This is a genomic window from Streptomyces sp. NPDC050617, from assembly GCF_040654795.1.
Lineage (GTDB): Bacteria > Actinomycetota > Actinomycetes > Streptomycetales > Streptomycetaceae > Streptomyces.
Genome location: NZ_JBFAIS010000037.1, coordinates 1 through 56727, shown reverse-complemented (window position 1 = coordinate 56727; position 56727 = coordinate 1). Strand labels below are relative to the sequence as shown.

Genomic DNA, 56727 nt, shown 5'->3' with positions numbered 1-56727 from the left:
CACCTCACCGGCATCACCGCCGCCCTCTCCGACGGCTGCCGCGCCCTGCTCCGCACCCTCACCGCCCGCGCCCCCGGCCGCCCCCTCGTCTCCTTCGACGTCAACTACCGCGTCGGCCTGTGGCACGGCGCCGCCGAAGGCCCCGCCGTCCTGCTCGACCTCGCGCGCGGCTGCGACCTCGTCTTCGTCGGCGAGGACGAGGCGGAGGCGGCCTGGGGGCTGCGCGGCGCCGACGCCATCCGGGCCGCGCTGCCCGAACCGGAGATCCTCGTCGTCAAGCAGGGGGCCGCGGGCGCCACCGCGTACGCCCGTACCGCCTCCGGCGCCTCCCGCGACGACACCGTCGTCTGTGTCCCCGCCCTCGCCGTCGACGTCGTCGCCTCCGTCGGGGCCGGCGACGCCTTCGCCGCCGGCTTCCTCTCCGGGACGCTGCGCGGGCTGCCCCTCGCCGCGCGGCTGCGGCACGGGCACCTGATGGCCGCCGCCGCCCTCACCGTCCCCGGCGACCTCGCCGCACCCCCCGCCCGCCGCCTCGCCGACCGGCTGGCCGCCCTCGACCCCGACGCCTGGGGGAGACTGCGACTCGGCCCCGGCTGGGCGAGTCAGCCCGCGGCGGCCGAGGCCGAGACCGTACGGGTGGAGGAGCGCACCGCATGAACGACCGCACGACTACGCACACGACTACGCACAGGACCACGCCCACGACCGCAAGACGGCGCGCGGACCGGAGCCCTGTCCTCCGCGACCGCGCCCCCCGGGCCCGGCGCAGCGCCCTGGGGGCGACATGAGCCAGACCGTCGACCGCGCCCTGTCCATCCTGCCGCTGCTGGCCGAGGGCCCCGCCAACCTCGAACAGGTCGCGAGCCGCCTCGGCGTCCACAAGTCCACCGCGCTGCGCCTGCTGCGCACCCTGCACGAGCACGGCATCGTCTACCGCCAGCAGGACCAGCGCTACCGCCTCGGCGCCCGGCTCTTCGCCCTCGCCCAGGAAGCCGTCGAGAACCTCGACGTGCGCGAGATCGCCCACTCCCACCTCGCCGAGCTCAACGAGAAGTGCGGACACACCGTCCACCTCGCCGTGTACGAGGAGAACGAGGTCCTCTACATCGACAAGGTCGAGAGCCGCTACCCGGTCCGGATGTACTCGCGCATCGGCAAGCCCGTGGCGATCACCGTGGCCGCCGTCGCCAAGCTGCTCCTCGCCGACCTCCCCGAGCCCGAGCGGCGCGCCGTCGCCGAGCGGCTCGACTACCCCATGTACACGTCCCGTTCGACGCCCAACGCCGCCGCCTTCCTCAAGGAGCTGGCGGCCGTGCGCGAACAGGGCTGGGCCACCGACCTCGGCGGCCACGAGGAGTCCATCAACTGCATCGGGGCGCCCATCCGCGGCGCGGACGGACGGGCCGTCGCCGCGTGCTCGGTCTCCGCCCCGAACGTCGTCGTCACCGCCGACGAACTCCTCACCCTGCTCCCGCTGCTGCGCCGCACCGCCGACGCCATCAGCGCCGAGTACTCGGGGACGACCCGCACCCCCGACCAGACCCACGCCCCCGGAAGAAACCGCGAGAAGGAAGTCCGACCATGAGCGACAAGACCGCCATCACCCCGGCCACCCACACCACCCCGCCGGCCAAGTTCTCGCACGGCGTGCGCAAGGGGAACATCCTCCAGGTCGCCGGCCAGGTCGGGTTCAAGCCCGCCGTCGAGGGCGAGGCCCCCACCCCGGTCGGCCCGACCCTGCGCGAGCAGACCCTCCAGACCTTCGCCAACGTCAAGGCGATCCTCGAAGAGGGCGGCGCGACCTGGGACGACGTCATGATGATGCGCGTCTACCTCACCGACGTCGCCCACTTCGCCGAGATGAACGAGATCTACAACGCCTACTTCGAGGCCGAGGGCCTGGGGGAGGCGCCGGCCGCCCGTACGACGGTGTACGTGGGCCTGCCCGCCGGTCTCCTCATCGAGATCGACGCGCTCGCCGTCCTCGGCTGACCCCGCCCCCGAACGGCCCGGCCATCGCCGTCTTAAAGCTTCACCGACCGTGTCCCGGCACGGCGCCCCGCACCGGCGGGGCGCCGTGCCGCGATCCCCCCTGCCTGGAAAACCCCTGACTGACAACGGAGTCATCACATGCTGCTCGCCGCGACCGCCGCCAAACCGCCACCGCACACTGGCGGACTGCTCGCCCTCGTCGGAGGGACCGCCGGGCTGCTGACCGTCGCGGCCCTCGGCATCGCGCTCCTGCTCGTACTGATCATCAAGGTGCGGCTCCAGCCGTTCGTCGCGCTGCTCGCCGTCTCCATAGCCGTCGGCCTCGCCGCCGGGCTCTCCGTCACCGAACTCTTCGGCACGGTCCAGAAGTCCGACGCCAAATCGCTCATCGAAGACGGCATGGGCGGCACCCTCGGCCATATCGCGATCATCATCGGCCTGGGCACCATGCTCGGCTCGATCCTGGAGGTCTCCGGCGGCGCCGAGGCGCTCAGCTCCCGCCTGCTGGGCCTCTTCGGCGAGAAGCGCGCCCCGCTCGCCATGGGCCTGACGGGCCTGATCTTCGGCATCCCGGTCTTCTTCGACGTCGGCATCTTCGTGCTCGCGCCGATCGTGTACGCGGCGACCAAGCGCAGCGGCAAGTCGATCATCCTCTACGCCATGCCGCTCCTGGCGGGCCTGTCCATGACCCACGCGTTCCTGCCGCCGCACCCCGGCCCGGTGGCCGCGGCCGGGCTGCTCCACGTGGACCTGGGCTGGGTCATCCTGATGGGCATCGCCACCGGAATCCCGGCGGTGCTGGCCGGCTGGGCGTTCGCCGCGTGGATCGGCAAGCGCGTCTACGTGCCCGTGCCCGCCGACATGGTCGAGGCGGCCGAGGAGGCCAAGGCCGCGGTCATGGCGGAGCAGCGCGCGGCGGGCGGCGAGGGCCGCTCCGAGAAGCCCGTGTCCATGGGCGCGCTCGCCGCGATCATCGGCACCCCGCTGGTCCTCATCCTGCTCGCGACGTTCTCCTCCATCGCCTTCGCCCCCAGCACCGGCCGCTCGGTCGTCGAGTTCTTCGGCAACCCCTTCGTCGCCCTGACCATCGCCCTCTTCCTCGCCTACTACCTGCTGGGCATCCGCCGCGGCTGGTCCCGCAAGTCCCTGGAGACGGTCTCCACGGCCTCCCTCAAGCCGGTCGGCAACATCCTGCTGGTGGTCGGCGCGGGCGGGGTCTTCGGCGCGGTCCTCAAGGGCAGCGGCGTGGCGCAGGCGCTGGCCGACACCTTCGACAGCGCGGGCCTGCCGGTCATCGTGCTCGCCTGGCTGATCTCGGTGGTCCTGCGGGTGGCCCAGGGCTCGGCCACCGTCGCGATCGTCACCACGGCCGGCATCGTCGCCCCGATGCTCTCCGCGGGCGACTACTCCCAGGCCCACCTGGCCCTCGTCATCATGGCGATCTCGGCGGGCTCGATCTTCGCCTCGCACGTGAACGACGGCGGCTTCTGGATGGTCGCGAAGTACTTCGGCATCTCCGAGCGCGACACCCTCAAGTCCTGGACGGTCCTGGAGTCGGTCCTGTCGGTGGCGGGCTTCGCCGTCGCGGCGCTGCTCAGCATCGTCGTCTGACTTTTCGAGGAGCCGTCAGCCGGCCCGGCGGCGCGTACGGCGTCACCGCGTACGCGCCGCCGGGCGGCCGTTCACCGGCGCCGCACCGGATCAGGGGGCGCCCGGGCAGTACTGCTGCTGCTTCCCGATCACCCGGTACACGCAGTCGGCGTTGTCCAGGAGTTGCAGCACGGCGTCGCGGTTGCGGCTGGTCTCCCGGCCGATCACCTCGTCCGGCGGGTAGAAGCCGCCGCCCGCGCCGCTCTCGTTCGGATACATCTCGAAGGTGTAGCCGAAGATCTTCTGGTTGCCCCACAGCCAGTCGTCGATGGTCCCGTCGGTGATGTACAGGTCGCTGGACTGCTCCGGCTTGTAGCCGTTGCTCGCGGCCATGGACTTGCCGAGGGTCGCGAAGGCGTCCCGGTCGTCCTGGGTCATGCCGGGCGCGGTGTCGTTGTAGGTGTAGCCGTAGGGCCAGAGCACCAGTTCGCTGTAGGTGTGGAAGTCGATGGCGGCCTTGATCTGCTGCTTGCCGCCGACGACGCGGCTCCGTACGAAGTCCGCCACGACCTTGACCTCGGGCCCCGACTCGGGGGCGGAGCCGCGGTACGTCTCGGAGCCCGTGCTGCCCGAGGAGCCGCCGCAGCAGCCCCACTTGAAGTTCCAGTTGCGGTTGAGGTCGGTGCCGCGCGCCGTGCCCGCGTTGGGCTGGCGGTTCTTGCGCCAGCTGCGGTACGAGCCGGTGGCGATGTCGTACTCGCCGCCGTCCGGGTTCACGTCGGGCACGATCCAGATCTCGCGGCTGTCGACGAGCTTGGTGACGCGCGGGTCGCTCCCGTACTTGGAGCCGAACTCCTTGATCAGGTACAGCGCCATCTCCACGGTGAGGTGTTCGCGCGCGTGCTGGTGGTGGGTGAAGAGCACCTCGGGCTCGGCCTCGTCCGTGCCGGCGTTGTCGCTGATCTTGACGGCGACGATGTCGCGGCCCTCGTAGGATTTGCCGATGACCCGCTTCGTCATGATGCCGGGGTACTTGGCGAGGTCCGCGTTGATCTCCGACGTCGCCTCGGCGTAGTTGTGGTAGTTCGAGTCTCGCGGCGGGAAGTCGAAGGGCCGCGGGGTCTTGCCGCCCGTACGGTCCGGGGGCGGGGCCGACTCCTCGACCCGGTAGCCGAGCCGGCGGACGCGCTCGGCCTGCGCGGCGGAGGCGGTGATGGTGACGGAGTGCTCGCGCACCGCGTCGACGGCGGCGCCGGTCGCGGCGACGGCGGTGCGCTGCGCGGGCGTCGCCGGGCCGGTGACCTCGTAGGAGTGCGTGGCTTCGGCGGACGGTGCGGCCGGTGGGCCGGGCGTCGCGCCGGTCGCGGCGGGGGCGGCGAGGGCGACGGCGACCAGAGCGGCGCAGGCTCCGGCCCAGCGGCCGCGTAATCGGAGTCTCATGAGGGGTCTCCTGGGAGGTCTCCTGGGCGTGCGGGTGCCGACAGATTCGGGCGATGTCATGGACCGGTCAAGGGTGCGCGTAGGGAGGAAACAGGCCAACTTCCGCGGCACTTCCGTCGACTCGATTGCCGGGCGGCATCCCCTGCCCCAACAATGCACACGTCAAAAGCGGAAGAACTGATGTACGGAGGGGACCCCCCATGAAGAAGCCTCTCGTCGGTGCGCTCGCGACGCTCCTCCTGACCGGAGCGACGCTCGCCTCCACCGGCGCGGCCTCGGCCCAGCCCGTTACCGCGGAGGCGAAGGCTCAGGCCAGAACTCAGGCCACGGCCGCCGCCGAGGTCGCCGCGAAGGCGAAGACCAAGGCAGTCAACTTCGCCGGCACCGTCGCGCTCAGCAACTGCTCCGGATCGCTGGTGCGGCTGCCCAACTCGAAGGACAACGACCCCGGCCTCATCCTGACCAACGGCCACTGCCTGGAAACCGGAATGCCCGGCGCGGGCGAGGTGATCGTGGACCGGCCGTCCAGCCGCACCTTCAGCCTGCTCAACGCCTCCGCCGGCAAGGTCGCCACGCTCAAGGCCACCAAGGTCTCGTACGCGACGATGACCGACACCGACGTCACGCTCTACGAACTGAACACCACCTACGCCCAGATCAAGCAGAAGTACCGGATCGACGCCCTCAAGCTCAACGCCGACCACCCCGTCAAGGGCGCCTCGATAGCGGTCGTCTCCGGCTACTGGAAGAAGACCTACTCCTGCAACACCGACGGCTTCGCCTACCGGCTGCGCGAGGGCGACTGGACCTGGAAGGACTCGCTCCGCTACACCTCCGCCTGTCAGGTCATCGGCGGCACGTCGGGCTCGCCCGTCGTGGACACCGCCACCGGCAACGTCGTGGCCGTCAACAACACGACCAACGAGGACGGGCAGCGCTGCACGCTGAACAACCCGTGCGAGGTCGACGAGAACGGCAAGGTCACGGTCCGCAAGGGCATCGGCTACGCCCAGGAGACCTACATCCTCGCCAAGTGCGTCGGCACCGGGAACAAGGTGGACCTCGGCCTGCCGGGCTGCTCCCTCCCCAAGCCCGTCGCCGAGCGGGCGCGTCAGCACTGAGGTGACGCATAGGGGCGTCCCCGGACCGTGTGCGCGTACGGTCCGGGGACGCCCCGCTCCGGCGGCGGCGCTGGGTGTTACGGCAGCTCGTGTACGTGCTTGCCGACCTGGCCCGCGAACTCGCCGCCGGCCGCCGCGTCCCAGTTGGTCGACCACGCCATCGCGCCGCGCAGCCCCGGGTACGTCTTCGACGGCTTGAACGAGCCGCAGCCCGTGCCCTTGGTCAGGCAGTCGAGGGCGGCGTTGACCACGCTCGGGGCCACATAGCCGGAGCCCGCGGCCTTGGGGGAGGAGGGGACGCCGATCCCCACCTGGGAGGCGTCGAGGCCGCCTTCGAGCTGCACGCAGGCGAGCGAGGTGAGGAAGTCCACCGAGCCCGCGGCGTAGACCTTGCCGTCGCAGCCGTTCATCGAACCGCTGTTGTAGTACTGCATATTGACGACGGTCAGGATGTCCTTGACGGCGAGCGCCGTCTTGAAGTACTCGTTCTGCGGCGACTGCATGTCCACCGTCTGCGGCGCCATGGTGATGACCGGGTGGCCGCCCGACTTCGACGCGAGCGACTTGAGGGCCTGGCTCATGTAGGTGGAGTTGAGGCCGTTCTCCAGGTCGATGTCGACGCCGTCGAAGCCGTACTTCTCCATCAGCGCGTGCACGCTGTCGGCGAAGTTCTCGGCGGAGGCCGCGTCGCTGACGGAGATCGTGCCCTTCTCGCCGCCGATCGAGATGATGACGGACTTGCCGGCCGCCTGCTTGGCCTTGATGTCGGCCTTGAACTGGTCCTCGGAGTAGTTCAGCGCGGGGTCGAGGTGGAAGTCGACCGCGCCCGGCTTGGCGGTGGCGTCGGCGAACGCGACGGCGATGATGTCGTAATTGGCGTCCACATCGCTGAGCTTCTGGACCTTCGCGCCGTTGTCGAAGTTCTGCCAGTAGCCGGTGACCGCGTGCTTGGGGACGGACGCGGGGGCGGCCGACGGTCCGGACGCCGGGCCGGCCGGGGGCTGCGCCGCGTGGGCGGCCCCCGCGCCGGCGAATCCGGCGGCGGCCACCACTGCCGCCGCCAGACCCGTGAGGATTCTGTTTTTGAACATGCTGGGCATGGTCGATCGTGCGCGAACCACGACTGCCTCCGTGTGGGGGGAGAGTTGGGGGGTGTGGTGATGGTGCGCGCTCAGGGGCCCCTGGGCTTGCCGTACAAGGTGGTCCAGACCAATACGGTTGTCAAGACCTGTACAGCGGAGGGGCCGTTGGGGTAGGAGGTACGGCCGTGCTGGTGGCCGTGGTCGAGGCCGTGGCTACGGCAGTCCGTGCACGTGCGGACCGACCGCGTTGGACCACGCGTTGCCGTTGCTCGCGTCCCAGTTGGTCGACCAGGTCATCGCGCCCCGGATGCCCGGATAGGTCTTCGCGGGCTTGAAGGAGCCGCAGCCCGTGCCCTTGGCCAGGCAGTCGAGGGCGTTGTTGACGACGGACGGCGGGACGTAGCCGCTGCCCGCGCCCCGAGTGGAGGCCGGCAGCCCCAGGCCCACCTGGGAGGGGGCGAGCCCGCCTTCGAGCTGGATGCAGGCCAGGGCGGTGAGGAAGTCCACGGTCCCCTGCCCGTACACCTTGCCGTCGCAGCCGTTCATCGCGCCGCTGTTGTAGTACTGCATGTTGACGACGGTCAGGATGTCCTTGATGTTCAGGGCTGTCTTGAAATAACCGCCCCCTGTTGACTGCATGTCGATGGTCTGCGGGGCCATGGTGATGACGAGCTGCGGCCCGGCCTTCGCCGACAGGGAGCGCAGCGCCTGCGTCATGTACGTGGGGTTGAGCCCGTTCTCCAGATCGATGTCGACGCCGTTGAAGCCGTACTTCTGCATGGCCGCGTACAGGCTGTTCGCGAAGTTGTTCGCGGAGTTCGCGTCGTTGACGGAGACCGTGCCCTTCTCGCCGCCGACGGAGAGGATGACGGACTTGCCGGCCGCCTGCTTGGCGGCGATGTCGGCCTTGAACTGGGCCTCGCTGTAGTTCAGCGCGGGGTCGAGGCGGAACTCGACCGCGCCCGGCGTGGTGGTGGCGTCCGCGAAGGCGACCGCGATGATGTCGTACTGGCTCTGCACATCGCTGATCTTCTGGACGGTGGCGCCGTTGTTGAAGTTCTGCCAGTAGCCCGTCACGGCGTGCTTGGGCACGGAGGGGCCGGGGCCGCCCTCCTTGGTGGTGGCCGAGACCGCCGCGGACTTCGGCGACTCGCCGGCGGTGTTGGTCGCGGTCACCTGGAACTGGTACGAGGTGGCCGGGGTCAGCCCCGTCACCACGGCCGAGGTCCCGCTCGCGGACTGGACCTTCGTGCCGTCCTGGTAGACGTTGTAGCCGCTCGCGCCGGTCACCGGGTTCCAGGAGAGGGCCACGGAGGACGAGGTGACCGCGCCCGTGGCGAGGCCGCCGGGGGCGCCCGGCACCGGCTCGCCCGGATCGCCGCCGCCCGGCCCGTCGAGGGTGAAGTCGTCGGCGAAGTAGGCGGGCTGCCCGTACCAGCCGTGGGTGTAGATGGTCACCGTCTTCGTGGCGGCGCCGGTCTTGAAGCTGGTGCTCAGCCGCTGCCAGGAGGAGGCGGAGGAGGTCCACGTCGAGACGTCCGTGGTGCCGGTGCCGCTCGCGCCGAGGTAGATGTACGAACCCTGGACCCAGGTGCTCAGCGTGTACGAGGAGTTCGGCTGCACGCTCACGGTCTGCGAGCACTTGGCGTTGTCGGCCCCGGCGGGCGTGGCCTTGAGGGCGCCCGTACCGCCGTGTACGGGGCTGGTGACGGCCGTGCCGCTGCCCCCCGAGCAGGTCCAGTTGTCGAGGCCGGACTCGAAGCCGGGGTTCTTGGCGAGGTTGGCGGCGGCTGTGCCGCTGTGCGGGGCGGTCGCGGCGTGCGGAGCGGTGGCCGCCTCGGCCCCGCCGTCGCCGACGACGGTGAGGCCGGTCGCGGCGAGCACGGCGGCGGCGAGCGCGGTGAGGGCGCGCAGCGGACGCCGGGAATGCGGGTGGCGCGAGGGGCGCGAGGGGCGCGGGGAACGCAAGGGGTTGCGTCCCGTTCTGTGTCTGAATCGGGGGTCTTCGGTGCGGCGTGTACGGTCCACGACTGCCTCCGGTGGGAAGGGTGTTGAAGGAGGAGCTCCAGGGACGGTGGCCACCGCTTGGGCGTAAAGATGGTCCAGACCATTGGGTCAGTCAAGGGTTTGCGAGAACTCCGGCGGGCTGTTCTCTCGCGCCGCATTCGTGGATAAAGTGCTGATGCACCAGCCAAGGGCAGTAGCGAGGAGAGTCCATCTGCGGTCACCGGGGCACCGGCGGCCGGAGTGAACGGGGAAGCCGACGTGCCCACCGCGATTGCAGTCACCAGCCCCGACCTGGTGCTCGTGCCGCCCGACGGGCAGGCCCCGGCCGCCGCGGTGCTGCGGCCCCCGGACGCCCAGCCCCTGGACGAGGCCGTCGCGCAGACCGCCGCCCTCCTCGACCGCTGCGGCTACGTCGTCGCGCTCTACCCGGACGCGCTCCCCGGCCCGTACGCGCGCCGCCTGCACACGGTCCGCTCCGTGCTCGAAAGCGACCGGATGGCGCTCCTGCCGATCGCGCTGCCGCCGCTCGCTGTCGCCGTCCTCGCGCGCCAGTTACGCCAGCTGTCGGTGTCCGATCTGAGCCCCGGCGTCCTCGCCTGCGCCGCCCGCCTCCTCGCCCACTACATCCACGCGGGCGCGCAGCTGGACAGCGTCGCCGGGCTCGACCGGGTCGAGGTCGGGCTCGGCCCGCACGTCAAGTCCTGGCTGCCGGGCACCCGGTTCGCCGTGCTCGCCGGGCCCGAGCCGAGGCTCGTCCCGGTCGGCGGCGCGGAGCCGCCGGACGGCCCCGGCTTCGCCACCGCCCTCGCCGTCGCGCGCGGCCGGCCGCGCCGCCCCGGCCACGAGGACTGGGTCACGGACGTCCTCGCGCCCGCCTGGCGCGTACAGGCCGTCCAGGAGACCGCGCTGCCCGCCGAGTCCGCGCGCTGGTGGGGCACGCGCAAGGCCGTCGAGTTCGCCGCCGCCATCCCGGACGCGACCGTGCTCTACCAGCTGGTGGCGTCCGTGCGCAGAGAGGAGTGCCGCTGGTGCGACCTCGAACTGATCGGTGACCGCTGCGCGTTCTGCTCCGCCGCCGTGGAGCGCGCCGAGCAGCCCGGCGCGCGCGCCGCCGCCCTCGCCCCGTCCGTACGAGCCGCCCTGACCAGCCGGTAGGCCGCCGACCCGCGAGCCGGCGGCGATCCGCCGGCCGACGTCCCCGAACGAGGTTGCCCGTCCCATGAATTCACGCCAGCGCCGCGGAGTCATCCTGCTGGTCCTGTCGGTCCTGTGTGCCGTCGGCGCGTTCGTCGGGGTCTTCTCGGTCCTCCACGACGTGGAGTCCAAGGTGGGCCCGGAGACCACGGCGTACCGGCTGAAATCGGACGTGCCCGCCTACAAGGCGCTGGACGCCGGCCAGTTCGAGCGGATCTCGATGCCCAAGCGCTGGCTTCCGGCCACCGCCGTCACCGACCTCGCCGACCTGCACGGCAAGATCGCCGTCACCCCGCTGCGCAAGGGGTCGCTGCTCCAGGACGACATGATCGTCTCGCGGCCCGCGCTCCGCCCCGGCCAGCAGGAGATCGCCATCATGATCGACGCGGCGACCGGCGTGGCCGGGAAGATCAACCCCGCCGACAAGGTCAACATCTACGCGACCTTCGACGGCAAGGAGCAGGGCACCAAGCCCGAATCCAAGATCATCGTCAGCGGCGCGCAGGTCATCGCCGTCGGCAAGCTCACGGCGCTCGACCCCGACGCCGACCACGGCTCCAACTCCACCACCCGGCGCGCCGGGGAGGCGGTCCCCATCACCTTCGCCCTCGACACCAAGGACGCCCAGCGCGTCGCGTACGCGGAGTCCTTCGCCTCCCACGTCCGCCTCGCCCTCGTCGCCCCCGGCGGCGACGACACGATCAGTCCGGGCGACCGCACCTACACCCTCGACGGCGACAAGTAGAGGCAGGGGACACGGTGACGATCAGAATCCTCGCGGCCGTCGGCGACCCGGACGTCGCCCGCGCCGTCGGCGGGACGCTCGGCCAGCTCCCCGGCGTCGAACCCATGGAGCCGGCCGGCGACTCCACCCGCCTCCTCGACGCCCTGGCGGCGCTCGCCGCCGTCGCCGTCGAGGAGCTGCCCGAAGTCGTCCTGGTCCACGAACGGCTCGGGCCCGCCCCCGCCCTGGAGGTCATCCGCGACGTCGCCCTGCGCTTCCCGGCCGTCGGCGTCGTCCTCGTCACCGCCGACGCCGGGCCCGCCCTCTACTCCGCCGCCATGGACTCCGGCGCGCGCGGCATCGTCGCGCTCCCCCTCTCGTACGACGAGCTCGGCACCCGCGTCCAGGCCGCCGCGCACTGGGCCACGGGCGTCCGCCGCCATCTCGGCGGCGGCCCCGAGGGCGCGCCCGCCGGACCCGGCGGGCGCCTCGTCGCGGTGATCGGCGCGAAGGGCGGCGTGGGCACCACCGTCACGGCCGTACAGCTCGCGCTCGCCGCCCACTCGGCCGGCCGCAGCGTGGCGCTCGTCGACATGGACCTCCAGTCCGGCGACATCGCCTCCTACCTGGACGTCCAGTTCCGCCGCTCCATCGCCGACCTGGCCGGCATCAGCGACATCTCGCCGCGCGTGCTCCAGGACGCCGTCTTCCCGCACCCCACGGGGCTCGCCCTGCTCCTCGCGCCGGGGGAGGGGGAGCGCGGCGAGGAGGTCGGCGACCTCGCCTCCCGGCAGATCATCGGCGCCCTGCGCGCCCGCTACGAACTCGTCGTCATCGACTGCGGCACCCAGATCACCGCCGCGGGCGCCGCCGCCGTCGAATCCGCCGACCTCGCGCTCCTCGTCACCACGCCGGACGTGGTGTCCGTACGGGCCGCCAAGCGCATGGTGCGGCTCTGGGACCGGCTCCAGATCCGCAAGGCCGAGGACACCACCACGGTCGTCAACCGCCACACCCGCGGCGCCGAGATCCAGCCGCCGCTGGTCGCCCGTACCACCGGCACCCGCACCGCCCGCACCGCCATCCCCGCCGGCTACAAGGAACTGCAGCCCGCCGTCGACTCCGGCCGGATGCAGGACCTGGACGCCAAGTCGGCGGTCAAGCGGGCGCTGTGGGCGCTCGCGGGCGAACTGGGCCTGATCGAGGCGCCGGACGGCGGCGGGCGCGCGGCGCGCGGCGGCAGCCACGCCGACCGCTCCGCCGAGCGCCCGTCCATCGCCGCCGGGCTGCGGCGGCGGCGCGCCATAGGAGGCGGCGGCAGCGGCGGGGGCACGGGCGCGGACCAGCTCGCTCCCGTGCCCACCGGGACGGGTAAGTTCCGCAAACGCCTCGGCGGCGACCGGGGGCAGGTCGCCGTGGAGTTCGTGGGCGTGCTCCCGCTGATCCTGGTGGTGCTGGTCGTCGTCTGGCAGTGCGTCCTGGTCGGCTATACGTACTCGCTCGCCGGAAACGCCGCGGACAAGGGGGCGCGCGCGGGCGCCACGGGAGGCGCGGCGGCCTGCGCGGGCGCAGCCCACCAGGACCTGCCGGGCGCGTGGTCCGCGGGGACGGTCGACTGCGGCCCGTCCGGCGACCTGGCGCAGGCGTCGGTGGACCTGAAGGTCCCGGTCCTCTTCCCGGGCGTACTCGACTGGCCGTGGCCGGTACGGGGCTCGGCGGCGGCGCCCAGGGAGGAGCCGCGGTATGGCGAGGGGTGAGGGGGGCGGGGGCTCGTACGACGGCTCGTACGACGGCTCGTACGACGGCTCGTACCGCGGGAGCAGCCGGGCTCGTCGTTACCGCGACGGTGATCGCGTGCGTGATCGCGACCGTGATCGCGACGGTGACCGCGCCCGCGTCCGTGATCGCGACCGTGTCCGTGATCGCGGGTCCGCCGCCATCGAATTCCTCGGGTTCCTGCCGCTCCTGCTCGTCATCGGGCTGGCCGCCATCCAGCTGGGCCTGGCCGCGTTCGCCGCGCAGCAGGCCGGGAGCGCGGCGCGGGCCGCCGCCCGTACGGCCACGCTCGACGACTCCCGGATGTCGCCGGAGGGCGCGGGCAAGGCCGCCGTGAGCGGCTGGCTGGCGGGCCGCACCGACGTCGGCGCGGCGCCGTGCGACGGCGGCGGGCAGACCACCGGCAGCGCCACCGTCGAGATCCCCGCCGTCCTCCCCTTCGACTTCGGCGCGGCCACCCGCACCGCCACCATGCCCTGCCCCGCGGACCCCAGGAGCACCCCATGAGCCTACGGTCGCGGATCGTCGCCCCCGAAAGCCCGCCGGACGGCCGGGAGTCGGGCCACCTCGTCCCCGTCTACCGCGCGAAGCTCCTGGAGGAGATCGACCTCGCCGAGATGTCGTCGCTGGCGGCGGCCGAGCGCCGCAGCCGCCTGGAGCGCGTACTGGGCCACATCATCAGCCGCGAGGGCCCGGTCCTGTCCACCGCCGAGCGGGACCGGCTGATCCGGCGCGTCGTCGACGAGGCGCTCGGCCTCGGCGTACTCGAACCGCTCCTCGAAGACCCCTCCATCACCGAGATCATGGTCAACGGCCCCGATCAGATCTACGTCGAGCGGTCGGGGCGGGTCGAGCCGGTGCCCGTACGGTTCGCCTCGCACGAGCAGCTGATGCAGACCATCGAGCGCATCGTCTCCACCGTCAACCGCCGGGTGGACGAGTCGAATCCGATGGTCGACGCGCGGCTGCCGTCCGGCGAGCGGGTCAACGTCATCATCCCGCCGCTGGCCCTGAACGGCGCCACGCTCACCATCCGGCGCTTCCCGCGCGCGTACACGCTGCACGAGCTGATCGGCATGGGCACGCTGGACGCGACGATGCTGGCGCTGCTCGCCGCGCTCGTACGGGCCAAGTTCAACGTGGTGGTCTCCGGCCCGACGGGCTCCGGCAAGACGACCCTGCTGAACGCGCTCTCCGGCCTCATCCCCGAGGGCGAGCGCATCATCACCGTCGAGGACGCCGCCGAACTCCAGCTCCAGCAGGCGCACGTCATCCGCCTCGAATCGCGCCCGCCCAACGTCGAGGGCAACGGCCGCATCACCATCCGCGACCTCGTACGCAACTCGCTGCGCATGCGCCCCGACCGCATCATCGTCGGCGAGGTGCGCGGCGGCGAGACCCTCGACATGCTCCAGGCCATGTCCACCGGCCACGACGGCTCGCTCGCCACCGTGCACGCCAACAGCGCCGAGGACGCGCTGATGCGGCTCCAGACGCTGGCGTCCATGTCCGAGGTGAAGATCCCGTACGAGGCGCTCCAGGACCAGATCAACAGCGCCGTCGACTGCGTCGTCCAGCTCACCCGCGCCGCCGACGGATCGCGGCGCGTCGGCGAGATCGCCATCCTCGACTCGCACGGACACGAGGACTTCCGCATCGCGACCGTCTGCCGCTTCGACGCCGAGCCGCTGGGCGCGGACCGGGTCGTACGGGGCCGGTTCGGCCACTTCCCGCTCCCCGAACGGGTGGCGGAGCGGCTGCGGCTGGCGAACGAGCCCGTGCCGCCCGGCTTCGGCGTCGCCGCGTTCCCGGCGGAGCTGTACACCCGGCAGGCGCGGCAGTCCGACACAGGAGAGGCAGGGCAGAGGTAGCAGACCATGGACGATCTCGGCAATCTCGCACAGCTGACGGTCGGCGCCACGCTGGTGTGCTGCGTGCTGGCCGTCGCGGGCGTGCAGGCGTACGCGGCCGGAAAGGCCCAGCGCCGCGCGCTCATCGACCGCCTCACCGAGTCCCCGGCCCCGCCCCCGGCTGGCCGGGCACGCCACTTCGCGGCCTTCGACCGCCGGCTGCGCGCCACCCGCGCGGGCCGGCGGCTGGCCCGGCGCCTCGCCTCGACCGGAATGGACGTGACGCCCGCCGAGTTCACGGTGTACACGGCGGGGGCGGCGATCGGGCTGTGGCTGGTGGCGGCCGGGGCGCTCGCGCCGTTCTTCGGGCCGCTGGCGGCGGCCGTCGCCGTCTGGTCGGCCTTCGCCTACCTCGGCTGGCAGCGGCGCAAGCGCATCGAGAAGTTCATCGGCCAGCTCCCCGAGCTCTCCCGCATCCTCGCCAACGCCACCCAGGCCGGGCTGGCGCTGCGCACGGCGCTCGGCATGGCCGCCGACGAGATGGAGGCCCCGGCCGCCGAGGAACTGGCCGAGGTCTCCGACAAGCTGGCGATCGGGCACTCCATCGACGACGCGCTGGGCGAACTTACCGAGCGGCTGCCCTCCCGCGAACTGGTCGTCCTGGTCACGACGCTCGTGCTGTCCAACCGTGCGGGCGGCGCCGTCGTCAGCTCGCTGCGCAACCTCACGCAGACGCTGGAGGAGCGCAAGGAGACGCGGCGTGAGGTCCGTACGCAGCTTTCTCAGGTGACGGTGACGGCGTATGTCGTACCGCTGATGGGCATCTGCACGCTGCTGCTGATGGACCGGATCGCGCCCGGCTCGATCGACCGGATGACGGCGACGTTCCTGGGCAAGGCGGCGGTCGTGGCCGCCTTCGCCCTGTACGGGCTCGGCTTCTTCCTCATCCGCCGCATGTCGAAGATCGACGTCTGAGGGGGCGGCGACCACCATGGAACTCCTGCTGGCCCTGGTCATCGGCGCGGCCGTCGCGGGCATCTGTTACGGCATCGCCCTGTACCGCAGCGAGGCGAAGCTCCCCGCCGACCTCGCCCTCGCGCTGGAGGTCGGCGCGACCCGTACGACGGCGGTCGGCTCCGCCGTGGACCGCCTCGGCATGCGGTACGCGCCGTTCGTGCTGCGGCTCATGGGGGAGAAGCGGGTCGAGCGGGTCAGGCGGCGCATCGACCGGGCGGGCAACCCGGGCGGCCTGACCGTCGACCGGTACGCGGCCCGGCGCGCGGTCTACGGCGGGCTGGGCTTCGGCGGCGCGCTCGTCATGCTCGCCCAGGGGCGGCTGCTCCTGGCCCTGCTGCTGACCGCCTTCGGACTCTTCTGGATCGAGGTCGGAATCTGGGCGGCGGTGCGCGAGCGGCGGGACGCTATCGAACGGACGCTGCCCGACTTTCTGGACGTACTGGCGGTGGTGGTGAGCGCGGGGCTGAGTTTCCGCCAAGCTCTCGACCGGGTGTCCGAGAAATACGAGGGCCCATGGGCCGATGAATTGCGGATCACACTGCGCCAGATGGATCTCGGAGTGAGCCGCCGCCAGGCTTTCGAAGAGCTACGCAAACGCAATGACTCCGAACAGGTGGCCCAGTTCGTCACCGCCCTCCAGCAGGGCGAGGACCTGGGTTCGCCGATCGTGGAGACGCTCATCAGCATCTCCGGCGACATGCGCCGCACCGACGCCCAGCTGGCCCGCAGACGGGCGGCACGGGCCGTGCCGAGGGCCACGGTGGTCATCACGACCTTCATGGTCCCCGGCACGATGATCCTGCTCGTGGCGGGTTTTTTCCTGGGCTCGGGCATGGATTTCGGCTCCATCACGGGGGATTGACCGCCGCACCTGCCGAGAGGACGCCATATGCCGCTGCATCCGCCACCGCGACCGCCTTCCCACGGCGACCGTGCGAACTCGGCCGACTTGCGCCAAGCACCTTCGCGTCTGCAACCCCATGTGGGACAGTCGTGGCCCGAGAACCCCTCCCCGGGCGTGGCTGAGCGGGGGTGAGACCGATGAGCCGCGAGATGCGTAAGAAACGCATGGGATCTGTGGTGTTTCAACTCCCGGAACTGGGCAGGGAATGGTGCCGGGTGCACTGTTCCGCGCCTGGTGTTTCGGCGTACTTTTCTCGTGTCACGAGCGGCACGACGAGGACGCACACCACGCGGACCGACTCGCCGGACCGGCCGAGGCGGCCCGGCCATGGAGGGGAACACGATGGGCAAGCGCTTCTGGGGAGTCCGGACGATCCGGGGAGCACGGGCGAACCGGGGAGCCGGGGGACCGCGGATGATCCGCGAGGTGCGGGGCGTACGGGGCGTACGGGGAGCGGCCTGGAGGTCCGACCGGGGCCAGACGTCGATCGAGTACCTGGGGATCATCGCGGTGGTGGTGGCGATCATCCTGGTCCTGACGACTACGGACTTCGGCGGCATGATCGCCGGCGCCATCTCGAACAAGATCTCCCAGGTCACCGGCATCTGACGGGAACGCGCCCAGCACGCTGGGCCAGGGGCGACGCCGGACAGGCATTCCCCATCTACATCACCGCCGTGGTCGGCATCCTCTTCATCGCCCTGGCCTTCTTCGCCGTGGGCCAGGCCGGGGCCAAGAAGAACGGCGCGCAGACAGCGGCGGACGCGTCCGCTCTCGCCGCCGCCCAGGACTACCGGGACCAACTCCTCGACGGATTCCTCAAAGAGATCGGCGACGAAAAGGCCCGTGCCGACTGGCTGAGCGGCAGGGGAGCCGACCGATTCCTGGCGTGCGACGCGGCGGGGGCCTTCGCCGCGAAGAACGACGCCGAGGTCGACGCGTGCGACCCGTTCCCGGACTTCACGTCCACGGCATTCACGTCCACGGCATTCACGGTCAAGGTCACGTCCCTCGGGTCCGTGGGCCGGTCGGTCGTGCCCGGCACGGAGAACCAGAAGGCGTACGGCCGGGCGAAGGCCGTCGTCGAACCCCGCTGTGCCCTGGCTTCTGACATTCCGGGGCACGACGCGGGGGGCCGGGACGGCGACAGCGGGGCCGACGACAAGGGCAAGGGCAAGGGCAAGGGCCCGCTCATCGAACTCATCTGCGAGGGCCGCCCGGTGTCCATCGACCCGGAGAAGCCCGACCCCCTTCCCCGAGCCCAGGATCTGTTCACCGTCCGCCTCGCCGACTGACGGTCGACCGACGAGCGAAGGAAAGCCCCTCATGAGCAATCGGCACACGACGAAGGCCCTAAGGAGCGCGGCCGCGGTGGCGCTCACGGCCACCATGGCCATCGCTGTGACCGGCTGTGGCGGTGACAGCGGCGGGTCGACGTCGGACAAGGACTCGTCCAAGGAGTCCGCTGCCCCGCAGGGCGACGGGGACAACAAACCAGTGGCCCAGTCGACCGCGGCCATCGGCGAGATGAAAGGGGCGGACGGCATGGTGGTGACCCTCAACTCGGCCGTCCGCGACGACGGCGGATTCGTCACGGTGAACGGCACGGTGACGAATCGGGGCAGCAAGGTGTTCAACGCCTTCGCATGGCGCTCCAAGGAGACGGAGATGAGATCGCAGTCGTCGATCTCGGGCGCCTCCCTCGTGGACGCCGCGGGGAAAAAGCGGTACCTGATCCTGCGGGACACGGACGGCGAATGCCTGTGCTCAACAGGGCTGTACGGCATCAAGCCCAATGAAAGCCGCCCCATTTTCGCCCAATTCCCGGCCCCGCCGCAAAGCGTCACGCAAGTCGACTTCCAACTCCCCTCCATGCCCACCGTCACCATCAAAATCTCCGGATGAGCGTCCCCATGACCACACTCCGGGTCACCCGCCACGGCACGCTCCTCGCCGCCGCCCTGACGGCCACGCTCCTGGCCGTCAACGCACCCCCGCCCCCCGCCGCACGGGCCGACAGCGGACCCGGCGTGCCGGCCGACTCCAAGCCGCCGGTGAAGATCGACGCGAACGACCCGGGCCTGAAGATGCGCGCCGGGGCCGAGCTCGCGCCCGGCCGGGTGCTCGACATCAAGTCGGTCGTGGAGACCGACAACGGCGACGAGCGCCGTGAGGACACCAACGTCAACGTCACCTTCGCCCTTCAGGCCGAAGTCCTCTTCGCGAAGGACAGCGCCAGGCTCAGCGGCGAGGCCAATGCCCGTATCCGGACCATCGCCGACGAGATCAAGAAGCAGAAGGCCACCAGCCTCCGCGTCTTCGGCTTCACCGACAACCTCGGCTCCGCCGCCCACGGCCTCGTCCTGTCCAAACAGCGCGCCGACGCGGTCCAGCGCCAACTCGCCCAGGACCTGGGCTCGTCCTCCGTCTCCTACCAGATCCGCGGCTACGGCGAGGCGTACCCCATCGCCGACAACTCCACCGAAGACGGCCGCAAGAAGAACCGCCGCGTAGAGGTCAGCTTCCCCCGCTCGAAGAGCTGACGGGTGACCTGCGGGTCACTGATGACTCTGCGTCGCCCCTGGCGGGATCATGCAGGGAGAATCGACGCCGAGGGTGATCTCCGGGAATTCTCCCTTCACTGCCGCAGACTGAATCGCGATGAAGAAGCCACCCTTCTTCGGCCGGGCCTCGAGGATCATGCTCTGCTTAGGGGCTTTGTACGAGCGCTCGGTTGTGATGGTGTAGCCCTCGTCCACGAGAATCTTGCGGAGTTTCCGGGCGGCTTCGTTATGGCGCTCGGCGGGGATCTTGACCCAGGCGCTGTACATCAGTATGAACCTGTCGTCCGTGGCAGTCTCGCCGTTCTTGCCCCCGCACTTCAAGAATCTGGCATCGGGTGTGCGAGGGCCGACGGGCTCTCCTATGCTTTTGGCCAGGCGTTCGGTGAAGTTCCGGGCCCAGGTCTGTGCGCCCTCATGACTCATTCTCGGGAGCGGGGCGTTTTTGGCCGCTTCTTTCTTTTCGTCGGACATGCATCCCCCAAGCGTCGTCATCGCGATGGTTGCTGCGAGCACCGTGGACAGGGTCTTCAGTTGGTAGCGAGCGTAATGGCGAATGCCGTGCATTATTTGATTCCCTGTGGAACGTTCGGGAAAGGATTGGGTATACCACCGGAGTAATGGTCCGGGTTCCTGGCCGGTACAGTCGACGGCGGGTATCCGGTGATGATCCGCCCCTGGTTGGTCAAGCTTTCGCTGGGAATGTTGTCTATGTAGCCCCAGTAGCCACTGTGCCCGCTGGTGTCCACCTTGAAGTTTTGCGCTCCGAATGTTTGGTTCCGCGTGTCGGCGCCCAGAGCCGTGCCGGCGAAGTTGTTGATGATCGGGTCATCCTTGGCTGAGCCGATGAAGACATGCTTGGGGTCGATGTTCAGGTCCTTGGCGTGTTCCACCGTCATTCCGGGACTGCCGACCGCAACGATGTTGTCAGCACCCAGCCCGTGACCTCCTGCCGCCCCTGCTCCCACGGTCGTGGACCCATAGCTATGCCCTATAACGGTGAGATTGCCGTGATGGCTGCCTTGCGCTGCCCGCGTGCCTTCCGTGAAATGCCGCAGAGTCTCCCCGCCTTCCTTGGCACGGTCCTGAGAAATGACCCCGATATCCAAGTCGAGGTCGGGTACCTTCTCGTTGGGCGGGTCATAGTCGAGCCAAGAGATCACAGCAGTTGAATCGCCGGGTGCGCTCCTCATGGCCGCGCCCTGCAGCGCATCGATCCGGTCTATCTCGCCGCCCGTCCCCTCAAGGTCCGAGTTGACGCCCGGAACCAGTACCGCGGTGTTGTCGGCGGTGTCGGGGTTGCCCATAGCGACGATGGCCCGGCCGTCGTCCTCGGGCCGGACCTTCAGCAGGTAGAGCTCCTTCCCTTTCGGAGCCCCGTCGGCGGCGTCGAGTTTCTTCTTCAGGGCTCGGAGCCCGTCCTGCTGTTTGTTGAAGACATCGGGGTTGATGGGGTGTTCCGGCGGCGCCGGGTTGAGGTACTGGTCCAGCAGCAGCCGATTGGCATCGTCGCGGGCCACCGCCGGCAAGCCGTCCAAGCCGCCGATCTGCTTCGGGTACATCGCGATGTACATCTGCTGCTCGTCATGGCTGAGGTGTTTCCACCATTCGGCGTTTTCTTTGACGTCCTTGCCGTCCGGAATGCCGTACGGTCCGATCCCCAGGTCCTTGGTCACGTCGCGGGCCTCCACCGCGGTCTGGCCGAGGGCGTCATCCTCGTCCAGCAACTGCGCCCGGACCTCCCCGATCGCCTTCTCTCCTTTGTCGCTGGCCTTCTTCGCGTCCTTGATCGCCTGGTTGATCTTGTCCTGGTGGCCCGTCATGGCCTTGGTGTACTCGGGCAGCACCGCGGCCTGGTCGGGGTCGTGGCGGGCGTCGATCAGCCACTTGGGCAGCGAGACCTGACCTGTGGTGTCGTCGATGACGTAGTCGTCCTGCTCCGCGCTCCTGATGGCGTTCTTCAGGTCCGTCTGCGCCTGCTTCATCGCCACGCGCGTGGTGTCCAGGACCGTGACGATCAGGATCGCGTCCACGTGCGCCGCCTCCAGCTGTCCCTGGAGCTGTTCCAGGACCGGCTTTCCGGCTTTGGCGCTATCCCCTTCCCATGTGGACAGGGGGCCGGTGACATGTCTGCGGTGGTCCTTGTGCGCGGTTTCGAGCTTTCTCGCCAGGGATCCCCAGGCCGAGGCGGCCGCCTCCAGATCGGAGACGTCGAGCTTGAGCAGGCGCTGGTAGGGAGTGCTCATCGCTTCAGGTCCCCCGAGAACGCCGTGTAGATGTCGTGATCGTTCCACGTGTGCATGTCCGCGATATCCCTCAGCAGGTCCTCGCTCCTGGCGATGCGTTTGCGCATGGCGCCCAGGGCCGTTTCCCATTCCTCGGCGCTCGTCTCCAACGCTGTGCCGAAGGTCCAGCCCTTCAGGGAGGCCGCCGCGTCCTTGCTCCTGTTCACCGCCTTCTTCACGCGCGGCTCCAGGTCCCGGGCAATGCGGCCGGCGGCTCCGGCGCTCGCCCGCAGGTCGTGCGGAGGGATACCCAGCTTGTCGCTCACAGTGCCACCTCGCCTTTCCGTCAACTTGTCTTCTGCGGAGCAGTGTTCGTGTTGGTGATGGGCAGTCAACTTTGGCAGTTCGCGTCAGGGTTCAGGACAGGCGGCATCCCTACTCGCATGAGTACGGATGCTCATGGATTCGGGCCTCGGCGGCTGCTAACGCCGACCATGGCCGGGGGGCGCGTCATCCGGGTCGGCTCCGCTCCAGGTGGGAGAGGGAGCTCTGCACGGTGCGGATGAAGAGGCGGGGGCGGTAGAGGACGTCGTCGCGGGTGAAGCGCAGGAGTTGGCGGATCTGCGGGGATGACGTGAGTTCGTTGAAGCGGATGGTGTCCTCCTGGTGGGCGGCTCTGGAGCCGTGCCAGGCGAAGCCCTCGATCTCCACGGCCAGGCCCTGTTCGCGGAAGAGGAAGTCCACCCGCCGGGTGCGTCCCTGCGCCGTTACCACCTCGGCCTGGGAGTCGGGGCGCAGCCCGGCCTCGTGCATCTCCAGGCGCGCCGTGGACTCGGCCGGTGAGCCCGAGGACGGGTCGGCCAGGGCCAGAGCCTGCCGGGCCGTGCCGGTGCGGGCCCGGCGTGGGCCCGCGGCGAGGGCTTCGGCCACCTGGCGGAGGTCGGCCATCCCCCTGGCGAACACCGAGTCGGCCGCGATGACCGCCGCGTGGCAGGGGAGCGTACGGAGCAGGTCGCAGGTGGTCCGTACGACCGTGGTGACCCGGATGCCGTCCACATCCGTGATCTCCTCCTCGGCCAGCGGAAGGCGGTGCACCCGCATGCCGTAGACCGTGACCGACGCCGTGCCCGAGGAGTCCGTCAGCTCTATGGGGTGGGGGCCGCGCCCCACCTCGATGCGGTGGGCGGCGGCGGCCGTGCGGTGGCTGGCGGTCAGCCGGGGGCGCTGCAACTGGATGGCCCGGAGCCGCAGCCGCAGGTCGATGTCCTTTCCGGGCGCCGCCCACGCGCCCCGGTACATCGCGGTCCAGCCCGCCCGGCGCAGCATGCGCGCGGTGCGCGAGGAGTTGAGGCCGAAGGCGGCGGCCTGGGAGGAGAAGAGGATGCCGCCCTGAGCCATCGCCAGATCGTGCAGGGTGTCGTTGTCCGCCGTCATTGCTCAAGGACAGCGCACCTTCGCGGCCTCCGCGACCCCTGTGGATAACTCCGGCCGCGCGGCTCAGAAACCGGTGGAACACCGTGCGAAGCGGCCAAGTCGGGGTGTCCGGCGCCCCGGTCGGCGGGCAGGATGGGGCTACCGAGGGGTATGGGCGAGGGAGGCGGGAAATGAAGGGCCGTAAGAGGGCGTTGGTGATGGTGGGGACAGTGGTGACGAGCCTCGGGCTCGCCGCCGGGCCCGCCGGAGCCGCCGACGCCGTCGATGCCGAGGGCGGGGCGCCGCCCTCGTACCGGATGGCCCGGAATGCCGCGCCTGTCCGGGGTTCGGCGGCGGGTGACGCCAGCCCGCGGCTGCTGCCCGGTGCGCATACGTACAAGGACAGCATCAAGCCGGGCGAGAAGAAGTACTACAGCGTCGACCTGGACGCCGTCTCCAACGCGTACATATCGGCCGTCGCCGTGCCCCGCCCCGGCACCACGATGGGCGTACGGGACGGCATCGACGTCTCGCTCCAGACCGCCGACGGCATGCAGTGCGGCATCAGCCGCCACCGCTCCTTCCTGACGACGGGCGGGGCGTACCCCGTCGGCGACTACGCGGACCGCGTGATCAAGCCGGGCGGCGCCTGCCAGACGGCGGGGACGTACCACTTCGTCGTCCAGCGCGGGGAGGCGGTGGGCGGGGACGCGGCGCCGATGCCCGTCGAGCTCAAGTACGCCTCCGTACCCCCTCGGAAGCAGCGGCAGCCCGCGACGCCGACCGGGCCCGGCCCCACCGCCCCCTCGGAAGGCTCCCCCTCCGGCGCCGCCCGCGGCATCTCCGGCGGCACCGGGTTCAACGACGCCCCCACCGCGTCCACCGGAGTGTGGACGGACGTCGTCCGCCCCGGCGAGACGCGCTTCTACCGGGTGCCCGTCGGCTGGGGTCAGCGGATCTACGCCGACGCGGAGTTCGGACCGACGGCGGGGCCCGGAGCCGCGGGATCGGCGAAATCGGCGGCGCCGGCGGGCAAGGCGTACGTGATCAACGGCGTGCGGATGGGGCTGAACAACACCGAGCGCGGCTATGTGGCCAACAAGACCGTCGGGTACCAGGGCAGGCCCGCCGCCCTCTCCCTCGACACCGTCCCCGCCGAGCCCGGTAACGCCTCCGGCACCGCGCTCGCCGAGTCCGCCAAGGCGATGCGGTTCGCCGGCTCGTACTACCTCCAGGTCAGCGTCAACCCGAAGGTCGCGGAGGGCGGTTCGGGCGCGGTGCCCGTCACGCTCCGGATCGACGTCACCAAGGAGGACAAGCCGAGGCCGACGCCCGGCGCGGGCGCCGGCGCCACCTCCGGGACCGGCGCGGGACAGCAGTCGGCGGACGCCGACGGCCAGGGCGGCGCGGGAGCGGGGATGCGGGCCGTCGGGTACGCGGGCGTCGGCACCGGATCCGCGCTGCTGGTCTGGATCGGCGGCTGGCGGGTCGTGGCGCGCCGCCGGGCGGCGGCCCGGCAGTAGTCCGCGGTTCGGAAGGGGAGGGCGCGCCGATTCGCAGCAGTTACGCGCGAATCGCCACCCGCACCCCCGCGTGCAGCCCCCAGCGCGCCATCGCCCCCGCCTCCGCCTCCAGGACGTGGCGCGAGCGCGGGCGGGGCACGCCGAGACGTCCGGGGCGCATGGTGCGTACGGCCAGGACGGTCAAGTCCCGGTCGAGGTAGGCGACGTCGATGGGGAACCGCATGCGGAAGGTGTGCACGCTCGTGGCGGGGGTGAGGAGCAGCGCGCCCCCGATGCCGTCGCGGCCGAGGAGTCCGCGGGTGCGGGCGCGGTACGAGGCGGCGATCTCCAACGGCACCGCTACGTCGGGAAGGTGGAGTTGGGATCTGCCGTCCTGCCAGCGGGCCATGGCGTTCGTTCTATCAGACGGCCACGCCGCGCGCCGGGTCCGTAGGCTCGGGGCGTGTACGCGCTGCTGCTGATCCTCGCCCCGCTCTACGGCGCCGCCGCGGGGACGCTCCTGCCGCGCCCCCTGTACCGGCTGTCCGTGGAGCCCGGCAGGCCGTGGCGTTCGGCGTGCCCCCGCGGGCACCCGATAGCCGGCTGGGCGGGGCGCGCCGAGTGCCGGGGATGTCCGGCGGGCTCACGGGCGTACGGACCGGGCCCATGGCCGTGGGCCGTGGTCACCGCCGTGGTGTGCGCGGCGCCGGCCGCCGCGGTGGGGGCGCGGCCCGAGCTGGCGGTGTGGCTGCTCGCCGCCCCGGTCGGGGTGGTGCTGGCCGGGGTCGACCGGGCGGTGCGGCGGCTGCCGGACGTGCTCACGCTCCCGCTGGCCGCCGGGCTCGCGGCGCTGCTCGGCCTGGCCGCGCTGGTCCCCGGCGCCGCCGGGTCGTGGACGGGAGCGCTGCTGGGCGGCGTGGCGCTGGCCGCCGGGTACTTCGTGCTGTTCCTGGCCAATCCGAGCGGCATGGGCTTCGGGGACGTGAAGCTGGCCGTCGGGCTGGGGTGCGCGCTGGGCTGGTACGGCTGGGGCGTGCTGTTCGCGGGCGCCTTCCTCGGGCTGCTGCTGGGGTCGGTGTACGGGGTGTGGCTGCTGGCGTCGGGGCGCGGCCGGCGCGGCACGACGATGGCCCTGGGCCCGTACATGATCGCCGGAGCGTGGCTGGGGTTGCTGATGGGCGGGGCGGCGGCGTGACCAGGCGGCGGACGGGGACGGCGGACGGGGAACAGCGGACGGGGAACAGCGCGCGGCGGACGGCAGCGGAATGGGGAACGAGGGGCGTAAGGGGCCGGTGGGGCGAACGCCGAACGCATGAACGCCTCGGATGTCCCGTTTGAGACTGAATTCGGCACGGAGTAAACGAATTGCCGCATAAGGTAGTTCGTACGGGCGTATGTGCCCTACAGTCGCTTACGCACTGCTCACACGCGACTGCTGGAAGTGCATCGCGCGGTCCTGCCTGGAATCTCCTGCCCTGGGAGAGGCGGGCCCGCGTCAGGGAGACGAGCCACCAGCTGTCGCACGTGTGACGCCAAGTCGATGATGACGATGGGGGACGCTCTCGGGTGGGACGGCTGAAGGGGGGCGCCGCGCGGGCCCATGCCACGGCGTACGCCCTTCGGCGGCGGGGCGGGCGGGTGATGGACCCGTCCCGGCGAAGCGCCCGGCGAAGATCCACCGCAGGTCGGTCCGTCAGCGCGACACGCGCCGTCACCCGCGCCGATGCACAGAGCACGCCCTCCGAGCGGTTATGGTGGAAACCCCCCCTCGGGCCGGTCCGTAACCCCCCCCACGGACCGGCCCGCTTTTTATGGGCCCCTACAGGGGCTCGGTCGGCCCCCTATAAAAGAGGACTCGCACGAGGTCTCTTATAGAGGGGCCTTTTTCACGACCGGCGCTGCACGACCGGTGCCGCATGACTGCCGCCGCACGACCGCCGCCGCGCGGCTGCCGCGCTACGAGCGCCGCGCCCAGATGTTGACCCCTTCGGTGCTCACCGCATAGGAGTCGATCTCCGCCAGGTCCTCCGCGGTCAGCTCCGGCGCGCCCAGCGCCGCCACGTTCGCCTCCAGCTGCCGCACGCTGGACGCGCCGATCAGCGCCGACGTCATCCGCTCGTCGCGCAGCACCCAGTTCAGGGCGAGCTGCGCCAGCGACTGGCCGCGCCGCCGCGCGATCTCGTTCAGCCCGCGCAGCCGCCGTACGACCTCGTCGGTGAGCAGCTCCGGGTCCAGCGACTTGCCCTGCGCGGCGCGCGAGTCGGCCGGGATGCCGTCCAGGTACTTGTCGGTCAGCATCCCCTGCGCCAGCGGCGCGAAGGAGATGCAGCCCATGCCCTCCGCCTCCAGCGTGTCGAGGAGCGCGTCGTCCTCCGTCCACCGGTTGATCATGGAGTAGGAGGGCTGGTGGATCAGGGCCGGCACGCCCATCTCGCGCAGCAGCCGCGCCGCCTCGCGGGTCTGCTCGGAGTTGTACGAGGAGACGCCCGCGTAGAGCGCCTTGCCCTGCTGGACGGCGGACGCGAGCGCGCCCATCGTCTCCTCCAGCGGCGTCTGGGGGTCGAAGCGGTGCGAATAGAAGATGTCCACGTAGTCGACGCCCATTCGCTGGAGCGAAGCGTCGAGCGAGGACAGCAAGTACTTGCGGGAGCCCCACTCGCCGTACGGGCCGGGGTGCATCTGGTAGCCGGCCTTGGTGGACAGGACGAGCTCGTCGCGGTAGGCGCGGAAGTCCTGCGCGAACAGCTTGCCGAAGTTCAGTTCCGCCGAGCCCGCGGGCGGGCCGTAGTTGTTCGCCAGGTCGAAGTGGGTCACGCCCAGATCGAAGGCGCGGCGCAGGATCGCGCGCTGCGACTCCAGGGCGCGGTCGTCGCCGAAGTTGTGCCACAGCCCGAGGGAGATCGCGGGGAGCTTGAGGCCGCTGCGGCCCGTACGCCGGTACTCCATGGAGTCGTAGCGTTCCTCGGCCGCGCGGTAGTACAGGGGGTCGTTCATGTGGATCTGCCTATCACGGAGTTGTGACAGGGCGGGTTGGGTGAGGGCCGTGTGCGGGCAGTAGGGTTGCGCCCTCGGGGCGATTGCCATGCACGGAGGGGCTAAAAAACGTGAACTTGCGTGACCTGGTGTACGGGCTCTACGCCCGCCGGGTGGAAAACCGCCTCGACCACGCCCAGGTGCCCAAGCACATCGGTGTGATCCTCGACGGCAACCGCCGCTGGGCGCGGGCCGACGGCCGCACGACCGAGCAGGGCCACCAGGCGGGCGCCGAGAAGATCAAGGAACTGCTGGGCTGGTGCGCCGAGACCGACGTCGAGGTCGTCACGCTCTGGCTGCTGTCCACGGACAACCTCGACCGGACCGAGGACGAACTGCGCCCGCTGCTGGGCATCATCGAGAACACCGTGCGCGGCCTGGCCGCCGACGGCCGCTGGCGCGTCCACCACGTGGGCACCCTCGACCTGCTGCCCGACCGCACCCAGACCGTGCTCAAGGAAGCCGAGCAGGCGACCCACGACAAAAAGGGCATACTCGTCAATGTCGCCGTCGGCTACGGCGGACGGCAGGAGATCGCGGACGCGGTGCGCTCGCTGATCCTGGAGGCGGCCGAGCGCGGCAGCTCGTTCGAGGAGCTCGCCGAGATCGTCGACGTCGAGCACATCTCCAAGCACCTCTACACGCGCGGCCAGCCCGACCCCGACCTGGTGATCCGCACCAGCGGCGAGCAGCGGCTGTCCGGCTTCATGCTCTGGCAGAGCGCGCACTCCGAGTACTACTTCTGCGAGGTCTTCTGGCCCGCCTTCAGGAAGGTCGACTTCCTGCGCGCGCTGCGCGACTACGCGGCGCGCCACCGCCGCTACGGCGGCTGACGGCCGCCCGCCGGCGCGCCGCGGCGCCCGCGCGCGACCGACACGCGGAACGACCCGTCCGGGCGTACGGACCCCCGCCGTACGGACTACGGCGTACCGGCTCCGCGCGAAGCGGCCAGCGCGGTGATCGAATCGTTCACCTGCTCGTCGCATATGCCGTTGCATGGGCGCGCACGTTAGAGGGAATATCCCTGTCAGGTCGACGGTCTGTCCAAGATCGTCGAACTGCCAGCGGGCGGCATGGGGCCGCCCGCCCGGGAGGCCCTTTGCACACGGACGACCGTGCGGATCGTACGGACGACGCGGAGGGCCGGCGTCCGGCCCTCGTAGGGCCAGGACCCGGTCCATTCCCGCGCGACGACGTCGCACCCCGACCTCTCCCGAGGGGGTTCGTCCACCCGTGGTGACCAGCAAGAAGCGCCGTGAGCACGACCGGCGCACCTATGTCCTCGACACCAGCGTCCTGCTGGCCGACCCAGGCTCGATGTCCCGCTTCGACGAGCACGAGGTCGTGCTGCCGGTCGTGGTGGTCACCGAGCTGGAGGCCAAGCGGCACCACCCCGAGCTCGGCTACTTCGCCCGGCAGGCGCTGCGCCTGCTGGACGGCTACCGGGTGCAGTTCGGGCGGCTCGACGCGCCGATTCCGATCGGCGAGTTGGGCGGGACGCTCCGGGTCGAGCTCAACCACTCCGACCCGGGCGTTCTTCCGGCGGGCTTCCGGCTCGGCGACAACGACTCGCGCATCCTGGCGGTCGCGCGCAACCTCCAGGCCGAGGGGCACGACGTCACCGTCGTCTCCAAGGACCTGCCGCTGCGCATCAAGGCGTCCTCCGTCGGCCTGCTCGCGGAGGAGTACCGCGCCGAGCTGGCGATCACCGACTCCGGCTGGACGGGGATGACCGAGCTGGCCGTCACCGCCGAGCAGGTCGACGAGCTGTTCGCCGCCGAGAGCGCGGACGTGCCGGAAGCGGCCGAACTGCCCGTGCACACCGGACTGGTGCTCCAGTCCGAGCGCGGCAAGGCGCTCGGGCGGGTCGCGGCGGACGGCTCGGTCCGGCTGGTGCGGGGCGACCGGGAGGCGTTCGGCATCCACGGCCGCAGCGCCGAGCAGCGCATCGCGCTCGATCTGCTGCTCGACCCCGACGTCGGCATCGTCTCCATGGGCGGCCGCGCGGGCACGGGAAAGTCCGCGCTGGCGCTCTGCGCCGGCCTGGAGGCCGTGCTGGAGCGGCAGCAGCACCGCAAGGTGATGGTCTTCCGCCCCTTGTACGCGGTCGGCGGCCAGGAGCTGGGCTATCTGCCGGGCAGCGAGTCGGAGAAGATGAGCCCCTGGGCCCAGGCCGTCTTCGACACGCTCTCGGCGGTGACCACCGCCGATGTGATCGAAGAGGTGGTGGGGCGCGGCATGTTGGAGGTGCTGCCGCTCACCCACATCCGGGGCCGCTCGCTGCACGACGCCTTCGTGATCGTCGACGAGGCGCAGTCCCTGGAGCGGAACGTCCTGCTGACCGTTCTGTCGCGGATCGGCGCCAACTCGCGCGTCGTGCTGACCCATGACGTGGCGCAGCGGGACAATCTGCGGGTCGGCCGGTACGACGGCGTGGTCGCGGTCGTCGAGAAGCTCAAGGGCCACCCGCTCTTCGCGCACATCACGCTGAACCGCTCGGAGCGTTCGCCGATCGCGGCGCTCGTGACCGAAATGCTGGAGGACGGGCGGATCTGACGGAGTTCGCACCCCACGACGCCGCGCGGCGAAGCGCAGGAGCTTAGCCGCGCGGCGTCGTGCTGCGCTGCCCTTTCCGTGAAACAGACTCGGCAAACGGGGTGTGAGCTTTCCCACGCAACCGGGAATTGCCTAGGAGCGTTGAGTTCCGGCAGAGTCTCAGTCCTGTCAGGCCCCGCATACGGCACACGAACACCCCCAGCGGTGTCACACCACAAGAACTGAACAGCGTCGCCGTATGCCGCCCGAGCACCACGCGGACCTCCTTCCCCGGAGGGCCCACCGGGCCAGCGCCTCCTGTGACCAGCCGACCCCACCGCTCGTCGGGGACCGGGACCAATCGGAGGCCAGCGTCAGGGGCACGATTGCGTCCGCACGGTCACCTATGCGGGCGATGCTGGAAGGAAACCGTGTGAGCCGGATTTCGGTCCGGGGATTCGCCGTGGCGTCCGCCACCGCGGTCACCACAGTCGGCGCCGTCGTCGGTGTCGCCTCGGGCAGCGAACAGGGCACGGCCGACTCGGTCGAGGCCACCGCCGCCGATTCGACGATCCTCGCGGACATCCCCACCGGTCAGAGCGTCCAGGCGCAGACCGCTTCGCTGACGCAGCAGGCGGACACCCAGTCCGCGGCCGCGTCCTCCGACGCCAAGAAGTCCGTCGAAGAGGCCGCCCGCAAGCAGGCGGCCAAGGACGCGCAGGCCAAGAAGGACGCCGCGGACGAGAAGGCGAAGAAGGAAGCTGAGGAGAAGGCGAAGAAGGAGCACGAGGAGAAGGAGAAGGAGACCAGTCGCTCCGGCGGCCACGACGGTCTCGCCGACCTCTCCGCCCAGAGCTCCTACTCCATCTCCGAGATCAAGGCGCTCGCCCAGCAGATCGTGCCGTCCGACCAGTTCCAGTGCTTCAGCAACATCGTGAACAACGAGAGCACCTGGAACTACAAGGCGACCAACCCCTCCTCCGGCGCGTACGGACTCATGCAGGCGCTGCCCGGCAACAAGATGGCCTCCGCGGGCGCCGACTGGCAGACCAACCCGGCCACGCAGATCAAGTGGGGCCTGAGCTACATGAACAACAAGTTCGGCAGCCCGTGCGGCGCTTGGTCGTACTGGCAGGCTCACGGCAACTACTAGGGCCTTCCGCTCACCATCACTTCGCCCCCGACCTCAACCGGTCGGGGGCTTATGTGTGTCTTCAGGGGCGACACCTGCCGTGCCCGAGGCCAGGTCACGGGTAACGTCGACCCGTATGGCCGCGGGGATGGGGTAGAGGAAGAGAATGTCCAGATTGCCAGAGTGGGTCGGCGGCTTGGGGGCCGGTCTGTCGCGGCTCGCCGAGCGGTTGGACCAGCAGCGCAGGGAGGCGTCCGAGGACGCCGAGCCGGGTCCGCCCGACCGGGAGGGTTCCGGTTACGGGGCCGAGCGCGCGTACGGGAGCGAACACGCGGGCTCCGCGGCGGCGGAGGAGGGCGCGGCGCCGGACCGTACGGGCGCGTCCGCCGAGCCGTCCCGCGGCCTCGACGACGAGGCCCGCCCGAAACGCGCCGCCGTGTGGTCGAAGGCCCGGGACCGGTCGGCCGCGGACGACGCGCCGCACGACGACGAACCGCACGAACCGGAACACGTTCCCCCGCCCCCCGCCTACGCCCCGGCGGTGGCGCCCCGGCCGGACCCGGTCGCCGCCGTCCCCTGGGGCGTGCGGGTGGCCGCCGAGGTCGGCTGGCGGCTGCTGGTGCTGGCGGGCGCGGTATGGGTGCTGATGAAGGTCATCAGCGATGTGCAGCTGGTGGTGCTCTCGTTCGTCGCGGGGCTGCTCATCACGGCGATGCTCCAGCCGACCGTGGCGCGGCTGAAGCGGCGCGGCGTGCCGCGCGGCCTCGCCACCGCCACCGTCTTCATCGGCGGCTTCGTCATCATGGGGCTCGTCACCTGGTTCGTCGTGTGGCAGGTGACGGAGAACATCGACGACCTGACGTCCAAGGTGCAGCACGGCATCACGGATCTGAAGCACTCGCTGCTCAACAGCCCGTTCCATGTCACCGAGGATCAGATCAACAACATCGCCGACAACCTGAGCAAGGCCATCGGCAGTAACACCAAGGACATCACCTCGGCCGGGCTCGAAGGGGTGCAGGTCGTCATCGAGATGTTCACCGGCATCCTGCTGACGATGTTCTCCACCCTCTTCCTGCTCTACGACGGGCCGAAGATCTGGGGCTGGCTGCTCAAGCTGCTGCCGGGCGCCGCCCGCGAGGGCGTCGCGGGCGCGGGCCCGCGGGCGTGGGCGACGCTCACCGCCTATGTGCGCGGCACGGTGATAGTGGCGCTGATCGACGCGATAGCCATCGGCATCGGGATCTACTTCCTGGAAGTGCCGATGGCGGTGCCGCTGGCCGTGTTCATCTTCCTGTTCGCCTTCATCCCGATGGTGGGCGCGGTCGTCTCCGGCGCGCTAGCGGTGATCGTGGGGCTGGTGACGCACGGGGTGTTCACGGCGGCGATGGTGCTCGTGGTGGTCCTCGCCGTGCAGCAGATCGAGGGCCATGTCCTGCAGCCCTTCATCCTGGGCCGCGCCGTGCGGGTGCACCCGCTGGCCGTGGTCCTCTCCGTCGCGACGGGCTCGCTGATCGCGGGCATCGGCGGCGCGGTGGTCGCGGTGCCGCTGGTGGCGGTGACGAACACGGTGGTCGGCTATCTGCGCGCGTACTCCAAGGAGCAGGCGATGCGCGCGGCTCCCGCGACCCACGCGCCGGCCCGGACGGCCCCGGCGGCCGCGGAGGACCCGGTCGGGGTCACCGGGGCGAGGGAGTAGGCAGAGCGGCGGCAGGAGCAGGGCGCGGGCGGCTCCTCCCGGATTCCGGGCGGGGCCGCCCGTACGGTACGGCGCTACGGCCGTACGTACGCGGCTGCGCGGTACGGCCGTACGTACGCGAAAGGGGCGGTCCCGCCAGCGTCGTGCTGGTGGGACCGCCCCTCGCCGTTGTGCCGTGTACGGCCCGTCAGCCGTTCAGGACGGCCTCGGAGTCGAGCGTGGCGCCGACGGCCTGCAGGACGGCGGCGATCTTGAACGCCTCCTGGATCGTCTCGCGGTCGACACCGGCCTTGCGCAGCACCTGCTCGTGCGAGTCGAGGCACATGCCGCAGCCGTTGATCGCGGAGACCGCGAGCGACCACAGTTCGAAGTCGGCCTTCTCCACGCCCGGGTTGCCGATGACGTTCATCCGCAGGCCCGCGCGCAGGTTGCCGTACTCCGGGTCCGACAGCAGGTGCCGGGTCCGGTAGTAGACGTTGTTCATCGCCATGATGGCGGCGGCCGACTTGGCCGCGGTGTACGCCTCGGGGGAGAGGTTGGCCTTGGCCTCCGGCTCCAGCTCCTTGAGCACGCGCGGCGAGCGCGAGGCGATGGCGCAGGCGAGCACCGTGCCCCACAGCTGCTGCTTGGGCAGCTCGGAGTTGCCGATCACCGAACCGAGGTTCAGCTTCAGGTCCTTGGCGAAGTCCGGTATGGCGGACTTCAGTTCATCGAGTGCCATTCCTGGTCACTCGCCCGCGAGCAGCGCGACGGGGTCGAGGGTGTCCTCGCCCTTGCTCCAGTTGCACGGGCAGAGCTCGTCGGTCTGGAGCGCGTCGAGGACCCGCAGGACCTCCTTGGGGTTACGGCCCACGGAACCGGCGGTCACCATCGTGAACTGGATCTCGTTGTTCGGGTCGATGATGAAGACGGCGCGCTGCGCGAAGCCGTCCTCGCCCTCGACGCCGCAGTCGCGCATGAGGTCGTGCTTGGAGTCGGCGAGCATCGGGAAGGGCAGGTCACGCAGGTCGGCGTGGTCCTTGCGCCAGGCGTGGTGCACGAACTCGGAGTCGCCGGAGACGCCGAGGATCTGCGCGTCGCGGTCGGCGAACTCGTCGTTCAGCTTGCCGAACGCGGCGATCTCGGTCGGGCACACGAAGGTGAAGTCCTTCGGCCAGAAGAAGACGACCTTCCACTTGCCCTCGTAGGTCTTCTGGTCGATCTGCGCGAACGCCTTGTCCGCGTCGAGGTCCACGCAGGCGGTCAGGTCGAACTCGGGGAACTTGTCACCGACAGTGAGCACGCGCTCTCCTTCAGACTTGCTGGGAAAACCCCGTGACGGGAGTTTCCTGAGGGTTGGACGAGAGCCAGAGTGCCACAGGAGGCATTGATCAGTGAAATAGCTAGACTGTGTGTTGTTGATCGGAGGTAGTTATCAGTGACAGCGTCCACGACGCCGGGAAGCAGGCCCCGGCAGCCCAGCCTCGCCCAGCTCCGGGCCTTCGCCGCCGTCGCCGAGCACCTGCACTTCCGCGACGCCGCGGCCGACATCGGCATGAGCCAGCCCGCCCTCTCCGGCGCGGTCTCCGCGCTGGAGGAGACGCTCGGGGTGCAGCTCCTCGAGCGTACGACCCGCAAGGTGCTGCTCAGCCCGGCGGGCGAGCGGCTCGCGGCCCGCGCCCGTACCGTCCTCGACGCCGTCGGCGCGCTGCTGGAGGAGGCCGACGCGGCGCGCGCGCCCTTCACCGGGCCGCTGCGGCTCGGCGTGATCCCCACCGTGGCGCCGTACCTCCTGCCGACCGTGCTGCGCCTCGTCCACGACGCCTACCCCGCGCTCGACCTCCAAGTCCACGAGGAGCAGACCGCCTCCCTCCTCGACGGCCTCGCCCACGGGCGGCTCGACCTGCTGCTCCTCGCGGTGCCGCTCGGCGCGCCGGGCACCACCGAGCTGCCGCTGTTCGACGAGGACTTCGTGCTCGTCATGCCCCACGAGCACTGGCTCGCCGGGCGCGGCGACATCCCCCGCGAGGCGCTCAAGGAACTCGACCTGCTCCTCCTCGACGAGGGCCACTGCCTGCGCGACCAGGCCCTCGACGTCTGCCGCGAGGCGGGCCGCACGGCGGGCGCGGCCGTCACCACCAGCGCGGCGGGCCTCGCCACCCTGGTCCAGCTCGTCGGCGGCGGGCTCGGCGTGACGCTGCTGCCGCGCACCGCGCTGCGCGTGGAGACCGACCGCAACGACCAGCTCACCACGGGGTGCTTCGCGGACCCGGCGCCGTCCCGCCGGATCGCGCTGGTCATGCGCTCGGGGGCCGCGCGCCAGGGGGAGTTCGAGGAGCTGGCGGCGGAGCTGCGGGAGGCGCTGCGCGAACTGCCGGTGCGGATAGCGGCCTGACGGTTCCGCGGAGCGGCGGTCGCCTCAGGGGCGGCGGTTGTGGGCGCCCGGGGTGTAGCCGAAGGCGCGGCGGAACACGTCGATGAAGGCGCTGGTGGAGGCCCATCCGCAGCGGTGCGCGACGGCCGTCACCGGCATGTCGTCGGCCAGCATCCGCAGCGCGTGGTACAGGCGCAGTTGAGTGCGCCACTGGGGGAAGGTCATGCCCAGCTCGCGGCGGAACAGCCGGCTGAGCGTGCGCTCGCCGCCCCCGGTCGCGCTCCCCAATTCGGCCAGCGTGCGCGGGTCGTCCGGACGTCTGCGCAGCAGGTCGCAGACGGCCGCGAGGCGCGGGTCGGCGGGGGAGGGCAGCTGGACGAGCTGCTGGGGCGAGGCGCGCAACTGGTCGAGGAGGACCGCGCGCAGCCGCCGCCGCTCCGGCGTCTCGTCGTGGGGGCCGCCGGTGTACGCGAGGATCAGCTCGCGCAGCAGCGGGCTGACGGCGAGGACGGTGGGGGAGTCGAGGCCCAGGGGGTTGGTGTCCGGCTCCAGGCCGAGCAGGTGCAACGCGAGGTGGCCGTAGGCGCGGTGGGCGTGCACGCACCCGGCCGGGACCCAGATGGCGCGGGTGCCGGGGGCGAAGCAGGTGCTGGCTTCGGTGGTGACGGCCACGACGCCGGAGCCCGCGTAGACGATCTGGTGGTCGTCGTGGCGGTGCGCGTCGACCTCCTCCCCGGGGACCATCGACTGGGCGCGGGTGGGGGCCTCGGGCAGGTGGCGGATCTCCGGCATAGGTTGGCACTTTATTGGAAGTGCGCCAGGCGGTGCGGTGGTGACGATGAGGGAATGCCGACCACTCAGACCTCGCGCACCCCGTCCGGCCGCCGGTCCATCACCCTGCTGTCCCTGGGCCACGCCTGCGTGGACGTCTACCAGGGCGCGGTGGCCGCCCTGGTGCCGTTCTTCGTCTCCGAACGCGCCTACACCTACGCCGCCGCCTCCGGCATCGTCCTCGCCGCCTCGCTGCTGTCCTCGGTGGTCCAGCCGCTGTTCGGGGCGCTCGTCGACAAGTGGGCCATGCCGTGGCTGCTGCCGGTGAGCACGCTGCTGAGCGGCGCGGGGGTCGCCCTCGCCGGGGTCGGCGGCTCGTACGCCCTCACGCTCGCGGCCGTCGCCGCCTCCGGCGTCGGCATCGCCGCGTACCACCCGGAGGCCGCCCGCGTGGCCCGCGACGCCGGCCGGGGCAGCCATACCGCGATGGGCTGGTTCTCCCTCGGCGGCAACATCGGCTTCGCCGCCGCGCCCCTGATGGTCTCCGCCGTCATCGCCACCGGCGGCCTGCACGCCTCCCCGCTGCTCGTCGTCCCCGCCCTCGCCGGCGCGGCGCTGTGCCTGGCGGCGCTGCGGTCCGCGCGGGTCCCCGACGCCGCGTCAGGCGGCCCGGCCCGTACGAAGCGGGCCGCCGGCCGGGACGACTGGGCGTCCTTCACCAAGCTGTCGGGGGCCGTCGTGTGCCGCTCGATCGTCTTCGTCGGGCTCGGCGCGTTCATCTCGCTGTACGCGGGCCGGCGCACCGGCGGCGGGGACGTGGCGGGCACGGCCGCGCTGTTCGTGCTCTACCTCGGCGGCGCGGTGGGCACCGTGGCGGGCGGGCGGCTCGCCACCCGGTACGGGCGGATCCCGGTGGTCCAGTGGTCGTACGCCCTGAGCGTCCTGGCCGTGGCCGGCGTGGTCCTCGTCCCCGGGCCGCTGCTCTATCTCTTCGTCGCGCTCACCTCGGCCGGGCTGTACGTGCCGTTCTCCCTGCACATCACCCTCGGCCAGGACTATCTGCCCCGGCGCGTGGGCACCGCGGGCGGCGTCACCCTGGGGCTGGCCGTCAGCGTCGGCGGCGTCGCCACCCCCGTCATCGGGGCCGTCGCCGACGCCGCCACCCTGCAAGCGGCCCTCGCGCCGCTGATCGCGCTGCCCGCCGTCGGGTGGCTCCTGCTGCGCACCCTGAAGGAGCCCGAACTGCCCGGCGCGGTCAGTGGCCAGGAGACGGCCGCCGCCGCACCGCCGGACCCCGCCGCCGACGCCCCGGCTCGTTCCTGAGCCGGGGCGTCGACGGTGGGGCCGTACGGTCTTCCGCACCGTCTCCGGGTCCGTCACTCCGTACGGCGCGTCACTCCGTACGCAGCCCATCCGGGCGCATCATCCGCCACAGCGGCGGCAGGCTGATCAGCGTCACCACCAGGATCAGGGCCGCGCCGACGCCGGTCATGGGCAGGAACACCAGCCAGTCGGAGGCCGTGCGGCCCACCATCGTCAGCAGCACCGCTCCCAGTCCCAGACCGCCCGCGACGGCCAGGGCCAGGCCCAGCACCACCGGGACCGCCGTCTGCCACAGCACGGACCAGGCCATCGTGGAGCGCCGGGTGCCGAAGGCCACCAGCACGGACAGCAGGCGCCTGCGCTCGCCCAACTGCTCCAGCATGGAGACCAGCATGCTGGCCGCGATCAGCAGCATCGTCGCCGACGCGGCGAGGAACAGCCCGGTGCTGACGCTGGTGAACCGCTTGTCGTTGCGGTAGTTCTCGATCGACCGCACGAATATCCGCGGGTCGATCCGCGCCGCCGTGTTGCGGACGTAGTCGGCCGCGTCCGGCCGGTGCGGGTCGATCTGGACGCTGACGGCCAGCGAGGGGGCCACCAGGTCGGAGAGGCGCACCGCCGAAGGGGTGGCGAAGATCCCCGACTTGAGGTCCCCCTTGGGGTCGGGGCGAGGCTGGAGGACCCGCGTGGACTTCGGCACGGCCCACGTCCTGGGGGGCGACTTCTTCCCCTCGAAGTCCGGATGCAGGTTGATCTTCGCGCCGGGCTTCTCCGTCTCGGTGTCGCCGCCCGGACCCCCGTCCCCCCGCACCACGAACACGTCGCCGTCCTTGCAGGCCCCGTCCACCCGCGCGATCTGCCGCAGCGTCGGGCAGTCACCGACCATCATCGTGTTGCTGGGCTTGAACTCCTCCCCCTTGCGCAGCGGTCCCGAGCGCTCCACGCTCGCCTCGACGGTGCCGATGACGCCGGTCACGCCTTTCGTGCCGCGGAACTCGTCCAGCGCCGCGCGGGCCTTGGCGGGGGTGTCCACGCGCAGGTCGGTGTAGAGCTGCGCCCGGTTGCTGTCCATGCCCGTCGTCTTGCGGAAGTCGCCCTGGATGCTGGAGAAGAGCATCTGGAGCGCGATGGTGCCCGCCACCGCGACGGTGATGCCGCTGACCGCGCGGGCCGCCGTGCCGCTGCTCAGCTGGAGCCGCCGGGTGGCGAGCTGCCAGGCGACCGGGCCGCCCCGCAGCCGCCGCACCACGGCCTCCACCAGCCACGGCAGCAGCAGCGTGAGGCCGAACAGCGCCAGCGACGCGCCCGCGGCGACCTGGACCGTCTTGACCTGTCCGCGGTTCCCGTCGATGCTGCCGGCCAACGGCAGCAGCAGCGCCAGCCCGAGGACCAGGAGGGCCACCCGCCACAGCAGCCGCCGCCGGCGCTCGCCGGCGCCGCGCACCACGCCGAGCGGCTCGATGCTGACCCCGCGCAGCGCGAAGAGCGTGACGGCGACGGCGGAGGCCGGGATGGCCAGCACGACGAGCACGGCGAGCCAGGGCACGGGGGACACGTCGGCCGGGAAGACATTGATGTCCCAGATCGTGACCGAGCCCATGAGCCCCCGGCCGAACAGGAAGAACGCGCCGCCCAGGACCAGGCCGAGCAGCGATCCGAAGAGCGCCTCCCCGGCCGCGACCCGGCGCGTCATCCGGCGGTCGGCGCCCACCAGCCGCAGTGCCGCGAGCCGCCGGTCGCGCCGCTCGCCGCCGAACCGCACCGCCGTGGCGATGAAGACGGCCACCGGCATCAGCAGCACCACGCAGGCGACGATGATCACGAGCACGAGCTTCGCGTCCATCGGCCTGGTGTCGCCGTACCCCTTCTCACCGCCGAAGTGGTCGGAGCGCACGCCCTCGTCGGCGGGGCCGAGACCGGCGCTGCCCGCGTAGTAGACGAGCTCGCTGGGCCCCATCAGGCCGTTGTCGGCGATGGTGCCGACGACGCGGTAGTTCTCCAGCCGCTCCCGCAGCAGCCCGCTGCCGGGCTCGCGCATCAGGTCCCGCAGGCGGGGGGAGACGACCATCTCGCCGGGGCCGGGCATCTTCGCGACGCCGGGCGGCGCGGGCGGGCGGGCCCCGTCGGGCTGGAGCAGGACGCCGTGGATCTCGTTGTCCCGGAAGGCGGTGTCGTTCTGGAGGTAGCGGAAGGAGCGGTCGGAGGGGGGCAGCTCCCCCTCCGGGAAGGAGATGTAGCGGTTCTCCCCCCGCTGGTTGCGGGCGTCGAGCAGGTTGGGTATGGAGGACGCGCCCAGCAGCAGGGCCACGCCCAGCCCGACGCCGACGGCGGTCAGGGTCGTACGGATCCAGCCCTGGCGTCCGCCGCCCGCGGCGAAGCGCACGCCCATCATGAGGTCGCGGGCCCAGGCGGCGAGCCCGCCCGGCGGTTTGCCCGGGGGCCGGCGGGCGCCGTCCCGGTCGGCCGCCACGTCGTCGAGGAGCGTCACAGGGCACCCGCCATGTCGCGGGCCTTGCCGTCGCGCACGACGACCTCGCGGTCGGAGTACGCGGCGACCCGCGCCTCATGGGTGACCAGCACGACGGCGGCCCGCGACTCGCGGGCGGCCTGCGTGAACAGCTCCATCACCCGCTCGCCGTTGAGCGAGTCCAGCGCGCCGGTCGGCTCGTCGGCGAACAGCACGCGCGGCGAGGTGACCAGCGAGCGGGCGACGGCGACGCGCTGCCCCTGGCCGCCGGAGACCTGGCCGGGCCGCTTCGCGCCGACCTCGGCGACCTCCAGCCGCTCCATCCACTCCAGCGCGCGGGCCTCGGCGTCCTTGCGCTTCACGCCGGTCAGGCGGAGCGGCAGGGCGACGTTCTCGACGCAGGTCAGCTCGGGCACGAGCTGGCCGAACTGGAAGACGAAGCCGAACTCGCCGCGGCGCAGCGCGCTGCGCTCGGCGTCCCCCATGGCCGACAGCTCGCGGCCGTCGAAGCGGACGGAGCCGGAGTCGGGCCGGACGATGCCGGCGAGGCAGTGCAGCAGCGTCGACTTGCCGGAGCCCGAGGGCCCCATGACGGCGACGACCTCGCCCGGGTGGATGGAGAAGTCCGCGCCGTCGAGGGCGGTCGTGGGCCCGTACGCCTTGCGCAGGTCGTGGGCGGAGAGCAGGGCGCCGGCGGGGGTCACGGGCGTACCTCCTTGGCGAGCTGGCCGAGCCGGGCAGCGGTCAGTTCCAGCCACCTCAGATCGGCTTCGAGGTGGAAGAGGGCGTGGTCGCAGATGAGCTGGTCGACCAGTTCGCCGGTGCGCTTCTGCTGGGTCAGTTCGCGCATCAGGCGCAGGTGTTCGGCGCGCTGTACGTCCAGCAGGTCGTTGGCGTCGCGGTGGGTCAGCAGCGCCAGGACGACCTTGGTGTAGAGGGTCGACTGGAGGTACGGCTCGGGCGCCTCGGGCTGGGAGAGCCACTGGGCGACATCGGTCACGCCCGCCTCGGTGATGGCGTACCGCTTCCGGTCGGGGCCGCTGCCGTGCTCTATGCCGTCGACCTCGACGAGGCCGTTCTTCAGCAGGCGCGACATCGTCGAGTAGACCTGGCCGTAGTGGAGCGGGCGGCTCTGGCCGAAGCGCTCGTCGAAGGCGCGCTTGAGGTCGTAACCATGGCGTGGCCCGGACTCCAGGAGCCCGAGCAGGGTGAGGCCGATTGACATGCGGAGCACTCTACACCACGTGTATACCTTGAGTGCATAGTTGGGGACAAGGGGGCTTTCTCGCAGGTCAGAAGCGGTTTTAAGGGGGTGTGCGTGCGTGATTACGAGCCGGGGGTGGGCGGGGGAGCCTCCTCCTCGCCGCCCGTCTCCCGGTCCTGCTTCGGCGGCCGGCCGCGGCGCGGGATCGAGCCCGCGCCGCCGGGCAGCCGCCCCGCGTCCGCCAGCGCCTTGCGGAGCAGGAACTCGATCTGCGCGTTGGCGCTGCGCAGTTCGTCGCCCGCCCAGCGCGCCAGCGCGTCGTGCACCAGCGGGTCGAGCCGCAGCAGCACCTGCTTGCGCTGTCGCGGCCGCCGCTCGGGGGTCTCCCCGGTCACTGGTAGAGGGTGCCCGTGTTCAGGACGGGCTGCGCGGCGCGGTCGCCGCACAGCACCACCATGAGGTTGCTGACCATGGCTGCTTTTCGCTCCTCGTCGAGGTCGACGATCCCCTGGTCGCTGATCCGGCCCAGCGCCTCCTCGACCATGCCGACCGCGCCCTCCACGATCTGCCGGCGGGCGGCCACGACCGCGCCCGCCTGCTGGCGCTGGAGCATCGCGGAGGCGATCTCCGGGGCGTACGCGAGGTGCGTGAAGCGCGACTCGATGATGTGCACGCCGGCCGCCTCGACGCGGGCGCTCAGCTCGACGGCGAGCTTCTCGGTGATCTCCTCGGCGTTGCCGCGGAGCGAGAGCCCGTCCTCGTCGTGGGCGTCATAGGGGTACTCGATGGCGATGTGGCGGACGGCGGCCTCGGTCTGGGTGGAGACGAACTCCAGGAAGTCGTCGACCTCGAACATCGCCTGCGCGGTGTCCTCCACCCGCCAGACGACGACCGCGGCGAGCTCGATCGGGTTGCCGTAGGCGTCGTTCACCTTGAGCACCGCGGTCTCGTGGTTGCGCACGCGGGTCGAGATCTTCTCCCGGCTGGTGAACGGGTTGACCCAGCGCAGGCCGTCGGTGCGGATGGTGCCGCGGTAGCGGCCGAAGAGCTGGACGACGCGGGCCTCGCCGGGCGCCACCATGTTCACGCCCCGCAGGGCGAACAGCGAGGCGACCAGGAGCACGATGCCGATGATGACCAGCGGTACGCCGAGCGCCTGGTGGCCGCCGGAGGCCATGGCGCCGCCGCCGATGGCGAGCGCGATGCCGGCGAGTACGCCGACCACGCTGAGCAGCAGCCCGAGGCCGCCGTTGATGTCGTGCGCCGGGGTCTCGCGGACGCGGGGCGCGGGCATCTCCGGGCCCTCGGCGCCCGTGGCTCCCGTGGGGCCGCCGGCGGGTGCGGTGTCGGCTGTGGACATGGTGGTCCCCCGTTTCTGACGTGGTGTCCGGCGGGTGCGGACGGTCGTTCCGAACCTAGCAAAGTGTTATCACTTTATACCCCGGCGCGGCTGCATGGATGTGGCGGGACTACGGTTCCAGGACGGGCGCGTGCTGTATGTCACGTGTGGTAATGGCTCCTCCCATGAGCTTTTGGTGACAGATGCGGTGTTAGTTTCTTGAGCTGGGTTTGGGGGCGGACAGACTGGAGCTACGGGAGCGATGGGCCGAGCGGAAGCGCGGAAGGCGCAGAAGAAGGGCGCCCGCAGAGCAAAGGGCAAGGCGGGCGCGGGCGGTAAAAAGCGCGGTATACGCCGCTTTTTCACCTGGAAGAAGCTGCTCGCCTACTTTGTGGCTGTGTGCGCGCTCATCGTGGGCGGCGCCATCGGGCTCTACTGGTACGTGGACGTGCCGGCGGGGGGCAACCCCGCGGCCAAGGAGCAGAGCAACGTCTACAAACTGAGCAACGGCGAGGTGCTGGCCCGCAAGGGCACCACCAACCGTGAGTCCGTACCGCTCTCGAAGGTCCCGCTGGACGTCCAGCACGCCTTCGTGGCCGTCGAGAACAAGAACTTCTACGACGACGACGGCGTCGACATCAAGGGCACCACCCGCGGCGTCCTCAACACCCTGATGGGGCGCGGCAAGCAGGGTGGTTCGACCATCACCCAGCAGTACGTCAAGAACTACTACCTGGGCCAGGAGCAGACCGTCACCCGCAAGGTGAAGGAACTGATCATCTCCCTCAAGGTCGACCGCGAGAAGGACAAGAACGAGATCCTCGCGGGGTATCTGAACACCAGCTTCTACGGGCGCAACGCCTACGGCATCCAGGCCGCCGCCCGCGCGTACTACGGCAAGGACGTCGACAAGCTCTCGATCGAGGAGGGCGCCTACCTGGCCGCGCTGCTCCAGGCGCCGAGCCAGTACGACATGGCGATAGCCGGCCCGAAGGGCAAGAAGCTCGCGATGGGCCGCTGGAACGACTCCCTGAACAAGATGGTCGAGAAGGGCTGGCTCGACAAGGCCAAGCGGGACAAGATGAAGTTCCCGCAGCCGATCAAGCCCAAGCCCGAGCCCGGACTCTCGGGCCAGACCGGCTACCTGGTGAAGGCGGCCAACGACGAGCTGCGCAGGTCCGGCGTCTCGGACCAGGAACTGGCCGCGGGCGGCTGGACCATCACGCTCAACATCGACCCGAAGAAGCAGGACGCGCTGAAGGCGGCCGTCAAGAGCCAGCTCCTCGACAAGCTCGACCCCGAGAAGCGCAAGGTGGACCGGGACGCGCAGGTCGGCGCGGCCTCCGTCGATCCGAAGACCGGCAAGGTCCTCGCGCTCTACGGCGGTACGGACTACCTCAAGCACTACACCAGCAACGCCACCCGCGAGGACTATCAGCCGGCCTCCACCTTCAAGCCGATCATCCTGGCCGCCGCGCTCAAGGACGGTTCGAAGACGCAGGACGGCGAGTCGATCAACGCCAACACCATCTATGACGGGACCAGCGGCCGACCGGTCAAGGGCAGTACGACGGCGTTCGCCCCGCCCAATGAGGACCACGTGGACTACGGTCCCGTCACCGTCCAGAAGGCGATGGACAATTCGGTCAACTCCGTCTTCGCGCAGATGGCGGTGGACGTCGGTCTCGCCAAGGTCAAGCAGACCGCCATCGATATGGGCATGAGCCCCGACGCGGGCGGCTTCGACGTGCGTCCCGCCATGTCGCTCGGCGTGATGGGCGCGAGCCCGATGGAGATGGCCGGGATCTACGCGACGGTCGACAGCCACGGCAAGAAGGTCACGCCGACGATCGTCAAGTCCGCGACGAACAACATCGGCGGCAAGGCCGAGATCAAGGACCCGATCGGCGACCAGGTCCTCCCGCGCGAGACCGCCGACTCCGTCACCAGCGTTCTGACCGACGTGGTCGAAGGCGGCACGGGCTCCAAGGTGAAGAACGAGGACCATCAGGTGGCGGGCAAGACCGGCACCTCCGACGACAACAAGTCGGCCTGGTTCACCGGCTACACGCCCGATCTCGTCACCTCGGTCGGCATTTTCGGCGAGGGCGAGGGCGGCAAGCAGGTGAGCCTCATGGGCGCCGCGGGCCGCAAGCGCGTCAACGGCGGTGACGCGCCGGCCGAGATCTGGTCCGCGTACACGAAGAGCGCGCTGAGCGGCGCGTCGCCGTCCAAGTTCGACCTGGCGGAGGGCTCGGAGCTGGAGCCGACGACGACGCCCACGACCCCGACCGCGCCGCCCCCCACGACGGCGACCACGCCCCCGCCGCCGACCCACACGGCGACGGTGCCGCCGCCGACCCACACGCACGCGCCGCCCACGACGCCGACGCACTCGCAGTCGCCGCCGCCGACCCACCACACGCCGCCGCCGTGGACGCCGTCCGTACCGCCGCCGACGCTGCCGACCGGCGGTGGCCGGCCGGGCGACGGCGACTGGGACGACTGAGCACGCGCCGGGCCCCGCCGATCCGAGTGGATCGACGGGGCCCGGTTCGTCGCGCGGCCCGTGCCCGTAAGGCCCGCGTCCGTACGGCGGTCGCCCGTCAGGCGCCGTTGACCTTGGCCGCGACGCGGTCGCCGAGCGCCTTGTCGACGTTGTGCCAGTACTGGATGGCGCGCTCGGTCACCGGCTTGGTGACGCCGTCCTTGATGTGCCCGGCGATGTTGTCGGCGAGCCGCTCGCGCTGCGCGTCGTCGAGGACCTCGCGGACCATGGCGCCCGGCTGGCTCCAGTCGTCGTCCTCGCGGTGCTGCCGGTACGCCTCGCGGACCATCTCGCCCGCCGCGGCCCAGCCCGCCGGGTCGCCGTAGGCGCCGGTGTCCGCGGCCGGTCCGCCCTTGGAGTTCGGCGCGTACGGGGCCGACGCGTTGGACGGCACGTACCGCATCGGGCCGTCCTTGGAGTAGGAGTTGACGGGCGAGTGCGGCCGGTTGGGCGGCAGTTGCGTGTAGTTGGGGCCGATCCGGTACCGGTGGGTGTCCGGGTACGAGAAGAGCCGCCCCAGCAGCATCTTGTCCGGGGACGGGCCGATGCCGGGCACCAGGTTCGAGGGCTCGAACGCGGCCTGCTCGATGTGGATGAAGTAGTCCTCGGGGTTGCGGTCCAGCGTCATCCGGCCGACCTCGATCAGCGGGTAGTCGCCGTGCGGCCACACCTTGGTCAGGTCGAAGGGGTTGAAGCGGTAGTCCGCCGCGTCCTCGAACGGCATGACCTGGACGTACATCGTCCACGAGGGCGCGTTGCCGCCCGCGATCGCGTCGAACAGGTCGCGGCGGTGGTAGTCGCTGTCCTCGCCCGCCAGGCGGTCGGCGTCGGCCTGGGTGAGGAAGTCGATGCCCTGGTCGGTCTTGATGTGGTACTTGATCCAGAACCGCTCGCCGCCGCCGTTGACCCACATGTAGGTGTGGGAGCTGTAGCCGTTCATGTGGCGGTAGCTCTTGGGGATGCCGCGGTCGCCCATCAGCCAGGTGACCATGTGCGCCGACTCGGGGGACAGCGTCCAGAAGTCCCACTGCATGTCGTGGTCGCGCAGCCCGTTGTCGGTGCGGCGCTTCTGGGAGCGGATGAAGTCCTGGAACTTCATCGGGTCCTTGACGAAGAAGACCGGCGTGTTGTTGCCGACCATGTCGTAGTTGCCGTGCTCGGTGTAGAACTTCAGCGCGAAGCCGCGGGGGTCGCGCCAGGTGTCCGGGCTGCCCTGCTCGCCCGCGACGGTGGAGAAGCGGGCCAGCATCTCGGTCCGCCTGCCCGGCTGGAAGAGGTCCGCCTTGGTGAACTGGCTGACGTCATTGGTGACCTCGAAGCGCCCGTACGCACCGCTGCCCTTGGCGTGCACCACCCGCTCGGGGACCCGTTCGCGGTTGAACTGGGCCATCTTCTCGATCAGGTAGTGGTCCTGGAGCAGGATCGGACCGGTGTCGCCGGCGATGGTCAGCGAGTGCTCGTCGCTCTCCACCGGGATGCCGACGTTGTTCGTCGTGTACGGGGCCTTGGGCACGGAGTCGGTCATTCGGAGCGCCTCCATAAGATGCGCGGGAACGTGGTGGCGTGGTGCTCTGTCCACCCAAGCAGTCAACTCCGCCGACGGCATGTCGGCAACAGCTTGGACTACGTCCAATTCCGTACGAGAGAGAGTTCTAGACACCCGCCGGTATGGGCAGCTCGAACCAGACCACCTTGCCCGCGCTCAGCCGCGTCGCACCCCACCGCCGCGCCATCCTGTTCACCAGGTACAGCCCCCGGCCGCCCTCGTCGGAAGGGCGCGCCTGGCGCAGCCTCGGCAGCTGCGGCACGTCGTCGCCCACCTCGCAGCGCAGTACGTCCGTACGCAGCAGCCGCAGCGTGATCGGCCGCTCCGCGTACCGCACGGCGTTCGTGACCACCTCGCTGACCAGCAGCTCCACCGAGTCCGTCAGCTCCTCCAGGCCCCAGCGCGCCAGCGCCCGGCGGGCGAGGCGGCGCGCCTGGCCCGCCGTCTGGGCACGCGGATCCAGGAACCAGTACGCCACGTCGCTCGGCGCGATCCCGTCGAAGCGGGCCGCCAGCAGCGCGATGTCGTCGTCCCGGTCGCCCGGCCCGAGCATCCCCAGCACCTCGTCGCAGAGCGGCTCCAGCGGCGGCGGGTTCGGGCCGGTCAGCCGGGCCGTCTCGGTCAGCCGCTCCCGCAGCTGCTCGATGCCCGTCCACACGTCCCGGATCCGCGACTCGACGAGCCCGTCCGTGTACAGCAGCAGCGTCGCGCCCGCCGGAGCGTCCAGCTCGACCGCCTCGAAGTCCACGCCGCCTACGCCGATCGGGGCGCCCGGCGGTACGCGCAACACCTCCGCGCGCCCGCCGCGGTGCAGCAGCAGCGGCGGCGGATGACCGGCGTTGGCGATCACGATGCGGTGCGCGACCGGGTCGTAGACCGCGTACAGGCAGGTGGCCATCCGGTCGGTGCCCAGCCGCTGCGCCTGCTCGTCGAGGTGGTGCAGCACCTCCTGCGGCGGCAGGTCGAGCCCCGCCAGAGTCTGCGCGGTGGTGCGCAGCTGGCCCATGATCGCCGCGGAGGTCATGGAGTGGCCCATGACGTCGCCGACGACCAGCGCCACCCGGTTGCCGGGCAGCGGGATCGCGTCGTACCAGTCGCCGCCCACGCGCGCGGTCTCCGCGGCCGGCAGATAGCGGCTGGCGAGCCGGACGCCCGTCGGCTGCGGCAGGGAGTCCGGCAGCATGGTGCGCTGCAGCTCGTCCGCGATGTAGACCTCGCGCCCGTACAGCACCGCCTTGTCCACGCCCAGCGCGGTGTGCGTGGCCAGCTGCGCCGCGACCAGCAGGTCGTCGCTCTCGAAGGCGGGCCGCTCCGGGCGGCGTACGAACACGGCCGCGCCGATCACCCGGCGGCGCCCGCGCAGCGGCGCGAGGATCGTGCGGTGCCCCTCCGGCACCCGGCGGGCGTCGCCCAGCAGCTCCGGCAGCGCGGCCCGCGCCGCCGTGGAGTCCCCGAACACCGGCCGCACGCCGCGCAGCACCTCGGCCAGCGGGCCGCCCATGACCACCTCGCACCGCTCGGTGGCGCCGCCGCCGAGCGCGGGGCTCAGATCCGGCTGCGGGGGCAGCAGCGGCAGCCGCACGCCGTCGGTGTCGGCCTCCTCGGGTATCCGGTCGGTGCGCCGCAGCCGCAGGACGACCGGGTCCACCGGGCGCTCGTCGCCCACCGGCAGCGGGTCGCGGAGATAGACGAGGATCGCGTCCGCGAACGTCGGCACGGTCGCCCGGCAGAGCCCGAGCACGATCTCGTCGAGGTCGATGCCGCGCGCGATGCGGCGCGTCGCGGCCCCCACGAACCGCAGCCGCTCGCCGCCGGTGCCGCTGGCGGTGGGCCTGCCCCCGCGCGGCCCGCGGGGCCCGCCGACCTCGGAGAGCGGGTGCGCGCCGGGCGGCGGCACGGGCAGCGAGCCGCCGGCGTGGCCGCCGCTCGCGGCGCCGGAGCGGGCCGCCTCGTGCCCCGCCGGGTGCTCCGTGTGCCCGGCGGCGGCGCGGGCCGCGTCGTCCGGACGGCCCTGCGGCGCGGGCGTACGGCCGTCCGGCGCGGGCTCCGGGGCGGCGGCGGGCCCGGCGCCCAGGGACGCCGGAACGTTTGCGCTCTCGTCGCCGGGGCGGGCGCCCCGGTAGGAGCCGGACGCGCCGGCGCCGTGCGCCGCCTGGGCCGTGCCGTCCGCGCGGCCGGCCTGCCGGGGCCGGCCGGTCTCCGGCGCGGCGGAGGGCGGCAGCACGGAGCGTGGGTCCGGGACCGCGCCGTGCGCGTCGTCCGGGCCCGCGCCCGCGCCGGGGGCAGCGGGCTGCCGTTCTTCGTGGGAGGTCGGGTGCTCCGTCACGCGTGAGGTTCCATCCGTCCGGGGCCGTACGCCCATTCGCCGCGGGCGCACCGAGTGTCAGGCGCGTCGCAGATTGAGGAAGAGCTGGATCTCGGGTGGTACATCCGTGCTGGCCGGGGCGTACGCGTGCGAATCTTCCCCGACGACATCGAAACCCGCATCACGCACGACTCGGCGCAATTCGTCCCGCAGGTAACCGGATACCCGGATGGTGTTGCCGAGGAACGGAATGGAGAAATCGTTCACGTCGGCTTCCACCATGGCGAGCGCCAGCAGCCCCTCGGGCCGCAGCATGCCGTGCAGCATCCGCAGTGCGTGAGGGATCTCGGGACGGGGCAGCATCAGCAGCGTGAAGAACGCCGCGATGCCGTCGAAGGAGCCGAGCCGCCCGTCCCGCAGTTCGGCGATGTCCCTCTGGTGGAATTCCGCGCCCGGCACGTTGTCGCGCGCCAGCTTGAGGATGCCGGGGGAGATGTCGACGCCGACCACCTTGTGCCCGGCCTCGCTCAGCCGGCGGGCCGTGGGCAGGCCCGTACCGCAGCCGAGGTCGAGGACGCGGGAGCCGGGCGGCAGCGCCGACGCCAGCCAGTCGCCCGCCGCGATCTGCCCGTCCTTGTGCGGGAAGGCGTCGTCGTAGCGGTCGCCGATGGCGTCGAACGCCTCGGCCTGGCCGGTGCGGTCCAGCCCCGCGCGGGCATATCCGTCATACCCCTGGTTGTCGTCACCGCTCACGGCTCCGCCCCTTCTGTGACCCCTTGCGGCCCTTTTCGACCGTTCGTCAAATGCCGTGCACCGTTCGAGAGTTGCCCGTGCTCGCACATGTTCTTCGCTCCCGCACGGGGTTCCGGAGGACGATCCTACGGTTGCCGTGCGGGGACGCAGCAAGAGGCTCATGCCCTGACGCGCGCCGAGGTGCGGTCCCAGTCTGCCGGGAGCTCCGGCACGGCCCACGCCGGGTCCGGCCGCCAGTCCTCCCAGCCCGCCGAGAACGGAGGGCCCCAGTCGTGGATCACCTCGACCGCCGAGCGCCCCGCGGCCCGCACCCGGTCCGCCTTGGCCGGCGACATCAGGCCGACCCGCTGCGCCTGTTCGAACTCGTCCTCGTCCTTCCATTCCCAACTGCGGTCCGGGTAGACCGAGATGTCGAGGAAATGGTCCTCCGAGTCGACACCCCCGGCCCAGCGGGCGAGCGGCTCCTCAAGGTTCACGTACCAGTCCTTGAAGCGCCAGCCGCGCTCCCAGAACAGCCAGACCGACCACGGCTCGCCCGGCCGGGCGAGCTTGAGCACCCCGGTGCCGAACCAGCGCGAGCGCGTCGTCGTCCGCGGCTTGGTGTAGCGCGTGCCCAGCGGCTCGCGGTGGACCGGCGTGCCGTCGGCGAGCAGCGGCTTGACGCAGTCCGTGCCGGGCGCCATCCACACCGCCAGCAGCTCGTCGGTGTCCCGTACGACGGTGACGGGGCGGCAGATGTGGATGCGATCGCAGGCGTTGTCGCGATAGCGCCACAGGATGTGATCCCCCGGCGCCCAGTGTGCGGTGTCTGCCGTTCCCGTCGTCTCCATCGTGTCCGCTGTCATGCACAGATCTTAGGTGCCGCCCCCGCCGGGCGGCCGTGATCTGCGCCGCACGCGCGTCCCGCACCGCCCGCGGCGGCTACGGCCGGGTCATGCGCAGCACGTCAAGGGCCTGATCGAGCTGCTCCAGGGTCAGCAGCCCGCGGTCCACATAGCCGCCCTCCAGCACCACTTCGCGGATCGTCCTGCGCTCGGCGAGGGACTTTTTGGCGACCTTGGCCGCCTCCTCGTACCCGATGTAGCGGTTGAGCGGGGTCACCACGGACGGTGACGACTCGGCGTACTCGCGGGCCCGCTCCGCGTTGGCGGTGATCCCGTCGACCGTGCGGTCGGCCAGCAGCCGCGCCGCGTTGGCGAGCAGCCGCACCGACTCCAGGATGTTCTTCGCGATCACCGGGAGCGCCACATTGAGCTCGAAGTTCCCGGAGGCGCCCGCCGTGGCCACGGTGAGGTCGTTGCCGGCCACCTGCGCGGCCACCATCAGCACGGCCTCCGGGATGACCGGATTGACCTTCCCCGGCATGATCGACGAGCCGGGCTGGAGGTCGGGCAGCGCGATCTCGGCCAGCCCCGTGCGCGGGCCCGAGGCCATCCAGCGCAGATCGTTGGAGATTTTGGTGAGGCCCACCGCCACGGTCCGCAGCTGGCCGCTGGCCTCCACCAGCCCGTCGCGCGCCCCCTGCGCCTCGAAGTGGTTGCGGGCCTCCGTCAGCGGCAGCCCGCTGGCCTCGGCGACCTCCGCGATCACGGCGGCGGAGAAGCCGGGCGGGGTGTTGATGCCGGTGCCCACCGCGGTGCCGCCGAGCGGCAGTTCGGCCAGCCGCGGCAGGGCGGAACGCAGCCGCTCCACGCCGTAGCGGACCTGGGCCGCGTACCCGCCGAACTCCTGGCCGAGGGTGACCGGCGTCGCGTCCATCAGATGCGTACGGCCGGACTTGACGACCTCCGCGAACTCCTCGGCCTTGCGCTCCAGCGACTCGGCGAGATGGTCCAGCGCGGGGATCAGATCGCGGGTGACCGCGGCGGTCGCGGCGATGTGGATGGAGGAGGGGAAGACGTCGTTGGAGGACTGGCTGGCGTTGACATGGTCATTGGGGTGCACGTCGCGGCCGAGCCGCTCGGCGGCCAGCGTCGCGATGACCTCGTTGGCGTTCATGTTGGACGAGGTGCCCGAACCCGTCTGGAAGACGTCCACCGGGAAGTGGTCGTCCCAGCGGCCCTCCGCCACCTCGCCCGCGGCGGCCGCGATGGCGTCCGCGGTGTCCCGCTCGACCACCCCCAGTTCGGCGTTGACCTTGGCGGCGGCGGCCTTGATACGGGCCAGCGCCTCGATATGGGCCCGCTCCAGGCGCGCTCCGCTGATGGGGAAGTTCTCCACGGCGCGCTGGGTCTGCGCCCGCCACTTGGCGTGCGCGGGGACCCGCACCTCGCCCATGGAGTCGTGCTCGATCCGGTAGGTGCTCCCGTGCTCGTCGCGGGGAGCTCCACTGCCTTGGTCGGCCATCGTCAGCCACCTCCTGTGGAGAAGAGCGTTTGTCTGGTTCGCGGTGTTCCCAAACACCACTACTTGCCAGTAAATACCGGAGGCAACAACCGAAACCGGGGAGGCTCCATGCAGCAACGCAGCAGACCCAGGACGAGGTGTGCCGTCGCGGCCGTCGCCGCGCTCGCGGCGGCGCTGGGCGGGATGGCGGCGACCGCCCCCGCCGCCCAGGCCGCGCCCGCCGTCGCCCCGGCCGCCACGCCCCTGCCGCCGGACCTGGAGAAGATCCGGGCCGCCGAGGCCGCCAAGCTGTACGGCGACCCCGCCGAGCGCCCCCTGGACCAGCGCAAGTCCTCGCTCATCTCGCTCGGCGACAGCGAGATCTCCGGCGAGGGCGTCGGCACGTACGAACCCGGCACCGACGGGCCCGACAACTGGTGCCACCGCTCGCCCGACTCGGCCATCCACCGCACCGGCATCCCGGCCGACGTCACGTACAACGTCTCCTGCTCGGGCGCGTACAGCGGGAACATCGTCATCGGCGGGACCAAGCAGTACCCGGACGAACTGGTGCAGAGCGACAGCCTCGCGATCAAGGCCCGCAACACGAAGATCAAGATGGTGCTGCTGGTCGCCGGCGCCAACGACGACCTCCAGTTCGGCCCCGTCATGACCGACTGCGTCGTCCGCTGGTTCACCCTCCAGGGCGCCTGCGAGCCCAAGTACCGGCCGGGCTGGCAGGCCCGCGTCGACGGCCTGGTGCCCAAGGTCGAGAAGACCGTGCGGGACCTGCGCACCACCATGACGAACGCGGGCTACGCCGACGGCGACTACAGACTCGTCGTCATGGGCTACCCCAGCCCCATCGGCCCGGACGTCGAGGACAACCCGCGCTACCCCGGCAAGCTGCCGGGCGGCTGCACCGGCTACACCTCCGACGCCGCCTGGGGCCGGAACACCGCCGTCCCCGCCTTCGAGCGCGGCATGCGCAAGGCCGCCCAGGACACCGGCGCCGTCTACCTGGACAACTCGCGGCTCTTCCACGGCCACGAGGTCTGCATGGAGGACACCTGGGCGCGCGGGCTGTACGTGGACCTCGCCAACCCCTTCCCGCCGGACTCCAACTCGGTCCGGCAGTCCTTCCACCCCAACGCGCGCGGGCACGGCGCCTTCGCGTCCTGCCTCACCCAGCTCTACGACTCCGGCTGGCGGGAAGCGGGCTGCACCGACCCGGCCTCCACGGGGAAGCCGAAGCTCTACAAGGGCGCCTGGGACGACGCGTACCGGCCGCTGAAGAACGCGGCCACCGGCACCTGCGTCGACGCGTACGGCGCGAGCAGCCGCAACAACACCGCGGTCGGCGGCTGGGACTGCGCCGGGCAGCGCAACCAGAGCTGGTGGTACGACCCCGAGCGCGGCTCGGTGCACACCGCGCTCACGCAGGACCGCTGCCTGGACGTGCCCGGCGGCACGTACGAGGCCGGGACCGCGCTGGTGCTGTGGAACTGCCACGGCGAGCGGAACCAGAAGTTCACCGAGTCCGCGGGCGCCATCCGGCCGGACGCCGCGCCGGGGCTGTGCCTGACGCTCGCGGCGGCCAAGGACCCGCTGCGGCTCCAGAAGTGCGACGGTTCGGCGCACCAGAAGTTCGCGTAGCGCGCTGCTCGTCCTCGGCTCGGACAGCGGTTCCGAGCCGAGGACGGGCGTACGTCACGACCCCTGGCGGACCGGGATGCTCGTGACGAACGGCTGCTCGGGCGCCGGGTCGGCGAAGAAGTCGTTGCCCTTGTCGTCCACCACGATGAACGCCGGGAAGTCCTCGACCTCGATCCGCCAGACCGCCTCCATGCCGAGCTCCTCGTACTCCAGGACCTCGACCTTCTTGATGCAGTCCTGCGCGAGCCGGGCCGCCGGACCGCCGATCGAGCCGAGGTAGAAGCCGCCGTGCGCGTTGCACGCGGCGGTGACCTGCCCGGAGCGGTTGCCCTTGGCGAGCATCACCTTCGAGCCGCCCGCCGCCTGGAACTGCTCCACGTACGCGTCCATCCGGCCCGCCGTCGTCGGCCCGAAGGACCCGGACGCGTACCCCTCGGGGGTCTTGGCCGGACCCGCGTAGTACACCGGGTGGTCCTTGAGGTACTTCGGCATCTCCTCGCCCGCGTCCAGCCGCTCCTTGATCTTCGCGTGTGCGATGTCACGGGCGACGACCAGCGTGCCGGTCAGCGACAGCCGGGTCTTGACCGGGTGCTTGGTCAGCTCGCCGAGGATGTCGTCCATCGGCCGGTCGAGGTCGATCCGCACGGCCTCCAGGTCCGGCCCGGCGCCCTCGGTGAGCTGCTCGTCGGTCGTCTCCGGCAGGAAGCGCGCCGGGTCCCGCTCCAGCTGCTCCAGGAAGACGCCCTCGGCGGTGATCTTCGCGACGGCCTGGCGGTCGGCGGAGCAGGAGACGGCGATGGCCACCGGGCAGGACGCGCCGTGCCGGGGCAGCCGTACGACCCGTACGTCGTGGCAGAAGTACTTGCCGCCGAACTGCGCGCCGATGCCGATCTTCTGCGTCAGCTCGAAGACCTTCTGCTCCAGCTCCTGGTCCCGGAAGCCGTGCCCGGCGGGGGAGCCCTCGGCGGGCAGCTCGTCCAAATAGTGCGCCGACGCGTACTTCGCGGTCTTGAGCGCGAACTCGGCGCTGGTGCCGCCGACGACGATCGCCAGGTGGTACGGCGGGCACGCGGCCGTGCCCAGCGAGCGGATCTTCTCCTCCAGGAACTTCATCATGCTCGCCTCATTGAGGACGGCCTTCGTCTCCTGGTAGAGGAAGGACTTGTTGGCGGAGCCGCCGCCCTTGGCCATGAAGAGGAACTTGTACGCGCCGCCGTCGGTCGCGTACAGCTCTATCTGGGCCGGCAGGTTGGTCCCGGTGTTCTTCTCGTCCCACATGGTCAGCGGGGCCATCTGCGAGTAGCGCAGATTCAGCTCCGTGTACGCGTCGAAGATGCCGCGGCTCAGGGCCTCCTCGTCGCCGCCCTGGGTCAGCACGTTCTGTCCGCGCTTGCCCATCACGATCGCGGTGCCGGTGTCCTGGCACATCGGCAGCACGCCGGCCGCCGCGATGTTGGCGTTCTTCAGCAGGTCCAGCGCGACGAAGCGGTCGTTGGCGCTGGCCTCCTGGTCGTCCAGGATGCGCCGCAGCTGCGCGAGGTGGGCGGGGCGCAGGTAGTGCGAGATGTCGTGCATGGCCTCGGCGGCGAGCTTGCGCAGCGCCTCCGGCTCGACCTTGAGGAACGTACGGCCGTCCGCCTCGAAGGTGGAGACGCCCTCGGAGGTGACGAGACGGTACGGAGTGTCGTCCTCACCCAGGGGGAGCAGGTCCGTGTAGGAGAACTCAGGGACAGGGGGCATTGCGGCCATTCCTCACTCGGCAGACTGCGACAGCTGACGTCCTCGGCAGCGCCCACCAGAGTAGAACCCGGCCGGACGGAGACGGTTGTGAGGTAAGGCTCAGTAGAGCGCCGCGGACCGCCTGTCGCGATCTATCGCGTTTCGCTACTCTGTTGCCCGTGGATGAGTCTTCGCTCGAAAAGCGACCCCAGCAGCCGGAGCGGCCGACCGCGCCCTCTTCCCAGGACGGGCCCGCGGTCCGGTTCCAGAAGGGGCCCGAGGGACGGCCGGCGGCGCGTCCTACGGCAACGGCCGAACCGGCGGGCGACGCGGAGTACCGCGCCTCCGACGCCGATCGCGACCGGGTCGCGGACATCCTGCGCGAGGCCCTGGCGGAGGGACGGCTCACCGCCGACGAGCACGCCGAGCGGATCGGCTCGGTCTACGGCGCCAGGACGCTGGGCGAGCTGGAGCCGATCGTCCGCGACCTGCCCGCCGCCGGCCGCCGGACCGGCCGCCCGGAGCCCGCAGCGGCCACCGGCTACGCCCCGCCGCACACGCCCGGCAACGCCGCGGCCGAGAACCTCATAGCCGTCTTCGGCGGCGCGACCCGCAAGGGCCGCTGGCGGGTCGGGCGGCGCACCAACGCCTTCGCCGTCTTCGGCGGCGTCGAGATCGACCTCACCGAAGCGGTCTTCGACCAGCAGGAGATCGTCATCAACGTCACCGCGATCTTCGGCGGCGTGGAGATCAAGGTCCCCGAGAACATCTCGGTGCGTTGCGCGGGTACAGGCATCTTCGGCGGCTTCGACGTCGTCAGCCAGGAGGCCGCCGACCCCGACGCGCCCGTCGTCGTCATCACCGGATTCGCGGTCTTCGGCGGCGCCGAGGCCAAGACCAAACGCGGCAAGCGCCTGAAGAACCTGCGGAAATGACCGGTCCGGCGGCCGCCGGACCGCCGCTTGACCGCTGCCAGATCCGTCGCCCTACTGGCGCCGGACGCACGTCGACGGCCTGTCGAACGCATATCGAGCACAAACGGAACGCACGCCGCACGCTCCGCGGCGGTCGCGAAGGCAACGGTGTGCATAAGCCCACGCACAGCGGGTAAGGCTTGGTGCACATCGTCTCGCGTACGGACTGGGGATGCGCGTTGTCGTACGCAGGGAGGCGGGCAAGGGTGACTCAATCGGTCAAGCCGTCGTCAGGAGTAGACCGTGCTGCAACCGCATCAGCCCCTGCAGGACGCCGCCGTACCATCCCAGCGGAGTCATCCCCGGGATCAGGCCGGCCCCTGGCACTCGGAGGCGGTATGCCGTCGGGATGAGGCCGGGCTGTTCTTCGCTCCGTCCAAGGAGCCCACGGCAGCCCGGCTCTCGCGCGAAGAAGCCGCGAAGCGGGTCTGCGCGCGCTGCCCGGTCATGGTCGAGTGCCGGGAACACGCACTGCTGCAGCCCGAGCCCTACGGAGTGTGGGGCGGGCTGACCGCGGCCGAGCGCCGCGTCGTGCTGGCCCGCAGGCGCCGCCGCGAGGCGGAGCTCCAGCGCGCCACCAGGGTCGCCGCCGCCGGCTGAGCCGGCGGCCGCATGACGGGCCGGGCCCCGCCGGACGGTTCCGGCGG

Annotated in this window: 51 protein-coding genes (1 of these 51 only partly in view); 28 read left to right on the top strand and 23 right to left on the bottom strand. The window is 71.2% G+C overall.

The window, feature by feature from the left end:
* From AB0I49_RS34040 to AB0I49_RS34025, 4 genes are all read left to right on the top strand, one after another.
* Positions 1 to 657, top strand: the 3' portion of a protein-coding gene (locus AB0I49_RS34040) for a sugar kinase (protein WP_363231059.1). It extends 573 nt beyond the left edge of the window; only the last 657 of its 1230 coding nucleotides appear in the window; its start codon lies beyond the left edge, outside the window; the stop codon is at positions 655 to 657.
* 127 nt (positions 658 to 784) lie between these two features.
* Complete coding sequence (locus AB0I49_RS34035) at positions 785 to 1585, top strand: IclR family transcriptional regulator (RefSeq protein WP_363231058.1); 801 nt, start codon at positions 785 to 787, stop codon at positions 1583 to 1585.
* On the top strand, positions 1582 to 1992 hold the full coding sequence (locus AB0I49_RS34030; protein ID WP_363231057.1) for a RidA family protein: 411 nt from the start codon (positions 1582 to 1584) through the stop codon (positions 1990 to 1992). The genes AB0I49_RS34035 and AB0I49_RS34030 overlap by 4 nt, the downstream gene beginning before the upstream one ends.
* Positions 1993 to 2130: 138 nt before the next feature.
* Positions 2131 to 3603, top strand: a complete 1473-nt coding sequence (locus tag AB0I49_RS34025) for a gluconate:H+ symporter (RefSeq protein ID WP_363231056.1) — start codon at positions 2131 to 2133, stop codon at positions 3601 to 3603.
* A 90-nt stretch (positions 3604 to 3693) separates the two neighbouring features.
* Here the strand turns inward: AB0I49_RS34025 and AB0I49_RS34020 are convergent, their stop codons facing one another.
* Entirely contained in the window at positions 3694 to 5022 is a 1329-nt protein-coding gene (locus AB0I49_RS34020; protein ID WP_363231055.1) for a M14 family metallopeptidase, read from the bottom strand.
* Between the two features lie 200 nt (positions 5023 to 5222).
* Here AB0I49_RS34020 and AB0I49_RS34015 point away from each other — a divergent pair, with 200 nt between their 5' ends.
* Positions 5223 to 6143, top strand: a complete 921-nt coding sequence (locus AB0I49_RS34015) for a serine protease (RefSeq protein ID WP_363231054.1) — start codon at positions 5223 to 5225, stop codon at positions 6141 to 6143.
* Positions 6144 to 6220: 77 nt separating this feature from the next.
* Here AB0I49_RS34015 and AB0I49_RS34010 read toward each other — a convergent pair whose 3' ends face one another.
* Both AB0I49_RS34010 and AB0I49_RS34005 read right to left on the bottom strand, forming a co-directional pair.
* Complete coding sequence (locus AB0I49_RS34010) at positions 6221 to 7234, bottom strand: chitinase (RefSeq protein WP_363231053.1); 1014 nt, start codon at positions 7232 to 7234, stop codon at positions 6221 to 6223.
* Positions 7235 to 7438: 204 nt separating this feature from the next.
* Positions 7439 to 9193, bottom strand: coding sequence for a glycoside hydrolase family 18 protein (locus AB0I49_RS34005; protein ID WP_363231052.1), 1755 nt, complete (start codon positions 9191 to 9193; stop codon positions 7439 to 7441).
* A 297-nt stretch (positions 9194 to 9490) separates the two neighbouring features.
* Between AB0I49_RS34005 and AB0I49_RS34000 the strand changes: the two genes are divergently transcribed.
* The 11 genes from AB0I49_RS34000 to AB0I49_RS33950 all read left to right on the top strand — a co-directional run bounded on the left by AB0I49_RS34000 (position 9491) and on the right by AB0I49_RS33950 (position 19240).
* Complete coding sequence (locus tag AB0I49_RS34000; RefSeq protein WP_363231051.1) at positions 9491 to 10387, top strand: hypothetical protein; 897 nt, start codon at positions 9491 to 9493, stop codon at positions 10385 to 10387.
* Between the two features lie 64 nt (positions 10388 to 10451).
* Positions 10452 to 11171: a Flp pilus assembly protein CpaB gene (gene cpaB, locus AB0I49_RS33995; RefSeq protein WP_363231050.1), complete on the top strand. Its 720-nt coding sequence runs from the start codon at positions 10452 to 10454 to the stop codon at positions 11169 to 11171.
* Between the two features lie 14 nt (positions 11172 to 11185).
* Positions 11186 to 12907, top strand: coding sequence for an AAA family ATPase (locus AB0I49_RS33990; protein WP_363231049.1), 1722 nt, complete (start codon positions 11186 to 11188; stop codon positions 12905 to 12907).
* On the top strand, positions 12894 to 13433 hold the full coding sequence (locus AB0I49_RS33985; RefSeq protein WP_363231048.1) for a TadE/TadG family type IV pilus assembly protein: 540 nt from the start codon (positions 12894 to 12896) through the stop codon (positions 13431 to 13433). Before AB0I49_RS33990 ends, AB0I49_RS33985 begins: the two co-directional genes overlap by 14 nt.
* On the top strand, positions 13430 to 14797 hold the full coding sequence (locus tag AB0I49_RS33980; RefSeq protein WP_363231047.1) for a CpaF family protein: 1368 nt from the start codon (positions 13430 to 13432) through the stop codon (positions 14795 to 14797). The genes AB0I49_RS33985 and AB0I49_RS33980 overlap by 4 nt, the downstream gene beginning before the upstream one ends.
* 6 nt (positions 14798 to 14803) lie before the next feature.
* Positions 14804 to 15751, top strand: a complete 948-nt coding sequence (locus AB0I49_RS33975) for a type II secretion system F family protein (protein ID WP_363231046.1) — start codon at positions 14804 to 14806, stop codon at positions 15749 to 15751.
* A gap of 16 nt (positions 15752 to 15767) precedes the next feature.
* The gene (locus AB0I49_RS33970) at positions 15768 to 16655 is read left to right on the top strand and encodes a DUF5936 domain-containing protein (RefSeq protein WP_363231045.1); all 888 of its coding nucleotides are present in this window, start codon (positions 15768 to 15770) and stop codon (positions 16653 to 16655) included.
* Between the two features lie 456 nt (positions 16656 to 17111).
* Positions 17112 to 17306 (top strand): hypothetical protein, encoded by a 195-nt coding sequence (locus tag AB0I49_RS33965; RefSeq protein ID WP_363231076.1) that lies wholly within the window; start codon positions 17112 to 17114, stop codon positions 17304 to 17306.
* Complete coding sequence (locus tag AB0I49_RS33960; RefSeq protein WP_363231075.1) at positions 17303 to 17992, top strand: pilus assembly protein TadG-related protein; 690 nt, start codon at positions 17303 to 17305, stop codon at positions 17990 to 17992. Before AB0I49_RS33965 ends, AB0I49_RS33960 begins: the two co-directional genes overlap by 4 nt.
* A gap of 31 nt (positions 17993 to 18023) precedes the next feature.
* The gene (locus tag AB0I49_RS33955) at positions 18024 to 18602 is read left to right on the top strand and encodes a hypothetical protein (protein ID WP_363231044.1); all 579 of its coding nucleotides are present in this window, start codon (positions 18024 to 18026) and stop codon (positions 18600 to 18602) included.
* Positions 18603 to 18610: 8 nt separating this feature from the next.
* Positions 18611 to 19240, top strand: a complete 630-nt coding sequence (locus tag AB0I49_RS33950) for an OmpA family protein (RefSeq protein WP_363231043.1) — start codon at positions 18611 to 18613, stop codon at positions 19238 to 19240.
* A 15-nt stretch (positions 19241 to 19255) separates the two neighbouring features.
* Here the strand turns inward: AB0I49_RS33950 and AB0I49_RS33945 are convergent, their stop codons facing one another.
* From AB0I49_RS33945 to AB0I49_RS33930, 4 genes are all read right to left on the bottom strand, one after another.
* Entirely contained in the window at positions 19256 to 19774 is a 519-nt protein-coding gene (locus AB0I49_RS33945; protein WP_363231042.1) for a hypothetical protein, read from the bottom strand.
* A 50-nt stretch (positions 19775 to 19824) separates the two neighbouring features.
* Positions 19825 to 21504, bottom strand: coding sequence for an alpha/beta hydrolase (locus AB0I49_RS33940; RefSeq protein WP_363231041.1), 1680 nt, complete (start codon positions 21502 to 21504; stop codon positions 19825 to 19827).
* Positions 21501 to 21809 (bottom strand): hypothetical protein, encoded by a 309-nt coding sequence (locus AB0I49_RS33935; RefSeq protein ID WP_363231040.1) that lies wholly within the window; start codon positions 21807 to 21809, stop codon positions 21501 to 21503. Before AB0I49_RS33935 ends, AB0I49_RS33940 begins: the two co-directional genes overlap by 4 nt.
* Before the next feature lie 184 nt (positions 21810 to 21993).
* Positions 21994 to 22917 (bottom strand): hypothetical protein, encoded by a 924-nt coding sequence (locus AB0I49_RS33930; RefSeq protein ID WP_363231039.1) that lies wholly within the window; start codon positions 22915 to 22917, stop codon positions 21994 to 21996.
* Between the two features lie 170 nt (positions 22918 to 23087).
* On the opposite strand from AB0I49_RS33930, the gene AB0I49_RS33925 reads away from it, so the two are divergent.
* On the top strand, positions 23088 to 24419 hold the full coding sequence (locus AB0I49_RS33925) for a hypothetical protein (protein ID WP_363231038.1): 1332 nt from the start codon (positions 23088 to 23090) through the stop codon (positions 24417 to 24419).
* Positions 24420 to 24459: 40 nt separating this feature from the next.
* Here the strand turns inward: AB0I49_RS33925 and AB0I49_RS33920 are convergent, their stop codons facing one another.
* Positions 24460 to 24807 carry a DUF192 domain-containing protein gene (locus AB0I49_RS33920; protein ID WP_363231037.1) on the bottom strand — a complete coding sequence of 116 codons (348 nt, stop codon included), beginning with the start codon at positions 24805 to 24807 and terminating at the stop codon, positions 24460 to 24462.
* Positions 24808 to 24861: 54 nt separating this feature from the next.
* Here AB0I49_RS33920 and AB0I49_RS33915 point away from each other — a divergent pair, with 54 nt between their 5' ends.
* Positions 24862 to 25593: an A24 family peptidase gene (locus AB0I49_RS33915; RefSeq protein ID WP_363231036.1), complete on the top strand. Its 732-nt coding sequence runs from the start codon at positions 24862 to 24864 to the stop codon at positions 25591 to 25593.
* A 761-nt stretch (positions 25594 to 26354) separates the two neighbouring features.
* Here AB0I49_RS33915 and mgrA read toward each other — a convergent pair.
* Positions 26355 to 27392, bottom strand: a complete 1038-nt coding sequence (gene mgrA, locus AB0I49_RS33910; RefSeq protein ID WP_363231035.1) for an L-glyceraldehyde 3-phosphate reductase — start codon at positions 27390 to 27392, stop codon at positions 26355 to 26357.
* A 110-nt stretch (positions 27393 to 27502) separates the two neighbouring features.
* On the opposite strand from mgrA, the gene AB0I49_RS33905 reads away from it, so the two are divergent.
* The 4 genes from AB0I49_RS33905 (at position 27503) to AB0I49_RS33890 (ending at position 32797) form a co-directional block, all read left to right on the top strand.
* Positions 27503 to 28264, top strand: a complete 762-nt coding sequence (locus AB0I49_RS33905; protein ID WP_363231034.1) for an isoprenyl transferase — start codon at positions 27503 to 27505, stop codon at positions 28262 to 28264.
* 400 nt (positions 28265 to 28664) lie between these two features.
* Positions 28665 to 29987, top strand: coding sequence for a PhoH family protein (locus AB0I49_RS33900; RefSeq protein WP_363231033.1), 1323 nt, complete (start codon positions 28665 to 28667; stop codon positions 29985 to 29987).
* 394 nt (positions 29988 to 30381) lie between these two features.
* A complete protein-coding gene (locus AB0I49_RS33895) occupies positions 30382 to 31119 on the top strand; it encodes a transglycosylase SLT domain-containing protein (RefSeq protein WP_363231032.1) in 738 nt (245 codons plus the stop codon).
* 145 nt (positions 31120 to 31264) lie between these two features.
* Positions 31265 to 32797, top strand: coding sequence for an AI-2E family transporter (locus AB0I49_RS33890; RefSeq protein WP_363231031.1), 1533 nt, complete (start codon positions 31265 to 31267; stop codon positions 32795 to 32797).
* 187 nt (positions 32798 to 32984) lie between these two features.
* On the opposite strand, the gene AB0I49_RS33885 is transcribed toward AB0I49_RS33890, so the two are convergent.
* Together AB0I49_RS33885 and AB0I49_RS33880 are read right to left on the bottom strand one after the other, a co-directional pair.
* Positions 32985 to 33518 carry an alkyl hydroperoxide reductase gene (locus AB0I49_RS33885; RefSeq protein WP_363231030.1) on the bottom strand — a complete coding sequence of 178 codons (534 nt, stop codon included), beginning with the start codon at positions 33516 to 33518 and terminating at the stop codon, positions 32985 to 32987.
* A 6-nt stretch (positions 33519 to 33524) separates the two neighbouring features.
* The gene (locus AB0I49_RS33880; RefSeq protein WP_363231029.1) at positions 33525 to 34079 is read right to left on the bottom strand and encodes a peroxiredoxin; all 555 of its coding nucleotides are present in this window, start codon (positions 34077 to 34079) and stop codon (positions 33525 to 33527) included.
* Positions 34080 to 34214: 135 nt separating this feature from the next.
* Here AB0I49_RS33880 and AB0I49_RS33875 point away from each other — a divergent pair, with 135 nt between their 5' ends.
* The gene (locus AB0I49_RS33875; RefSeq protein WP_363231028.1) at positions 34215 to 35171 is read left to right on the top strand and encodes a LysR substrate-binding domain-containing protein; all 957 of its coding nucleotides are present in this window, start codon (positions 34215 to 34217) and stop codon (positions 35169 to 35171) included.
* Positions 35172 to 35195: 24 nt separating this feature from the next.
* Here AB0I49_RS33875 and AB0I49_RS33870 read toward each other — a convergent pair whose 3' ends face one another.
* Entirely contained in the window at positions 35196 to 35942 is a 747-nt protein-coding gene (locus AB0I49_RS33870; RefSeq protein WP_363231027.1) for a helix-turn-helix transcriptional regulator, read from the bottom strand.
* A 54-nt stretch (positions 35943 to 35996) separates the two neighbouring features.
* Here AB0I49_RS33870 and AB0I49_RS33865 point away from each other — a divergent pair, with 54 nt between their 5' ends.
* Complete coding sequence (locus tag AB0I49_RS33865) at positions 35997 to 37244, top strand: MFS transporter (RefSeq protein ID WP_363231026.1); 1248 nt, start codon at positions 35997 to 35999, stop codon at positions 37242 to 37244.
* Positions 37245 to 37314: 70 nt separating this feature from the next.
* Here AB0I49_RS33865 and AB0I49_RS33860 read toward each other — a convergent pair whose 3' ends face one another.
* The 5 genes from AB0I49_RS33860 to AB0I49_RS33840 all read right to left on the bottom strand — a co-directional run bounded on the left by AB0I49_RS33860 (position 37315) and on the right by AB0I49_RS33840 (position 42275).
* Entirely contained in the window at positions 37315 to 39636 is a 2322-nt protein-coding gene (locus AB0I49_RS33860; RefSeq protein WP_363231074.1) for an FtsX-like permease family protein, read from the bottom strand.
* A 92-nt stretch (positions 39637 to 39728) separates the two neighbouring features.
* Positions 39729 to 40415: an ABC transporter ATP-binding protein gene (locus AB0I49_RS33855; protein ID WP_363231025.1), complete on the bottom strand. Its 687-nt coding sequence runs from the start codon at positions 40413 to 40415 to the stop codon at positions 39729 to 39731.
* Entirely contained in the window at positions 40412 to 40936 is a 525-nt protein-coding gene (locus AB0I49_RS33850; protein WP_363231024.1) for a PadR family transcriptional regulator, read from the bottom strand. Before AB0I49_RS33850 ends, AB0I49_RS33855 begins: the two co-directional genes overlap by 4 nt.
* Before the next feature lie 101 nt (positions 40937 to 41037).
* Positions 41038 to 41310: a hypothetical protein gene (locus AB0I49_RS33845; protein WP_363231023.1), complete on the bottom strand. Its 273-nt coding sequence runs from the start codon at positions 41308 to 41310 to the stop codon at positions 41038 to 41040.
* Positions 41307 to 42275, bottom strand: a complete 969-nt coding sequence (locus AB0I49_RS33840) for an SPFH domain-containing protein (RefSeq protein WP_363231022.1) — start codon at positions 42273 to 42275, stop codon at positions 41307 to 41309. Before AB0I49_RS33840 ends, AB0I49_RS33845 begins: the two co-directional genes overlap by 4 nt.
* Before the next feature lie 241 nt (positions 42276 to 42516).
* On the opposite strand from AB0I49_RS33840, the gene AB0I49_RS33835 reads away from it, so the two are divergent.
* Positions 42517 to 44763: a transglycosylase domain-containing protein gene (locus AB0I49_RS33835; RefSeq protein ID WP_363231021.1), complete on the top strand. Its 2247-nt coding sequence runs from the start codon at positions 42517 to 42519 to the stop codon at positions 44761 to 44763.
* A 97-nt stretch (positions 44764 to 44860) separates the two neighbouring features.
* Here AB0I49_RS33835 and AB0I49_RS33830 read toward each other — a convergent pair whose 3' ends face one another.
* The 5 genes from AB0I49_RS33830 to AB0I49_RS33810 all read right to left on the bottom strand — a co-directional run bounded on the left by AB0I49_RS33830 (position 44861) and on the right by AB0I49_RS33810 (position 51752).
* A complete protein-coding gene (locus tag AB0I49_RS33830; RefSeq protein ID WP_363231020.1) occupies positions 44861 to 46327 on the bottom strand; it encodes a catalase in 1467 nt (488 codons plus the stop codon).
* Between the two features lie 127 nt (positions 46328 to 46454).
* Complete coding sequence (locus tag AB0I49_RS33825) at positions 46455 to 48674, bottom strand: SpoIIE family protein phosphatase (protein WP_363231019.1); 2220 nt, start codon at positions 48672 to 48674, stop codon at positions 46455 to 46457.
* Between the two features lie 57 nt (positions 48675 to 48731).
* A complete protein-coding gene (locus tag AB0I49_RS33820; RefSeq protein ID WP_363231018.1) occupies positions 48732 to 49406 on the bottom strand; it encodes a class I SAM-dependent methyltransferase in 675 nt (224 codons plus the stop codon).
* A gap of 158 nt (positions 49407 to 49564) precedes the next feature.
* The gene (locus AB0I49_RS33815) at positions 49565 to 50251 is read right to left on the bottom strand and encodes a DUF402 domain-containing protein (protein WP_363231017.1); all 687 of its coding nucleotides are present in this window, start codon (positions 50249 to 50251) and stop codon (positions 49565 to 49567) included.
* A 76-nt stretch (positions 50252 to 50327) separates the two neighbouring features.
* Complete coding sequence (locus AB0I49_RS33810; protein ID WP_363231016.1) at positions 50328 to 51752, bottom strand: class II fumarate hydratase; 1425 nt, start codon at positions 51750 to 51752, stop codon at positions 50328 to 50330.
* Positions 51753 to 51860: 108 nt separating this feature from the next.
* Here AB0I49_RS33810 and AB0I49_RS33805 point away from each other — a divergent pair, with 108 nt between their 5' ends.
* The gene (locus AB0I49_RS33805; RefSeq protein ID WP_363231015.1) at positions 51861 to 53387 is read left to right on the top strand and encodes a ricin-type beta-trefoil lectin domain protein; all 1527 of its coding nucleotides are present in this window, start codon (positions 51861 to 51863) and stop codon (positions 53385 to 53387) included.
* A 54-nt stretch (positions 53388 to 53441) separates the two neighbouring features.
* Here the strand turns inward: AB0I49_RS33805 and AB0I49_RS33800 are convergent, their stop codons facing one another.
* Positions 53442 to 55127: a fumarate hydratase gene (locus AB0I49_RS33800; protein WP_363231014.1), complete on the bottom strand. Its 1686-nt coding sequence runs from the start codon at positions 55125 to 55127 to the stop codon at positions 53442 to 53444.
* 158 nt (positions 55128 to 55285) lie between these two features.
* Between AB0I49_RS33800 and AB0I49_RS33795 the strand changes: the two genes are divergently transcribed.
* Positions 55286 to 56041: a DUF1707 domain-containing protein gene (locus tag AB0I49_RS33795; RefSeq protein WP_363231013.1), complete on the top strand. Its 756-nt coding sequence runs from the start codon at positions 55286 to 55288 to the stop codon at positions 56039 to 56041.
* Between the two features lie 282 nt (positions 56042 to 56323).
* Positions 56324 to 56680, top strand: a complete 357-nt coding sequence (locus AB0I49_RS33790; RefSeq protein ID WP_363231012.1) for a WhiB family transcriptional regulator — start codon at positions 56324 to 56326, stop codon at positions 56678 to 56680.
* The last annotated feature ends 47 nt before the right edge of the window (positions 56681 to 56727 follow it).

Bases quoted from the DNA above. Each gene is read 5' to 3' on its own strand.
- AB0I49_RS33865 (WP_363231026.1), top strand. From the start codon at position 35,997: ATGCCGACCACTCAGACCTCGCGCACCCCGTCCGGCCGCCGGTCCATC.
- AB0I49_RS33920 (WP_363231037.1), bottom strand. From the start codon at position 24,807: ATGGCCCGCTGGCAGGACGGCAGATCCCAACTCCACCTTCCCGACGTA.
- AB0I49_RS33810 (WP_363231016.1), bottom strand. From the start codon at position 51,752: ATGGCCGACCAAGGCAGTGGAGCTCCCCGCGACGAGCACGGGAGCACC.
- cpaB (WP_363231050.1), top strand. From the start codon at position 10,452: ATGAATTCACGCCAGCGCCGCGGAGTCATCCTGCTGGTCCTGTCGGTC.
- AB0I49_RS33800 (WP_363231014.1), bottom strand. From the start codon at position 55,127: ATGCCCCCTGTCCCTGAGTTCTCCTACACGGACCTGCTCCCCCTGGGT.
- AB0I49_RS33805 (WP_363231015.1), top strand. From the start codon at position 51,861: ATGCAGCAACGCAGCAGACCCAGGACGAGGTGTGCCGTCGCGGCCGTC.
- AB0I49_RS33840 (WP_363231022.1), bottom strand. From the start codon at position 42,275: ATGTCCACAGCCGACACCGCACCCGCCGGCGGCCCCACGGGAGCCACG.
- AB0I49_RS34035 (WP_363231058.1), top strand. From the start codon at position 785: ATGAGCCAGACCGTCGACCGCGCCCTGTCCATCCTGCCGCTGCTGGCC.
- AB0I49_RS33870 (WP_363231027.1), bottom strand. From the start codon at position 35,942: ATGCCGGAGATCCGCCACCTGCCCGAGGCCCCCACCCGCGCCCAGTCG.
- AB0I49_RS34030 (WP_363231057.1), top strand. From the start codon at position 1,582: ATGAGCGACAAGACCGCCATCACCCCGGCCACCCACACCACCCCGCCG.
- AB0I49_RS33970 (WP_363231045.1), top strand. From the start codon at position 15,768: ATGGAACTCCTGCTGGCCCTGGTCATCGGCGCGGCCGTCGCGGGCATC.
- AB0I49_RS34010 (WP_363231053.1), bottom strand. From the start codon at position 7,234: ATGTTCAAAAACAGAATCCTCACGGGTCTGGCGGCGGCAGTGGTGGCC.
- AB0I49_RS33930 (WP_363231039.1), bottom strand. From the start codon at position 22,917: ATGACGGCGGACAACGACACCCTGCACGATCTGGCGATGGCTCAGGGC.
- AB0I49_RS33925 (WP_363231038.1), top strand. From the start codon at position 23,088: ATGAAGGGCCGTAAGAGGGCGTTGGTGATGGTGGGGACAGTGGTGACG.
- AB0I49_RS33890 (WP_363231031.1), top strand. From the start codon at position 31,265: ATGTCCAGATTGCCAGAGTGGGTCGGCGGCTTGGGGGCCGGTCTGTCG.
- AB0I49_RS33895 (WP_363231032.1), top strand. From the start codon at position 30,382: ATGCTGGAAGGAAACCGTGTGAGCCGGATTTCGGTCCGGGGATTCGCC.
- mgrA (WP_363231035.1), bottom strand. From the start codon at position 27,392: ATGAACGACCCCCTGTACTACCGCGCGGCCGAGGAACGCTACGACTCC.
- AB0I49_RS33885 (WP_363231030.1), bottom strand. From the start codon at position 33,518: ATGGCACTCGATGAACTGAAGTCCGCCATACCGGACTTCGCCAAGGAC.
- AB0I49_RS33975 (WP_363231046.1), top strand. From the start codon at position 14,804: ATGGACGATCTCGGCAATCTCGCACAGCTGACGGTCGGCGCCACGCTG.
- AB0I49_RS33830 (WP_363231020.1), bottom strand. From the start codon at position 46,327: ATGACCGACTCCGTGCCCAAGGCCCCGTACACGACGAACAACGTCGGC.
- AB0I49_RS33950 (WP_363231043.1), top strand. From the start codon at position 18,611: ATGACCACACTCCGGGTCACCCGCCACGGCACGCTCCTCGCCGCCGCC.
- AB0I49_RS33815 (WP_363231017.1), bottom strand. From the start codon at position 50,251: ATGACAGCGGACACGATGGAGACGACGGGAACGGCAGACACCGCACAC.
- AB0I49_RS33940 (WP_363231041.1), bottom strand. From the start codon at position 21,504: ATGAGCACTCCCTACCAGCGCCTGCTCAAGCTCGACGTCTCCGATCTG.
- AB0I49_RS34020 (WP_363231055.1), bottom strand. From the start codon at position 5,022: ATGAGACTCCGATTACGCGGCCGCTGGGCCGGAGCCTGCGCCGCTCTG.
- AB0I49_RS33985 (WP_363231048.1), top strand. From the start codon at position 12,894: ATGGCGAGGGGTGAGGGGGGCGGGGGCTCGTACGACGGCTCGTACGAC.
- AB0I49_RS34015 (WP_363231054.1), top strand. From the start codon at position 5,223: ATGAAGAAGCCTCTCGTCGGTGCGCTCGCGACGCTCCTCCTGACCGGA.
- AB0I49_RS33965 (WP_363231076.1), top strand. From the start codon at position 17,112: ATGATCCGCGAGGTGCGGGGCGTACGGGGCGTACGGGGAGCGGCCTGG.
- AB0I49_RS33850 (WP_363231024.1), bottom strand. From the start codon at position 40,936: ATGTCAATCGGCCTCACCCTGCTCGGGCTCCTGGAGTCCGGGCCACGC.
- AB0I49_RS33835 (WP_363231021.1), top strand. From the start codon at position 42,517: ATGGGCCGAGCGGAAGCGCGGAAGGCGCAGAAGAAGGGCGCCCGCAGA.
- AB0I49_RS33860 (WP_363231074.1), bottom strand. From the start codon at position 39,636: ATGATGGGCGTGCGCTTCGCCGCGGGCGGCGGACGCCAGGGCTGGATC.
- AB0I49_RS33980 (WP_363231047.1), top strand. From the start codon at position 13,430: ATGAGCCTACGGTCGCGGATCGTCGCCCCCGAAAGCCCGCCGGACGGC.
- AB0I49_RS33955 (WP_363231044.1), top strand. From the start codon at position 18,024: ATGAGCAATCGGCACACGACGAAGGCCCTAAGGAGCGCGGCCGCGGTG.
- AB0I49_RS34025 (WP_363231056.1), top strand. From the start codon at position 2,131: ATGCTGCTCGCCGCGACCGCCGCCAAACCGCCACCGCACACTGGCGGA.